Origin of the sequence: Streptomyces sp. NPDC052687 (assembly GCF_040678395.1) — a bacterium.
In the GTDB taxonomy this organism is placed as follows: Bacteria; Actinomycetota; Actinomycetes; order Streptomycetales; family Streptomycetaceae; genus Streptomyces.
In genome coordinates, this window is sequence record NZ_JBFATR010000025.1 from 1 (window position 1) to 55924 (window position 55924).

The 55924-nt window shown below is 73.9% G+C and carries 51 protein-coding genes and 1 pseudogene (1 of these 52 cut by a window edge); 26 read left to right on the forward strand and 26 right to left on the reverse strand.

Annotated features, from left to right (window positions below; all coding sequences use genetic code 11):
• The 4 genes and pseudogenes from AB0K92_RS20445 to AB0K92_RS20460 all read right to left on the reverse strand — a co-directional run.
• Positions 1 to 376 (reverse strand): annotated as a pseudogene (locus AB0K92_RS20445) (hypothetical protein); the annotation flags it as partial.
• Positions 369 to 1097 carry a hypothetical protein gene (locus AB0K92_RS20450; protein WP_365924904.1) on the reverse strand — a complete coding sequence of 243 codons (729 nt, stop codon included), beginning with the start codon at positions 1095 to 1097 and terminating at the stop codon, positions 369 to 371. The gene AB0K92_RS20450 and the pseudogene AB0K92_RS20445, both read right to left, overlap by 8 nt.
• 26 nt (positions 1098 to 1123) lie before the next feature.
• Complete coding sequence (locus tag AB0K92_RS20455; protein ID WP_365924750.1) at positions 1124 to 1648, reverse strand: phage tail protein; 525 nt, start codon at positions 1646 to 1648, stop codon at positions 1124 to 1126.
• Positions 1649 to 1681: 33 nt separating this feature from the next.
• On the reverse strand, positions 1682 to 3547 hold the full coding sequence (locus tag AB0K92_RS20460; protein WP_365924752.1) for a phage tail sheath C-terminal domain-containing protein: 1866 nt from the start codon (positions 3545 to 3547) through the stop codon (positions 1682 to 1684).
• Positions 3548 to 3912: 365 nt separating this feature from the next.
• On the opposite strand from AB0K92_RS20460, the gene AB0K92_RS20465 reads away from it, so the two are divergent.
• Positions 3913 to 4338, forward strand: a complete 426-nt coding sequence (locus AB0K92_RS20465) for a YchJ family metal-binding protein (RefSeq protein WP_365924754.1) — start codon at positions 3913 to 3915, stop codon at positions 4336 to 4338.
• Positions 4339 to 4472: 134 nt separating this feature from the next.
• Here the strand turns inward: AB0K92_RS20465 and AB0K92_RS20470 are convergent, their stop codons facing one another.
• Positions 4473 to 5174 (reverse strand): FadR/GntR family transcriptional regulator, encoded by a 702-nt coding sequence (locus AB0K92_RS20470; RefSeq protein WP_365924756.1) that lies wholly within the window; start codon positions 5172 to 5174, stop codon positions 4473 to 4475.
• Between the two features lie 130 nt (positions 5175 to 5304).
• On the opposite strand from AB0K92_RS20470, the gene AB0K92_RS20475 reads away from it, so the two are divergent.
• Entirely contained in the window at positions 5305 to 5823 is a 519-nt protein-coding gene (locus tag AB0K92_RS20475) for a gluconokinase (protein WP_365924758.1), read from the forward strand.
• Positions 5824 to 5956: 133 nt separating this feature from the next.
• Positions 5957 to 7354 (forward strand): gluconate:H+ symporter, encoded by a 1398-nt coding sequence (locus AB0K92_RS20480; protein ID WP_365924760.1) that lies wholly within the window; start codon positions 5957 to 5959, stop codon positions 7352 to 7354.
• Between the two features lie 306 nt (positions 7355 to 7660).
• Here the strand turns inward: AB0K92_RS20480 and AB0K92_RS20485 are convergent, their stop codons facing one another.
• Positions 7661 to 9217, reverse strand: coding sequence for an APC family permease (locus tag AB0K92_RS20485; RefSeq protein WP_365924762.1), 1557 nt, complete (start codon positions 9215 to 9217; stop codon positions 7661 to 7663).
• Positions 9218 to 9432: 215 nt separating this feature from the next.
• Positions 9433 to 10380 (reverse strand): hypothetical protein, encoded by a 948-nt coding sequence (locus AB0K92_RS20490; protein WP_365924764.1) that lies wholly within the window; start codon positions 10378 to 10380, stop codon positions 9433 to 9435.
• Between the two features lie 423 nt (positions 10381 to 10803).
• Here AB0K92_RS20490 and AB0K92_RS20495 point away from each other — a divergent pair, with 423 nt between their 5' ends.
• The 8 genes from AB0K92_RS20495 to AB0K92_RS20530 all read left to right on the forward strand — a co-directional run bounded on the left by AB0K92_RS20495 (position 10804) and on the right by AB0K92_RS20530 (position 17402).
• Positions 10804 to 11694, forward strand: coding sequence for a DMT family transporter (locus AB0K92_RS20495; protein ID WP_365924767.1), 891 nt, complete (start codon positions 10804 to 10806; stop codon positions 11692 to 11694).
• Positions 11695 to 12194: 500 nt separating this feature from the next.
• A complete protein-coding gene (locus tag AB0K92_RS20500) occupies positions 12195 to 12710 on the forward strand; it encodes an NUDIX domain-containing protein (RefSeq protein ID WP_365924769.1) in 516 nt (171 codons plus the stop codon).
• Between the two features lie 37 nt (positions 12711 to 12747).
• The gene (locus tag AB0K92_RS20505; protein WP_365924771.1) at positions 12748 to 13140 is read left to right on the forward strand and encodes a DUF202 domain-containing protein; all 393 of its coding nucleotides are present in this window, start codon (positions 12748 to 12750) and stop codon (positions 13138 to 13140) included.
• Positions 13137 to 13460, forward strand: a complete 324-nt coding sequence (locus tag AB0K92_RS20510; protein WP_365924773.1) for a DUF202 domain-containing protein — start codon at positions 13137 to 13139, stop codon at positions 13458 to 13460. The genes AB0K92_RS20505 and AB0K92_RS20510 overlap by 4 nt, the downstream gene beginning before the upstream one ends.
• Positions 13461 to 13621: 161 nt before the next feature.
• Positions 13622 to 13918 (forward strand): hypothetical protein, encoded by a 297-nt coding sequence (locus AB0K92_RS20515; protein ID WP_365924775.1) that lies wholly within the window; start codon positions 13622 to 13624, stop codon positions 13916 to 13918.
• Positions 13919 to 14076: 158 nt separating this feature from the next.
• The gene (locus AB0K92_RS20520; protein ID WP_365924777.1) at positions 14077 to 15099 is read left to right on the forward strand and encodes a phosphotransferase family protein; all 1023 of its coding nucleotides are present in this window, start codon (positions 14077 to 14079) and stop codon (positions 15097 to 15099) included.
• Positions 15100 to 15105: 6 nt separating this feature from the next.
• The gene (locus AB0K92_RS20525) at positions 15106 to 16320 is read left to right on the forward strand and encodes an acyl-CoA dehydrogenase family protein (RefSeq protein ID WP_365924779.1); all 1215 of its coding nucleotides are present in this window, start codon (positions 15106 to 15108) and stop codon (positions 16318 to 16320) included.
• A gap of 161 nt (positions 16321 to 16481) precedes the next feature.
• Positions 16482 to 17402 carry a LysR family transcriptional regulator gene (locus AB0K92_RS20530; RefSeq protein WP_365924780.1) on the forward strand — a complete coding sequence of 307 codons (921 nt, stop codon included), beginning with the start codon at positions 16482 to 16484 and terminating at the stop codon, positions 17400 to 17402.
• Here the strand turns inward: AB0K92_RS20530 and AB0K92_RS20535 are convergent.
• Genes AB0K92_RS20535 through AB0K92_RS20545 form a run of 3 tightly spaced genes read right to left on the reverse strand, consistent with a single transcriptional unit; the run spans position 17341 to position 20392 of the window.
• Positions 17341 to 17934 carry a TetR/AcrR family transcriptional regulator gene (locus AB0K92_RS20535; RefSeq protein ID WP_165997034.1) on the reverse strand — a complete coding sequence of 198 codons (594 nt, stop codon included), beginning with the start codon at positions 17932 to 17934 and terminating at the stop codon, positions 17341 to 17343. The genes AB0K92_RS20530 and AB0K92_RS20535 overlap by 62 nt on opposite strands.
• Before the next feature lie 32 nt (positions 17935 to 17966).
• On the reverse strand, positions 17967 to 19631 hold the full coding sequence (locus AB0K92_RS20540) for an AMP-binding protein (RefSeq protein WP_365924782.1): 1665 nt from the start codon (positions 19629 to 19631) through the stop codon (positions 17967 to 17969).
• Positions 19628 to 20392: an SDR family oxidoreductase gene (locus AB0K92_RS20545; protein WP_365924784.1), complete on the reverse strand. Its 765-nt coding sequence runs from the start codon at positions 20390 to 20392 to the stop codon at positions 19628 to 19630. The genes AB0K92_RS20540 and AB0K92_RS20545 overlap by 4 nt, the downstream gene beginning before the upstream one ends.
• A 219-nt stretch (positions 20393 to 20611) precedes the next feature.
• On the opposite strand from AB0K92_RS20545, the gene AB0K92_RS20550 reads away from it, so the two are divergent.
• On the forward strand, positions 20612 to 21850 hold the full coding sequence (locus AB0K92_RS20550) for a DUF1343 domain-containing protein (RefSeq protein WP_365924786.1): 1239 nt from the start codon (positions 20612 to 20614) through the stop codon (positions 21848 to 21850).
• Between the two features lie 74 nt (positions 21851 to 21924).
• Here the strand turns inward: AB0K92_RS20550 and AB0K92_RS20555 are convergent, their stop codons facing one another.
• Positions 21925 to 24780 carry a penicillin acylase family protein gene (locus AB0K92_RS20555; RefSeq protein ID WP_365924788.1) on the reverse strand — a complete coding sequence of 952 codons (2856 nt, stop codon included), beginning with the start codon at positions 24778 to 24780 and terminating at the stop codon, positions 21925 to 21927.
• Positions 24781 to 25010: 230 nt separating this feature from the next.
• Between AB0K92_RS20555 and AB0K92_RS20560 the strand changes: the two genes are divergently transcribed.
• Both AB0K92_RS20560 and AB0K92_RS20565 read left to right on the forward strand, forming a co-directional pair.
• On the forward strand, positions 25011 to 25613 hold the full coding sequence (locus tag AB0K92_RS20560; RefSeq protein ID WP_165997044.1) for a hypothetical protein: 603 nt from the start codon (positions 25011 to 25013) through the stop codon (positions 25611 to 25613).
• Between the two features lie 121 nt (positions 25614 to 25734).
• A complete protein-coding gene (locus AB0K92_RS20565) occupies positions 25735 to 26478 on the forward strand; it encodes a 3-keto-5-aminohexanoate cleavage protein (protein ID WP_365924790.1) in 744 nt (247 codons plus the stop codon).
• A 739-nt stretch (positions 26479 to 27217) separates the two neighbouring features.
• Here AB0K92_RS20565 and soxR read toward each other — a convergent pair.
• Positions 27218 to 27763, reverse strand: a complete 546-nt coding sequence (gene soxR, locus AB0K92_RS20570; RefSeq protein WP_365924792.1) for a redox-sensitive transcriptional activator SoxR — start codon at positions 27761 to 27763, stop codon at positions 27218 to 27220.
• A gap of 94 nt (positions 27764 to 27857) precedes the next feature.
• Between soxR and AB0K92_RS20575 the strand changes: the two genes are divergently transcribed.
• Entirely contained in the window at positions 27858 to 28319 is a 462-nt protein-coding gene (locus AB0K92_RS20575; RefSeq protein ID WP_365924794.1) for a MaoC family dehydratase, read from the forward strand.
• A 36-nt stretch (positions 28320 to 28355) separates the two neighbouring features.
• Here the strand turns inward: AB0K92_RS20575 and AB0K92_RS20580 are convergent, their stop codons facing one another.
• The 3 genes from AB0K92_RS20580 to AB0K92_RS20590 all read right to left on the reverse strand — a co-directional run bounded on the left by AB0K92_RS20580 (position 28356) and on the right by AB0K92_RS20590 (position 30517).
• A complete protein-coding gene (locus AB0K92_RS20580; RefSeq protein WP_165997050.1) occupies positions 28356 to 28979 on the reverse strand; it encodes a TetR/AcrR family transcriptional regulator in 624 nt (207 codons plus the stop codon).
• A 60-nt stretch (positions 28980 to 29039) separates the two neighbouring features.
• Complete coding sequence (locus tag AB0K92_RS20585; protein ID WP_365924796.1) at positions 29040 to 29276, reverse strand: YiaA/YiaB family inner membrane protein; 237 nt, start codon at positions 29274 to 29276, stop codon at positions 29040 to 29042.
• 89 nt (positions 29277 to 29365) lie between these two features.
• Complete coding sequence (locus tag AB0K92_RS20590; RefSeq protein WP_365924798.1) at positions 29366 to 30517, reverse strand: acyl-CoA dehydrogenase family protein; 1152 nt, start codon at positions 30515 to 30517, stop codon at positions 29366 to 29368.
• A gap of 91 nt (positions 30518 to 30608) precedes the next feature.
• On the opposite strand from AB0K92_RS20590, the gene AB0K92_RS20595 reads away from it, so the two are divergent.
• Both AB0K92_RS20595 and AB0K92_RS20600 read left to right on the forward strand, forming a co-directional pair.
• The gene (locus AB0K92_RS20595) at positions 30609 to 31250 is read left to right on the forward strand and encodes a TetR/AcrR family transcriptional regulator (RefSeq protein WP_365924800.1); all 642 of its coding nucleotides are present in this window, start codon (positions 30609 to 30611) and stop codon (positions 31248 to 31250) included.
• A 41-nt stretch (positions 31251 to 31291) separates the two neighbouring features.
• Positions 31292 to 32026 (forward strand): helix-turn-helix domain-containing protein, encoded by a 735-nt coding sequence (locus AB0K92_RS20600; protein ID WP_365924802.1) that lies wholly within the window; start codon positions 31292 to 31294, stop codon positions 32024 to 32026.
• A 321-nt stretch (positions 32027 to 32347) separates the two neighbouring features.
• On the opposite strand, the gene AB0K92_RS20605 is transcribed toward AB0K92_RS20600, so the two are convergent.
• The 7 genes from AB0K92_RS20605 to AB0K92_RS20635 all read right to left on the reverse strand — a co-directional run bounded on the left by AB0K92_RS20605 (position 32348) and on the right by AB0K92_RS20635 (position 42149).
• Positions 32348 to 33433, reverse strand: coding sequence for a Zn-dependent alcohol dehydrogenase (locus tag AB0K92_RS20605; protein WP_365924804.1), 1086 nt, complete (start codon positions 33431 to 33433; stop codon positions 32348 to 32350).
• A gap of 29 nt (positions 33434 to 33462) precedes the next feature.
• Positions 33463 to 34851, reverse strand: a complete 1389-nt coding sequence (locus AB0K92_RS20610) for an aldehyde dehydrogenase family protein (RefSeq protein ID WP_365924806.1) — start codon at positions 34849 to 34851, stop codon at positions 33463 to 33465.
• 618 nt (positions 34852 to 35469) lie between these two features.
• A complete protein-coding gene (locus AB0K92_RS20615) occupies positions 35470 to 36717 on the reverse strand; it encodes an MFS transporter (RefSeq protein ID WP_365924808.1) in 1248 nt (415 codons plus the stop codon).
• A gap of 57 nt (positions 36718 to 36774) precedes the next feature.
• A complete protein-coding gene (locus tag AB0K92_RS20620) occupies positions 36775 to 38265 on the reverse strand; it encodes a citrate:proton symporter (RefSeq protein ID WP_365924810.1) in 1491 nt (496 codons plus the stop codon).
• 155 nt (positions 38266 to 38420) lie between these two features.
• Positions 38421 to 40676 (reverse strand): molybdopterin oxidoreductase family protein, encoded by a 2256-nt coding sequence (locus AB0K92_RS20625; RefSeq protein WP_365924812.1) that lies wholly within the window; start codon positions 40674 to 40676, stop codon positions 38421 to 38423.
• A gap of 105 nt (positions 40677 to 40781) precedes the next feature.
• Complete coding sequence (locus tag AB0K92_RS20630; protein ID WP_365924814.1) at positions 40782 to 41402, reverse strand: TetR/AcrR family transcriptional regulator; 621 nt, start codon at positions 41400 to 41402, stop codon at positions 40782 to 40784.
• A 120-nt stretch (positions 41403 to 41522) separates the two neighbouring features.
• Positions 41523 to 42149 (reverse strand): hypothetical protein, encoded by a 627-nt coding sequence (locus AB0K92_RS20635; protein WP_365924816.1) that lies wholly within the window; start codon positions 42147 to 42149, stop codon positions 41523 to 41525.
• Between the two features lie 181 nt (positions 42150 to 42330).
• Between AB0K92_RS20635 and hmgA the strand changes: the two genes are divergently transcribed.
• Genes hmgA through AB0K92_RS20650 form a run of 3 tightly spaced genes read left to right on the forward strand, consistent with a single transcriptional unit; the run spans position 42331 to position 45691 of the window.
• Complete coding sequence (gene hmgA, locus AB0K92_RS20640) at positions 42331 to 43680, forward strand: homogentisate 1,2-dioxygenase (protein ID WP_365924818.1); 1350 nt, start codon at positions 42331 to 42333, stop codon at positions 43678 to 43680.
• A 51-nt stretch (positions 43681 to 43731) separates the two neighbouring features.
• Entirely contained in the window at positions 43732 to 44481 is a 750-nt protein-coding gene (locus AB0K92_RS20645; RefSeq protein ID WP_165997071.1) for a GntR family transcriptional regulator, read from the forward strand.
• A gap of 52 nt (positions 44482 to 44533) precedes the next feature.
• Entirely contained in the window at positions 44534 to 45691 is a 1158-nt protein-coding gene (locus AB0K92_RS20650; RefSeq protein WP_365924820.1) for a type ISP restriction/modification enzyme, read from the forward strand.
• Positions 45692 to 45866: 175 nt separating this feature from the next.
• Here the strand turns inward: AB0K92_RS20650 and AB0K92_RS20655 are convergent, their stop codons facing one another.
• A complete protein-coding gene (locus AB0K92_RS20655; RefSeq protein ID WP_365924822.1) occupies positions 45867 to 46613 on the reverse strand; it encodes a TetR/AcrR family transcriptional regulator C-terminal domain-containing protein in 747 nt (248 codons plus the stop codon).
• Between the two features lie 63 nt (positions 46614 to 46676).
• Between AB0K92_RS20655 and AB0K92_RS20660 the strand changes: the two genes are divergently transcribed.
• The 3 genes from AB0K92_RS20660 to AB0K92_RS20670 are packed head-to-tail and all read left to right on the forward strand — an operon-like array spanning position 46677 to position 49636.
• Positions 46677 to 47618 (forward strand): ATP-binding cassette domain-containing protein, encoded by a 942-nt coding sequence (locus tag AB0K92_RS20660; RefSeq protein WP_365924825.1) that lies wholly within the window; start codon positions 46677 to 46679, stop codon positions 47616 to 47618.
• A complete protein-coding gene (locus tag AB0K92_RS20665) occupies positions 47615 to 48397 on the forward strand; it encodes an ABC transporter permease (RefSeq protein ID WP_365924827.1) in 783 nt (260 codons plus the stop codon). The genes AB0K92_RS20660 and AB0K92_RS20665 overlap by 4 nt, the downstream gene beginning before the upstream one ends.
• Before the next feature lie 42 nt (positions 48398 to 48439).
• Positions 48440 to 49636, forward strand: a complete 1197-nt coding sequence (locus AB0K92_RS20670) for a CaiB/BaiF CoA-transferase family protein (protein ID WP_365924829.1) — start codon at positions 48440 to 48442, stop codon at positions 49634 to 49636.
• A gap of 63 nt (positions 49637 to 49699) precedes the next feature.
• On the opposite strand, the gene AB0K92_RS20675 is transcribed toward AB0K92_RS20670, so the two are convergent.
• The 3 genes from AB0K92_RS20675 to AB0K92_RS20685 form a co-directional block, all read right to left on the reverse strand.
• Complete coding sequence (locus tag AB0K92_RS20675; RefSeq protein ID WP_165997082.1) at positions 49700 to 49969, reverse strand: hypothetical protein; 270 nt, start codon at positions 49967 to 49969, stop codon at positions 49700 to 49702.
• 126 nt (positions 49970 to 50095) lie between these two features.
• On the reverse strand, positions 50096 to 50908 hold the full coding sequence (locus AB0K92_RS20680; protein ID WP_365924832.1) for an anti-sigma factor: 813 nt from the start codon (positions 50906 to 50908) through the stop codon (positions 50096 to 50098).
• Entirely contained in the window at positions 50905 to 51447 is a 543-nt protein-coding gene (locus tag AB0K92_RS20685; protein ID WP_165997086.1) for a sigma-70 family RNA polymerase sigma factor, read from the reverse strand. Before AB0K92_RS20685 ends, AB0K92_RS20680 begins: the two co-directional genes overlap by 4 nt.
• Positions 51448 to 51729: 282 nt before the next feature.
• On the opposite strand from AB0K92_RS20685, the gene AB0K92_RS20690 reads away from it, so the two are divergent.
• From AB0K92_RS20690 to AB0K92_RS20700, 3 genes are all read left to right on the forward strand, one after another.
• Positions 51730 to 53262: a DUF4331 domain-containing protein gene (locus AB0K92_RS20690; RefSeq protein WP_365924834.1), complete on the forward strand. Its 1533-nt coding sequence runs from the start codon at positions 51730 to 51732 to the stop codon at positions 53260 to 53262.
• 572 nt (positions 53263 to 53834) lie between these two features.
• Positions 53835 to 55193 carry a tetratricopeptide repeat protein gene (locus AB0K92_RS20695; protein WP_365924836.1) on the forward strand — a complete coding sequence of 453 codons (1359 nt, stop codon included), beginning with the start codon at positions 53835 to 53837 and terminating at the stop codon, positions 55191 to 55193.
• Positions 55190 to 55924 carry the beginning of a nickel transporter gene (locus AB0K92_RS20700; RefSeq protein ID WP_365924838.1) on the forward strand. The gene runs 831 nt beyond the window's last position, so the window shows 735 of its 1566 coding nt (coding positions 1-735); its start codon is at positions 55190 to 55192; its stop codon lies beyond the right edge, outside the window. Before AB0K92_RS20695 ends, AB0K92_RS20700 begins: the two co-directional genes overlap by 4 nt.

Consider the following 55924-nt stretch of genomic DNA (forward strand, 5'->3'; position numbering starts at 1 on the left):
CGGGCGTCACCGTGGCCGCCGGCCGCAGCGGCGGCGGCTCGGGCGCGGGCGGGGGGAGCGGCCGCGAGTCGTCGGGCTGCGGTTCGGCGCGTACGACGGTCCGCTCCCGCTCGATCAGGAGGCGGGCCGGGTCGGCGGCGGGCGCCGGGCGCGCCGGATCGTGGTCGCGGGGGTCGGCCGAGGGGGTGGCCGTGGGCCACACCAGGGCGTCCTCCCCGTCGGCGCCGGCGTCCCGGGCGCGTACCGCCTCGATCCGTTCGAACGGGCCGGGCAGCCGGGGCCGTACCCGTGTCACGCCGGTGCGGGGCATGGGCGCGTGCCGGGCGAGCAGGCGGTCCAGGAAGTCGCCGCTCCGGGCGGTGGTGTCGTCAGGCATCGGCACACAGCTCCAGGTAGTAGCGGCGGCGCAGTGGGCTGAGCGCCAGGATCTCCGGTTCGCTCCAGCCGTAGGCGGTGGCGAGGAGGTGCACGTCCAGGAGCAGGTCGCGGGCCCAGGCGTCCAGTTCGGTCCACAGGTAGGAGGCGATGTCGAGTTCGGCGCGGGTGGCCTGCCCGCACTCGGGGCAGGCCACGCTGAGCGTCAGGTCGGCGCCCGGGTCGGCCGCCTCGGCGGCCTCGGCGATCCGGCGCTGCACGGGAGCGGGCAGGTCGGCGGCGGCCACCGCCCGCCCGCCGTGCTCGGCGGCGACCACGCAGCGGGCGAGGAGCGCCGCGCGCGGGTCCGCCGTCCGGGCCGCCACCGTGAGGTCGGCGACGCCGGGCAGCCGGAACACGACCCGCCAGCCCTCGTGCTCGACGCGGACGACCGGCTCGGGGCGGTCGCCCGGGGTGCGGGCGAACTGTCCGGCGTCCAGCTCGAACTCCATGTCCGCGCCGCACGCCGCGCACTCCAGACGCACCTGCATCCGCTCCCCGAACAGTGCCCGGCGCAGCGCGAACAGGTCCGCCTCGCGTTCGCCGACCGGCAGCTCGGGGAGCGTGCCGTCGTCGAGGTCGGGGCGCGCGGTGCGGTGCAGCAGCAGCGCGCGCCCGGCGGGCGGCGCCGCGAGTCCCGCCTCCCAGGCGGCCAGCAGTCCGGCCGCGCCGGTGATCGCCATGGCCATCGCGTCCGTTCCGCTTCCGCTCAGGCCGGGTCGAGGAACGACGGTTCGGTGGGCTCGGGCACCTCGTAGTCCCGCTCCCAGCCCTCGCACTCCAGCTTCAGCGACTGGATGGCCACCGCGTTGGCGTTGGCGTCGAGTTCGCCGAGCACCTGGTACTCGCTGGGCCAGGTCCGGTACAGCTTGTGCGAGACGGCGACCTGGCCGGCCTCGTTCAGGACCTGGATGACGATGTCCTTGCGGAAGTCGGTGAGCGAGACCTCGGCGCCCAGGCCCGCGCCGACCTGCCAGACCTTGTTGGCCCAGCGGTCGAACTCGGGGTCGTGGGTGACGCCGCGCTCCAGGGTGATGCCCTCGAACTCGGAGCGGCCGGGCGACTTGCGCGGCGATGAGGGGTCGCCGCCGTGGCGGTGCTTGACGACCTCGGTGGTCCGCTTCAGCGGCGAGATCTTGCTGATGCCGGCGACCGTACGACCGTCCCACAGGACGAGGAACTTGAAGTTCTTGTACGGGTCGAACCGATGGGCGTTGACCGTGAACTCAGCCATCGAAAACAGTCCTCGGAATCCTCGTGGGCGCGGTCAGAGCTCGAACTGCCCGGACGTCTGCTGGATCTTGACGATCACGAACTCGGCCGGGCGCACCGGCGCGATGCCCACCAGTACGTTCACCACGCCGTTCGCGACGTCCTCGGCGGTCGTGGTCTCGTGGTCGCACTTGACGAAGTACGCCTCGCGCGGGGTGGTGCCCTTGAAGGCGCCCTGGCGGAAGAGGGTGTGCAGGTAGGAGGAGGCGGACAGCCGGATCTGCTGCCACAGCGACTCGTCGTTGGGTTCGAAGACCACCCACTGCAGGCCGCGGTACAGGCTCTCCTCCACGTGCAGCGCGAGCCGCCGCACCGGCACGTACTTCCACGCGCTGTCGAGGGCGTCCGCGCCCGCGAGGGTGCGCGCGCCCCAGACGAGCGGTCCGGTCACCGGCAGGGTGCGCAGGCAGTTGACGCCGAGCGGGTTGAGCAGCCCGGTCTCGCGGTCGGTGAGGTCGACGGTGAGCGAGTGCACGCCCGCCAGGCGCGCCTCGGTGCCGGCGGGCGCCTTCCACACTCCGCGCTCGGAGTCGGTGCGGGCGATGACGCCGGCGACGGCGCCGGACGGCGGGAAGGCGCGCAGCCGCCCGGTGAGCGGGTCGGTGAGCTGCAGGTGCGGGAAGTACAGGGCGGCGTGGTCGCCGCGGACCGCGTCGAAGGCGGCGATCCCGGCGCGGGCGGCGTCCACCCCGACCCAGCTGCTCGGCGCGTCGACGAGGAGGAAGATCCGCCGCTCCGCGCACAGCCGCTGGGCGGCCGAGACGACGGTGAGCATGTCCTCGGTCTTCTCGTACGCGGCGATCTCCGGCAGGGCCAGCAGGTTGACGTCGGCGACGGAGCGCAGCGCCTGGATGCCGGTCTTGCCGGCCTCGGAGCCGATCAGGTCGCGGGGGCCGGGTGCCTCGCCGTCCTCGCCGCCCGCGAGCGGGAACACCGGCGGGTTGACGGAGGCCTCCAGGCCGAGGTCGTTGGCGCACTCGCCGAGGAAGCGGACGACGTCGCCGGGGTCGGTGGAGCCGGACACGACCTGCAACCGCCGCCCGAACGCGGTGACTTCCGTACCGGCGAAGGCGTGCTTGCCGGGCGCGTCGGGCAGGGCGCGCAGTTTGCGTTCCAGGAGGAGGGCGAGTTCGGCGACGGTGGTGGGGGCCTCGCCGTCGCAGTCGGGGTCGTGCAGCGTGAACTCGCGCTCCACGTCGCCGATCTTGACGGTGAGGTCGACGGCGAGGTCGGGCAGTTGGTGTCCGAACGGTTTGGAGACGGTGCCGGAGGGGTCGGGGCGGCCCTCGCCGACGGCCTCGACGCGGATGAGGCGTGAGCCGGCGTTGATCACGGTGGGGGCGTGGCGGCCGTGTCCGGCGTCCATGGACAGGCCGGTGAAGCTCTCCCGGATGTCGCCCCTGGCGTCGTGGACGCGCAGGTTGAAGGTCTCGTCGGGGCGGGGTGTGTCGTAGTCGACGGCGACGCGCAGGCCGTTGCCCCAGACGCCGGACTCCTTGGCGTGGACCTCCAGGACGCGGCTCTCGCTGTGTCCGTCGGTGGATTCCAGGACGACGCGGGCGGCCTTGCCGCTGCCGGCCCTGGCGACCCGGACGATCACGGCGACGGAGCCGCCGTTGCCGAAGAACTGGTGCACCGCGTGGGCGACGGCGCTCTGCGAGCCGAGGCCGCCGAAGCGGCGCTCGAACTCGGTGAAGCCGGTGACCCGCACCGGCTCGTTCAGCGGGCCGCGCCGGGTGTGGCCGACGAAGGCCGTCACGGACGTGGTCACGGCGGAGATGGTGCGGGTGGTGCTGGGAAGCTCTTCGACGTGGACGCCGGGATACGTCGGCCTGGCGGCGCTCACTGGGTTCGTCGGCATTCCCCCTCCAATCCCTTGTCGGGCACCGGTCGTGGGCACCAAGAGACGGCGAAGAAGGAGGGCGGCGTGTGCGAACGTCAGCGGGGCGCGGTCGGACAGCCCCGATCGGTGGGCACCGCATCAGCTTCCCCCGTCAGCACGCGGGACGTACGGCCGTCCGGGCCAAGCAGCGCGCTTGTGACTCCTGATGCTCAAGTGCGCAACCCACGTTCCTCGGTGGGGAGTTGGGACAACAAGGCGCCTTCACGCCACCTCTGCGGGAGTTTCCGTGGAGGGCGGCGCGCACGACTCACACACGATGTGCGCGTGTCACGACGAGGCCTTCACACTCTCGCCACGGGCCGTGGTGCAGCAGAATGGCGGGTATGTCCCGACGCAGCTCGCATCTCCGGCGCCGTACCGCCTCCGCACCGGCCGGCAAGGCCACATGCCCGTGCGGTCTCGCGGAGACCTACGAAACGTGCTGTGGCCGATTCCACCGCGGTGAGGGCGCGGCGCCGACGGCCGAGCGGCTGATGCGGTCGCGCTACAGCGCCTTCGTGAAGCGGGACGAGGCGTATCTGCTGCGGACCTGGCACCCGCGGACCCGGCCGCCGCGGATCGACTTCGACCCGGGGACACGGTGGACCGGCCTGGAGATCCTGGACACCACGGACGGCACCGCGTTCCACTCCACCGGCACGGTGACCTTCCGGGCCTCGTTCCGGGGCGGCGCGCTGCTGGAGCGCAGCCGGTTCGAGCGGGTGGAGGGGGCGTGGGTGTACGTCGACGGGGAGTTCCCGGAGGGGTGAGGGGCGCCGGGGGCGGCTCAGGTCGCAGGCCTCGAGGCGCAAGGCTCGGACCTCGAGACCCTCACGCTCCCGGCCCCTCAGGCCCCGCAGGCCCCGCGCCCCGGGCCCCTCAGGCCCCAGGCCCCTCAGGCCCCTCAGGGCGCGAGGATGTCCAGTTCCTGGAGTGCGCCGACGGTGATCTCGCGGGTCAGCTGCTCCGCGCGGTCCGCGTCGCGGGCGCGGACCGCCTCCGCGACCCGGACGTGCAGGGTGACGGCGGCCGGGTCGGGGTCCTCGAACATCACGTCGTGCTGGGTGCGGCCGGTCAGCACCTCGGCGACGACGTCGCCGAGCCGGGCGAACATCTCGTTGCCGGAGGCGGTGAGGATGACCCGGTGGAAGGCGATGTCGTGCAGCAGGTAGCCCTCCAGCTGGTGGCCGCGTGAGTGCGCGACCATGCCGAGGGCGCACTCGGTCAGCCGGGCGCACTGCTCGGCGGTGGCGTGCTGGGCGGTGAGCCGCGCGGCCACCGGTTCGATGGCGGAGCGCAGCACGGTGAGCGAGCGCAGCTGGTGCGGCCGGTCGGCGCCGGCCAGCCGCCAGCGGATGACCTGCGGGTCGTAGACGTTCCACTCGGCCTTGGGGCGGACCGTGACGCCCACCCGGCGGCGGGACTCCACCAGGTGCATGGACTCCAGGACCCGTACGGCCTCGCGCATCACGGAGCGTGAGACGTCGAAGCGCTGGGCGAGTTCGTCGGTACGCAGCACGCTGCCCGGGGGGTACTCGCCCGCGGTGATCTCGGGGCCGAGGGTGTCCAGTACATGGCCGTGCAGCCCCCGGCCCGGTGTGCTCATGCACCACAGGGTACGAGGCGGATCACGCAACCAAAAGTCAGACTTATTCATCACAGGCTCTTGAATTCGTCGTACCTAATGCGTTTCAGTATGCCGACATCACCGTGTCGACGAAGACAGCGAGGCAGCGATGAAGACCCCCCACGTCGTCGTGGTCATGGGCGTCGCGGGCACCGGCAAGACCACCATTGGTCCCCTGCTCGCCGCCCGGCTCGGCGTCCCCTACGCCGAGGGCGACGACTTCCACCCCCAGGCCAACATCGCCAAGATGTCGGCCGGCACGCCGCTCACCGACGAGGACCGCCTCCCGTGGCTGGACGCCATCGGCGGCTGGGCGGACGGCCGGGCGGGGCTCGGCGGGGTGGTCAGCTGCTCCGCGCTGAAGCGGTCGTACCGGGACCGGCTGCGGGCCGCCGCGCCAGGACTGGTCTTCGTGCACCTCACCGGTGACCGCGCGCTCATCGAGGACCGGATGTCGCACCGGCGGGGCCACTTCATGCCGACCGCGCTGCTCGACTCCCAGTTCGCCACGCTGGAGCCGCTCGGGGCGGACGAGGCGGGCGTGGCCGTGGATGTCTCCGGCAGCCCGGAGGAGATCACCGAGCGGGCGGTGCGGGCGCTCGACGAGCTGTCCGGCCCGGCCCGGTAACCGTCACCGCCGTCCCCCGTGTCACCCGCCTCAACCCCCTCACCCTCCTCACCCCCCTCAACCCCCTTAACCCCCCTCGCCCGGACCGTCCGGGCGCCCCCTCCCCCATCCCCGTACCTGCAAGGGAACCCCCGTGACCAGACTCAGCGTCGAGATGCTGGCAGCGGACGCCGTCGAGCCCATCACCTCGGCCGGCCACGGCCGGCTGGGCATCGCCGTGCTGGCGGGCATCGCCGTCATCGTCCTGCTCATCACCAAGTTCAAGCTGCACGCCTTCCTGGCGCTGACCATCGGGTCACTGGCGCTCGGCGCCTTCGCCGGGGCGCCGCTGGACAAGGCGATCGCCAGTTTCACCACCGGCCTCGGCTCCACCGTGGCGGGCGTCGGCGTGCTGATCGCGCTCGGCGCGATCCTCGGCAAGATGCTCGCCGACTCCGGCGGCGCCGACCAGGTCGTCGACACCATCCTCGCCAAGGCCCGCGGCAGGTCCATGCCGTGGGCGATGGTGCTGATCGCCTCCGTGATCGGACTGCCGCTGTTCTTCGAGGTCGGCGTCGTGCTGCTGATCCCGGTCGTGCTGATGGTCGCCAAGCGCGGCAACTACTCCCTGATGCGGATCGGCATCCCCGCGCTCGCCGGACTGTCCGTGATGCACGGCCTGGTCCCGCCGCACCCCGGCCCGCTCGTCGCGATCGACGCCGTCCAGGCCAACCTGGGCGTGACCCTGGCGCTCGGCGTGCTGGTCGCCATCCCGACGGTGATCATCGCCGGTCCGGTCTTCTCCCGGTTCGCGGCCCGCTGGGTGGACGTCCCCGCCCCGGACCGGATGATCCCGCAGCGCGCCTCCGACGAGCTGGACAAGCGCCCGAGCTTCGGCGCGACCCTGGCCACCATCCTGCTGCCGGTCGTCCTGATGCTCGCCAAGGCCCTGGTGGACATCGTCGTCGACGATCCCGAGTCCACCGTCCAGCGCGTCTTCGACGTGATCGGCTCGCCGCTGATCGCGCTGCTCGCGTCCGTCCTGCTCGGCATCTTCACCCTCGCCCGCCCGGCCGGCTTCTCCAGGGAGCGGGTCTCGGGCATGGTCGAGAAGGGCCTCGCGCCCATCGCGGGCATCCTGCTGATCGTCGGCGCGGGCGGCGGCTTCAAGCAGACGCTGATCGACTCCGGTGTGGGTCAGATGGTCCTCGACATCTCGGAGGACTGGTCGATCCCGGCGCTGCTGCTGGCCTGGCTGATCGCGGTCGCGATCCGCCTCGCGACCGGCTCGGCGACGGTGGCGACCGTCTCGGCGGCGGGCCTCGTCGCCCCGCTGGCCGCCGACATGTCCACCACCCACGCCGCCCTCCTGGTCCTCGCCATCGGCGCCGGCTCGCTCTTCTTCAGCCATGTCAACGACGCCGGATTCTGGCTGGTGAAGGAGTACTTCGGGCTGAGCGTCGGGCAGACGATCAAGACCTGGTCGGTGATGGAGACGATCATCTCGGTGGTGGCCGGCGCGTTCGTGCTGCTGCTGTCGCTGATCATCTAGCCGTACGACGGTCCGGCCGGCGGCGTACGACGGTCCGGCCGGCGCCGTAAGGCTCGGCTCCGGCCCGCGGACGAGAAGGGCCCACCCCTCCCCCGGGGGTGGGCCCTTCTCTCGTCCGCCGTGGCGGGCCCGGCCCGGACATCGTCGACGTGCTGGTGGCCCGGGCGCGGGAACGGCGGGCGGGAACGGCCGGGCGGGGGAACGGCGGGCGGAGGGACGGCCGGCGGGACCGGCCGGTGGTGGCTGTCGCTGTCCCCTGTCGCACCGGCCCCCGGCGCCCGGCCCCCGGCGCCCGGCGCCCCGGTGTTACGGACGGTCCGTCGCTGCCTTGTCCAGCTGGAACGCCTCGTTGCCGAGGCCGATGCGGGCGTGGGTCTCGGGGGCGCGGGAGCGCAGGATCAGGCCGAGGACCGCGCCGGCGGCGGCCGCCGCGGCGATGATGCCGGGCAGTATCCAGCGCAGCGCGGAGCCGGGGCCGGCGCCGACCAGGACGTCGAAGTCCTTGACGGTGAAGCCGGCGATCACGAGCAGCGCGAGTCCGGCGAGCGTGGAGGTGACCAGCCGCCAGGCCTGCGTGCCCGCGGCACCGCGGCGGGCGAAGAAGACCACGACGGACAGCGACGCGGTGGCCATCAGCAGGATCACGCCGAGGGCACCCACGTTGCCGAACCAGGTGAACAGGTGCAGCACGGGCTCGGTCGGGTCGCCGGCGGGCCTGTCGTCGGCGAGGGCGAAGGCGGTGACGACCACGCCGGAGACGACGGTCTGGAGCAGCGAGCCGGTGCCGGGCGCGCCGCTGGCGCCCCGCGTCCGGCCGAAGGCGCGCGGCAGCAGTCCCTCGCGGCCCATGGCGAAGGCGTACCGGGCGACGACGTTGTGGAAGCTGAGCAGCGCGGCGAACATGCCGGTCACGAACAGGACGTGCAGCACGTCGGTGAAGGTGCCGCCGAGGCGGGACTCGGTGAGGAAGAACAGCAGTCCGGCGCTCTGCTTCCGCGCGGTGCCGACGATGTGGTCCGGGCCGGTGGCGACGGTGAGCGCCCAGGAGCTGAGGGCGAAGAAGACCGCGACGAAGCCGACGGCGAGGAACATCACGCGCGGCACGAGGATGTGCGGACGGCTGGTCTCCTCGGCGTACACGGGGGCCTGCTCGAAGCCGGTGAAGGCGGCGATGCAGAAGCACAGCGCGGTGCCGACGCCCGCGCCGGAGAGGGTGCCGGGGTCGAAGGCGGCCAGTGACAGGCCCTGCGGGCCGGGGTCGGCGACGGCGGCGACGTCGAAGACGACGACGAGGGCCAGCTCGATGAGCAGCAGCACGCCGAGCACGCGCGCGTTGACGTCGATCTTCAGCCAGCCGAGCGCGCCGACGACGGCCACGGCGGCCAGCGCGGGGATCCACCAGGCGATCTCGGTGTCGGCGTAGGTGGCGAGGAGTCCGGCGACCTCGAAGCCGAAGATGCCGTAGATGCCGACCTGGAGCGCGTTGTAGGCGACCAGGGCGACGAGGGAGGCGCTCGCTCCGGCGGTGCCGCCGAGGCCGCGGGAGATGTAGGCGTAGAAGGCGCCCGCGTTGTGGACGTGGCGGCTCATCTCGGCGTAGCCGATGCCGAAGAGGACCAGTACGACGCCGAGGATGACGAAGAGGAGCGGCTGGCCGACGATTCCCATCACCGCGAATGTGGTGGGCATGACACCGGCGACGACCATGAGGGGCGCGGTCGCCGCGAGCACGGAGAGCAGCAGGCCGCCCGTGCCGAGCCGGCCGGCGCGCAGGGCGCGCTCCTCGCCCTTGAAGGTACTGATGCCGTCGGCGGCGCCGTCGCCGGTGCTCGGCGGTGTCGTAGGGGAACTGCCCGTCGTCATCGTGTGGACCGTCCTTGCCGGCTGTCGGGGGTGAGGGTCGGGGGGAGCGCTGGGGGTGAGGGCTGGGGGGTGAGGGCTGTGGGTGGGTGAGCGCTGTCGGGGGCGGGGTCGGAGGCGGGGGCGGGGGCGGGGCCGGGGGCGGGGATGGGCCGGGGGCGGGGATGGGCCGGGTGCCTCGTGGGGAGGCGGCGGCGGTCACCGGGGCGGATCCGGGCTCACCCCGTGCCGAGCGCCCGTCCCCGGGCGGCGCGGAAGGCGGCGAGCGGGTCGCGGTCCGGGTAGGACCACGGCTCGGGGGTGGGGCGCTCGCCGATGCGGTGGAACAGGGCGGCGGCCTCGGCGGAGCGGCCTTCGCAGTACTTGGCGTGGGCGAGGTAGTTCAGGTCGACGAGGCGGCGCGGATGGCCGTCGTGCTCCCATTCCAGCCACCAGTCGAAGGCGGCCTTCATCACCTGCCGGGCCCGGCGGCCGGTCCAGTGCGCGGAGGCGGCCGGGTCGGCGGGCTCGAAGCCGTGCGCGGCCAGCACCCGGTACCGCTCGGCGTGCGCGACCACCGGCAGGATCGCCAGCGGCGAGTCGGCGGGGGCCTGCTCGGCGGCCCAGGCGGCGAAGTCGTACACCTCGTGCAGCGGGTCGGGGCCCGCGTCGGCGCGCCGCTCGGCGAGCCGGGCGACCACCAGGTGGTGGGCGTGGTGGTGGTCGGCGTACCGGGCCCGCACCTGTTCGAAGGTGCGTACGACCTCCGTCTGCTCGCCGAGGTGGCGTTCGAGCAGGAGCAGGCCGAGCCAGGGAGTGGGGTCGGCGGGGAGCCGTGCGGCGGCGCCCCGGCAGGCGTCGCGGGCCCGGTCCGGCTTCTCCTTGCCGCGCAGCGCCCGCGACACCCGGGCCACGGCGAGCAGCACGGAGGCGTCCGCGGAGTCGGGTTCGGCGAGCAGCCACTCGCGGGCCCAGGCGGCGGTGTACGGCTCGTGGGCGAGCACGGTGACCCGGTGTCCGCGCAGGTCCCAGTCGTCGCCGGTGCGGGCGAGCAGGGAGCGGGCGGCCTGCCAGCGGCCCTGCGCGAGGGCGGCGCGGGCGGCGGTGAGTTCGGTGTCGTCGAGGGCCGAGTCGAGACCCCGGTCCGCGCGCTTGCGGCGGCCGAGAGGAGGCGGGGGCGGGGACACCTCGGACGTTCCTCGGGGCTTTCTCTGGGCGACTCGGGGCGACTGGGGCTGGGATCGGGGCCGGGGTCGGCAGGGGCGGACTGCGGGCTGATGACTGATGGCTGAGCTCGTGTCGGCTCGAAGTCGGCTCGGGTCGGCTCGGGCGGCTCGGAGGGGGCTCAGGGCCGGCCGAGGATGTGCTCTGCCATCAGACGATCACGCACAGCAAACCCCCAGCCAAGGCTCTCCGTCAAGCGCCACTGGTACATGACACGCGTCAACGCCGTTCACACCCAGGGGACTTACGCAGGCGGAGGGGGTGTGGCCCGCACCGGACCCCACCCCGATGTGACGCGCGTCATAGCGCAGCCTCGCCGCACCGCTCAGCATGGCCGGAAGCATCCCATTTGCCCGGCACTGCCGAATGATCACCCAGGGAGCGGCTTGTCCATCATGGTTCTGGTGCTCGCCCTGAGTGCCGCCTGCTGCCTGGGGTTCGGTTTCGTCCTCCAGCAGAGTGCGGCCCAGCGCGCGCCCCTCGCGGACTTCCTCTCGCCGCGGCTGCTGCTGGATCTGGCGAAGATGCCCGGCTGGCTCGGCGGCATCGGCCTCATGGCCGTGGGCATGGCCCTCGGCGCGGTGGCCCTCGGCCACGGCGAGATCTCCCTCGTGGAGCCCCTGCTCGCCACCCATCTGCTCTTCGCCCTCGCGCTGTCCAGGCGCCGCACCCGGCAGCCGCTCGGCCGCCAGGGCTGGCTGGGCCTGGCGCTGCTCGCGGGCGGCGTGGCCGCGTTCCTGATGGCGGGCGAGCCGCGCGGCGGCCACGCGGTCGCCGATCCGCTGCGGCACTGGCTGATCATCGGCCTGATGACCGGTACGGCCCTGCTGCTGACCGGATACGCCCGCCGCACCCGCCTCGGCTCCGCTCCGGTGCTGCTCGCGGTGGCGGCGGGGCTGCTGTACGGCGTCCAGGACGCGCTCACCCGGGAAAGCGGGCAGCGGTTGGCCGCCGGCGGGTGGGCGGAGCTGCTGACCGGCTGGCAGCCGTACGCCGTGCTGGTGCTCGGTGTTACCGGGCTGATCCTGGTGCAGAGCGCCTTCGAGACGGCCCCGCTGCGCAAGAGCCTGCCCGCCCTGACCGCCGCGCAGCCGCTGGCCGGCATCGTCTGCGGCGTCGGCTTCCTCGGCGACCGGCTGCACACCGACGCGGCGGCCCTGGCCGGCCAGGCGGCGGGACTGACGGCCGTGATCACCGGCATCCTCCTGCTCGGCATGCACCCAGCCCTCCCCCAGGGCACCCCTGCCCCGACACGCGTCGCCCTCCAGACGAGCTGAGCCGCAGCCCCGGCCGCCCCACTGGAAGGCGGGCCGTATTGCGGGGGCGCGAGCCTCCGGAAACGGACCGCCCGGAGGCGGGCGCGGGCCGCCGGCAGAGGGACCGCCCTACCGGAAGGCGAGCGGCCTGACAGCCGTGATCACCACCAACCTCCTGCTGGGCATGCACCCAGCCCTCCCCCAGGGCACCCCTGCCCCGACACGCATCGCCCCACCCCCAGACGGGCTGAGCCCGAACGACAGCCGCCCCTCCGGAAGACTGCCCGCCTTGCCGGAGGCAGGCCCGGGCCGCCGGAGACGGGCCGCCCCCGAGGCAGGCCCGGGCCGCCGGAGACGGGCCGCCCGGAGGCGGGCACGAGCCGCCGCGCGGCACGCGCCGACCTCCGGAACGCGGGCGCGGACTGCCGTAAGACAGGCGCGAGCCGTCGGAAGGCAGGCCGCCCCGCCCGGACGCAGGCGCTGGCTGCCGCAGTGCAAGCCTCGGCTGCTTGGATGGATGCATGAGCGCTGCGGACGAGATTTTGGACATCGTCGACGAGAACGACCGCGTCATCGGGCGGCTCCCGCGCGGGGAGGTCTACGCGAAGGGCCTGCGGCACCGCTGTGTGTTCGTGCAGGCGCGCGACGCACGGGGCCGCGTCTTCGTCCACCGGCGCACGGCGACCAAGCTGGTCTTCCCCTCGCTGTACGACATGTTCGTCGGCGGGGTGGTGGGCGCCGGCGAGTCGTACGACGACGCGGCGCTGCGCGAGGCCGAGGAGGAGCTGGGCGTGAGCGGGCTGCCCCGCCCGCGCCACCTGTTCACGTTCCTCTACGACGACGGCGCCGGCCGGTCCTGGTGGTCCGCCGTCTACGAGGTGCGCTGCGACCTCCCGATCCGCCCCCAGGCGGAGGAGGTGGCCTGGCACGCCTTCCTGCCGGAGGACGAGCTGCTGCGGCGGCTGCCCGAGTGGGAGTGGGTCCCGGACGGCCTCGCCGCGTACGAGCGGCTGCGGGCCCACCGGCCGACGGGCTGATCTGCCGCCGCGCACCCCTCCCGGTACTGTCGTACGAGTGATCGAAGTCCTGCGGAACGTCCGTCTGTGGTTCACCCCCGCCCGGATACGGGACGAGGGCGGCACCCCCGACTACCGTTTCTCGCTGGCCAACGAGCGCACCTTCCTGGCCTGGCTGCGCACCGCGCTCGCGCTGATCGGCGGCGGTTTCGCGGTGGACCAGTTCCTGCCGGACCTGCGGTGGGGCTGGCGGATCGGGCTGGCACTCGCCCTGCTGGCGGCGGGCGTGCTGTGCTCCCTGCGGGCGGTCAACCACTGGCTGCGCTGCGAGCGGGCCATGCGGCGCGGCGAGGACTTGCCGGTGTCCCGGTTCCCCGCGCTGCTCAGCCTGGTCGTCGCGGTCGTGGCCGTGGCGATGGTCGTCGTCGTGCTGTTCGGCTGGGAAGGATGAGCGGGGCCGCGCCCGGGAAGCGGGATCCCGGACTCCAGCCCGAGCGCACCCGGCTGGCCTGGCGGCGTACGACCCTCTCCCTGACCGTGGCGGCGGTGCTCGCCGTGCGGACCACGCTGCACGAGGGCCCGACCACGCCCGCGCTGCTCGCCTGCGCCCTGTGTTTCACCCTCTGGCTGGGCTTCCTCCTCCTCGCCCACCACCGCATCCGCGCCCTCGCCACCACCCCCCGCCCCGCCGCCCTGCCCCCACGCCACGCGACGGCGGCGACGGCCTGCACGGTGGCGCTGGCGGTGTGCGCGGCCGCCCTGATCCTCTAGGCGGACACCACCTAGGGGGACACTCCCTGGCCCCACCCCACCCCGCCCCGCCCCGTCCCGCCGCGCCGCGTTGCCTCGGCGCTGCGGGGTACGCGGACGTCATGCCACCCTGATTGCCGGGAATGCCCCTCTTCCTCCGCCCTCCACCGGAAGTGAGACCCATGACGACGCTCCACCAGGAACACCAGGCCCACCCCCACACTCACGGCCCCGACTGCGGGCACACCGAGGTGCCGCACGGCGACCACGTCGACTACGCGCACAACGGCCATCTGCACCGCGAGCACGACGGCCACTGGGACGAGTGCGAGGCCGACGGGCACACCGCCCACCCGGACCACGACCACCGGCACGGCGAGGACTGCGGGCACGCCACCGTCCTGCACGGCGACCACGTCGACTACCTCCACGACGGCCACCGGCACGCGCAGCACGAGGACCACTGGGACGACCACTGAGGCACCGTCCGCACGGCATGTCGGAACGGCTCCCCGCACCCGCGCGGGGAGCCGTCCGCCTATCGTGGCCCTGATCACGTTCGCTCCGCCCACTGGACGGCATACCGACCGGTCGGCATCATGAGTCGGAACCCGTTCCCCCGTCCGTAGGAGCGACGATGAGTTCCGACCACCCGCCAGGCCTCGATCCGGACCGGCTGCGCGCCCTGCTCGACCGTGAGCGCCCCGGTCTCGTGCACGGCCCCCTGACCGGCCGGCTGATCGAGGGCGGGCGGTCGAACCTCACCTACGCCGTCACCGACGGCACGGCCCGGTGGGTCGTACGGCGCCCCCCGCTCGGCCACGTCCTGGCCACCGCGCACGACATGAAGCGCGAGCACCGGGTGATCAGCGCCCTGCACCCGACGGACGTGCCGGTGCCCCGTCCCGTCCTGCTCTGCGAGGACGAGGAGGTGCTGGGGGCGCCCTTCTACGTCATGGACTTCGTCGACGGCACCCCGTACCGCACCGCCGGCCAGCTCGCCCCGCTCGGCCCCGAGCGCACCCGCGCGGTGGTGCTCGGTCTGGTGGACACCCTGGTCGAGCTGCACTCCGTGGTCCCCGCCGAGGTGGGCCTCGGCGACTTCGGCCGCCCCGAGGGCTTCCTGGACCGCCAGCTGCGCCGCTGGGGCAAGCAGCTGGACGCCTCCCGCAACCGCGACCTGCCCGGCATCGACGAGCTGCACGCCGCGCTCGGCCGCGACCTGCCCCGCTCCCCCGCCCCGGCCGTGGTGCACGGCGACTACCGCCTGGACAACGTTCTCATCGGGGACGACGACCGGATCCGGGCGGTCCTCGACTGGGAGATGTCCACGCTCGGCGACCCGCTGACCGACCTGGGCCTGCTGGTGATGTACAGCATGCCGCTGGGCTTGCCCGGCTCCCCCGTCTCCACGACCGCCGAGGCCCCGGGCCACCCGTCCCCGGCCGAACTGATCGAGCGGTACGCCGCGCGCTCGGGGCGCGACGTGTCCGCGGTCTCCTGGTACACGGCGTTCGCCTGGTTCAAGCTCGCCGTGATCCTGGAGGGCATCCACTACCGCTACACGCTGGGCCAGACGGTCGGGCGGGGCTTCGACCGCATCGGCGAGCTGGTGCCGGTCTTCATCGACCACGGTCTGTCGACCCTTCAGGAAGGCTGAGGACACATGGACTTCGCGTTCGACGCGCGCACCGAGGAGCTGCGCGGGAAGCTGCTCGCCTTCATGGACGAGTACGTCCACCCGGCCGAGGCGGTCGCCCACGAGCAGCGGCAGAGGCTGGCCTCCCCGTGGGAGACCCCGGCCGTGGTGGAGGAGCTGAAGGCGGAGGCGAAGCGGCAGGGACTGTGGAACCTGTTCCTGCCCGACGCCGAGCACGGCGCAGGCCTCACCAACCTGCAGTACGCCCCGCTCGCCGAGATCACCGGCCGCTCCCCGCAGCTCGCGCCCACCGCGACCAACTGCGCCGCGCCGGACACCGGCAACATGGAGGTCCTCGCCCAGTTCGGCGACGAGGCGCAGAAGAAGCAGTGGCTCCAGCCGCTGCTCGCGGGCGAGATCCGCTCGGCGTTCGCGATGACGGAGCCCGAGGTGGCCTCCTCCGACGCCACCAACATCACCACGCACATCGAGCGGGACGGCGACGAGTACGTCATCACCGGCCGCAAGTGGTACATCTCCGGGGCGATGAACCCGGACTGCAGGATCTTCATCGTGATGGGCAAGACCGACCCGGACGGGCCGGACATCCGCCGTCAGCAGTCCATGGTGCTGGTCCCGCGCGACACCCCCGGCGTCACCGTCAAGCGCGCCATGCAGGTCTTCGGCTACGAGGACCACTGGCACGGCGGCCACGCGGAGGTGGTCTTCGACCACGCGCGCGTGCCGGTGTCGAACCTGATCGGCGAGGAGGGCGGCGGCTTCGCCATCGCCCAGGCCCGGCTCGGTCCCGGCCGGATCCACCACTGCATGCGGCTGATCGGCATGGCCGAGCGGGCGATCGAGCTGATGTGCCGGCGGGCGGTCTCCCGCGAGGCGTTCGGCAAGCCGCTGGCCGCGCAGGGCGTGGTGCACAACTGGATCGCCGACGCGCGCGTGACCGTCGAGCAGCTGCGGCTGCTGGTGCTGAAGACGGCCTGGCTGATGGACACCGTCGGCAACCGGGGCGCCCACACCGAGATCCAGGCCATCAAGATCGCCACGCCCCGCGCGGTGGTCGACATCCTCGACAAGGCGATCCAGCTGCACGGCGCGGGCGGTGTCAGCCAGGACTTCCCGCTCGCCGAGCTGTACGCCGGCGCCCGCACCCTGATGATCGCCGACGGCCCGGACGAGGTCCACCAGCGCTCACTGGCCCGGCGGGAGCTGAGGAAGTACGCCTAGTAACCCCCGAAGTAGTGATGGTCCGCGCGGGCCAGCGCGCGGACGAAGGCGACGAAGCGGGACCAGAGAGGCGGTGTGCGCTGCATGCGTCCAGCGTCGTGCGGCCCGCCCCCAGCGGTCCAACAGATGGTTTCGCTGCCGGCATTCCATAAAATAGATGGATGGAGATCCGCCAGCTGCGCCACTTCATGGCGGTCGTCACCGAGGGCAGCTTCACCGCGGCGGCGCGCAGCGAACTGATCGTGCAGTCGGCGCTCAGCACCTCGATCCGGAACCTGGAACGGGAGCTGGGCGCCGACCTGTTCGACCGCACGGGCCGCCGCGTCGTGCTCACGGAGGCCGGCCGGGCCCTGCTGCCGCAGGCCCGCGCGCTGCTGGCCGGGGCGGAGGCCGCACGGGAGGCGGTGGCGGCGGTGACCGGCCTGGCCGCCGGCCGCGTGGCCATCGGTACCATCCAGACGCTGACCTGTGTGGACCTTCCCGCCGAACTCGCCGCGTTCCACGCGGAGTTCCCCGGCATCCAGGTGTCCGTGCGGGACGCCCCGGTCGCCGAACTGACCGACGCGCTGCGGGCGGGCGAGCTGGATCTGGCGTATCTGGTGCCGGACCTCGGGCAGCTGCCGGAAGGGCTCACGGCGCACGCCACCTGGCACGAGGAACTGGTGCTGGTCACCGCGCCCGGCCATCGGCTGGCCGCCGCGGGCCGCACCCTGATCAAGGACCTCGCCGAGGAGCCCTTCGTCGACTTCCGCGCGGGCACGGGTCTGGAGACGGCCGTACGGCGCCTCGCCGCCCACTGCGGCCTGGAGCGCCGTATCACCTGCGACGTCACGCAGATCGGCCTGCTCGTCGACCTCGTGCGGGCCGGGATCGGTGTCGCGTTCGTGCCCCGGGAGATCGGGGAGCGCGCCGGGCTGCCGTGCGTGCGGATCCGGCAGCCGGAGCCCGGCCGCACGGTCGTGCTGGCCGGGCGGGGACCCGCACCGCGCAATCCGGCGGCACGGGCCCTGCTGGCTCATCTCATGGCCGCAGCGCGCGCAGCAGCAGGTCCGCCAGGTGGTCGGCGACCTGCTGCGGGGTGAGCGGGCCGTCGGGGCGGTACCAGGTGGACAGGTGGTGGACGGAACCGAAGTGGTAGTCGACCACCAGGTCCGCCGGGGTCGCCGTGGAGAAGACGCCCGCCTCCTGGCCCTCCTCGATCAGCGCGCGGAAGCGCTCGTGGTAGCGCCGCCGCTCGGCGCGCACCTGCTTGTTCTTCTCGGGGCTGAGGTGGTGCATGGAGCGGAAGAAGATGGCCGCGTCGTCCAGGTTCTCGATCGTGGTGACCACGACGTCCGCCGCCGCGTCCCGCACCCGCTTCTCCACCGGCTCGTCGGCGTCCGCGAAGGTGTCCAGCCGCTCCTGCTGGAGGCGCAGCACGCGCGCGTACACCTCGTGCAGCAGGTCGTCCTTGGAGCCGAAGTAGTGGTACAGCGCCCCCTTGGTGACGCCGGCCGCCTCCACGATCTCCTGCACCGAGGTGCGGTCGTAACCCTGCTCCGCGAAGAGCCGGGTGGCGGCGGCCAGCAGCCGCTGCGGCACAGGAGCCCCGTCTCCGTCCGTCGTCCTGGGCACTGCCGCCACCTGCCTTTCCGTGTTGCCTTGCCTTACCGGTTGTCCAGCGTGCGGGAACGCAGTTCCCGACGGAGGATCTTCCCACTCGCCGTCTTCGGCAAGTCGGGCAGGACCTCCACCTGCCGCGGGTACTTGTAGGCGGCCAGTCTCTCCCTGCAGTACGCGGCCAGCTCCTCCGGGTCCGCCGCGGCGCCCGGCCGGAGGCTGATGTACGCCTTCACGGTCTCCCCGCGGTAGCCGTCGGGCACGCCGACGACGGCCGCCTCGCGCACCGCCGGATGCGTGTAGAGCACGTCCTCGACCTCGCGCGGCCACACCTTGAACCCGGACGCGTTGATCATGTCCTTCTTGCGGTCGACGACGTACAGCCAGCCGCGTTCGTCCATGAACCCGATGTCCCCGGTGCGCAGCTCGCCGTCCGGGAAGGTCTCGGCTGTGGCGTCGGGCCGCCGCCAGTAGCCGGGCACGACCTGCGGGCCGCTGACCGCGATCTCGCCCTGCTGCCCGAAGGGCACGTCCTCGCCGCGGTCGTCGACGATCCGCACGAGTGTGTCGGGTCCGGGCAGTCCCACGGCGAGCGTCCCGGACTCCGGGTCGACGGGCGCCTCCAGGTGGGGCGGCACGGAGGCGCAGGGGGCGGTGCACTCGGTGAGCCCGTAGCCGTTGCGCAAGTACGGCCCGAACCCGGCCCGGAACTTCTCGACGAGGGCGGGCGGCAGCGGGGCGCCGCCGGAGGAGATCACCCGGAAGGACGAGAAGTGGTCGCGGGTGGCGGACGGGTGCGCGGCCAGCGCCATGAAGGCCGTGGCGGGCCCGACCGTGTAGTGCGGCCGGTGTTCGGCGAACGCGTCGAGCACCACGCCCGCCTCGAACCGGTACGCCAGCACCAGCGTGCCCGCGCTGTTCAGGCAGGCGCCGAGCTGGCAGACCATGCCGGTGATGTGGAACAGCGGCGCGAGCGCGAAGTACACCGGAGCCTCGGGCAGCCGGAGCCCGGTGCGCTGGCGTTCGGCGTTGTACATGATGTTGCCGTGCGTGTTGGTGGCGCCCTTGGGCGTGCCGCTGGTGCCGGAGGTGTAGCTGATCAGCGCGATGTCGCCGGGCCCCGGGTCGCGTCCCTCGGGCGCGGTGCGGCCCGCGCGGGCCACGGTCGTGAGGTCGTCGGCGTCGCCGGCGGGCGGCAGCCGTTCGAAGGTGAGCACGCGCTCGTCGTCGCGGGTCTGGAAGTCCCGTTCGCAGCCGGTGAGCACGATCCGCACCGGCGAGTCCCGCGCGGTGTCGCGCAGATACGTCTCCCACGCCCGGTCGGAGCAGATCAGCGCCGTGACCTCGGCGTCGCGCAGCACATGGGTGACCTCGCCCGCCTTGTACATCGGGTTGACCGGCACCACGACCGCGCCCGCCTTCCAGGCGCCGAGGACGGCGAGCACGAAGTGCGGGGAGTTCTGCAGCAGCACGGCGACCCGGTCGCCGCGCTCCAGTCCGCGGGCGGCGAGGTGTCCGGCGACCGCGTCGCTCAGTGCGTCGGCCTCCCGGTAGCCGAGCCGCCCGTCGAAGTAGGCGAGGAAGGTCCGCTCGGGTGCCTCGGCGGCCGCGCGCCGCAGGGCGTGCACGAGGGAGTCCGCCGGGCCGATGGGCGCCTTCTGGTGCTCTTCGAGCAGGTCCAGCCAGGGCTTGTCGGCGTAGCCCGGGCTCACCGCGCGGCCTCCCACTTCCGCTGGAGGTGGTTCATGTTGCCCAGCCAGCGGTCGGGGTCGGCGGCGCGCGCCTGGTAGTACCCGGCGACCTCCGGGTGCGGCAGGATCAGGAAGCGGTCCTCCTCGATACCGGCGAACAGCGCGTCCGCGACCGCCTCTGGCTCGATCGCGGTCGGCTGCAGGACGAGTTCCCCGGCACTGCCGCTGGCGGTGAGCATGTCGGTGCGCACGCCCTGCGGGCAGATCGCGTGCACCTTCACACCCCGGTGCCGGTACGTCAGCGACAGCCACTCGGCGAAGGCGTACGCCCCGTGCTTGGTGACGCTGTACGGCGCGGCCCCGATCATGGTGAGCAGCCCGGCCGCCGACACGGTCGACACGAACCGCCCGCCGCCCCGCTCCAGCCAGCCGGGCAGCAGCGCGTGGGCCGCGCGCACGTGGGCCATGACGTTGACGTCCCAGGCGAGCGCCCACACGTCCTCCCCGGCGGCTTCCGAACCGCCCGAGGCGACACCGGCGTTGGCGCAGTAGACGTCGACGACGCCGCCCAGCGCGTCGCGCGCCTCGCCGACGACGGCGGAGGCGTCGCCCGGCACGGCGATCCCGCCGATCTCCCCGGCGACGGCCTTGGCCTTCTCGGCGTCCAGATCGTTGACGACGACCCGGGCCCCCTCGGCGGCGAACCGCCGCGCCAACGCGGCCCCGATCCCGCCACCGGCTCCGGTGACCACCACTCCCGCACCCTGCACGGCTTCCACCATCGGTCTCCTTCGACGCGACGCGACACGGCTCAGTCCCCGCGAGACGTCAGACTAACCGGTCGGTATGTCACAAGGAAGGGTGAGCGGAAGGGTGAGTGGAGAAGGGGCGCGGGGCTGTACCGCGGGGCGGCTCCGCCGCGTGGGCGCGAACACCTTCCCACCGGCCCGCACCCTGGGACACTCGCTGCGGGAGCACTCCACACCACCGGAGGTCCACGCATGAACGTGTCCAGACGCACCGTCCTGGCAAGTACCGCGGCTCTCACCGCGACCACCACGGCCACCACGGCGAGCGCGGCCCCGCGGGGCCACCGCCTGCGCACCGGCTTCGAACGCCTCGTGAACGACGGGTACGGCATCCTCCGCGGCGAGCGGGTCGGCATCGTCACCAACCCCACCGGCATCACCCGCGACGCCCGCCACGTCGTGGACGTCATGCACGCCGACGACCGGGTGAACCTCACCGCCGTCTTCGGCCCGGAGCACGGCTTCCGCGGCACCGCCCAGGCCGGCGGCTCCGAGGGCCGCTACGACGACCCGGCCACCGGCCTGCCGGTCTACGACACGTACCTCAAGAGCGGCCGCGCCCTCGCCGACGTCTTCACCGCCTCCGGCGTGGACACGGTCCTCTTCGACATCCAGGACGTCGGCGCCCGCTTCTACACGTACATCTGGACGCTGTACGACTGCATGGCGGCCGCCGCCCTCGCCGGCAAGCGCGTGGTCGTCCTGGACCGCCCGAACCCGGTGACCGGCCGTTCCGCCCAGGGCCCGGTGCTGCGCAAGGAGTTCGCGACGTTCGTCGGCCGGGAGCCGATCGCGCAGGCGCACGGGATGACGGTCGGCGAGCTGGCCCGGCTGTTCCGCGGGGAGTTCCTGGCGGACGCGCCGGTGCGGCTGGACGTCGTACGGATGACGGGCTGGAGGCGGCGGGACTTCCACGACGCCTCCGGGCTGCCGTGGGTGCCGCCGAGCCCCAACATGCCGACCCCCGACACCGCCCTCGTCTACGCCGGGACGTGTCTGTTCGAGGGCACGAACCTCTCCGAGGGGCGGGGCACCACCCGCCCGTTCGAACTGCTCGGCGCGGAGGGGGTGGACGGCCGCTGGGCCGCCGCCGCGAACGCGCTGGGCCTGCCCGGAGTGCGTTTCCGGGAGGCGTACTTCGCGCCCGTCTTCTCCAAGTTCCAGGGGAAGACGGTCGGCGGTGTGCAGGTCCACGTCCACGACCGGGCGGCCTTCGACCCGGTCCGCACCGGCATCGGCCTGCTGGTGACCGCCAAGCGGGTCTGGCCGGGCTTCGCGTGGCGGCCGGACAACTGGATCGACAAGCTCACCGGCTCCACCCGGGTGCGCACCCTGATCGACGCGGGAGCGGGCGTGGACGACGTGGTCGCCGACTGGGAGCCGGAGCTGGCGGCCTTCCGCGCGGTGCGGGAGGAGTACCTGCTGTACTGACGGGCCGTGAGGTCCGGCCGGCGCGGCCGGTGACGGCGGCGGGCCGGATTCGCCGGCCCGCCGCCCCGCGTGGCTCACCGGTGTGAGGTGAACTCCACGACCTGCTGGTACGTCGGCCGGTTCTGCCATCCGACCGTGCGGTGGCCGATGCCGCCCAGTTCGCGGTGGACGATCGCGTCGGCGCACCACTGGTCGCCCGCCGCGCAGTGCTCGTCGCCGGGGTAGACCTGGGCGGCGGTCCGGCCGGCCGCCTCCTTCAGGGTGGCGAGCAGGGTGTCCCGGCAGGCGGCGAGGGCGCCGCCGCCGCAGTACCGGTCCCCGAGCGGGGCCTCGACCCGGTCGCCGAGCACCGCGCGGAGGTCCTTGTCGACGTGGCTCCACCAGCCGTACTGGAAGGCGCTGCCCGCGTGGGCGCCGGTCGGGCCGTGGGCGGCGGACGGCGACTCGTCGACGGGCAGGTTCGCGGTGAACGCGCTGTACAGCTCGCCGCCGAGGCCGGGTTCGAACACGCCCTTCACCAGCAGCGGCCACCAGGCGTCCAGGATCCGGATCGCCTCCGCGTGGGCGTAGGTCTTCGAGCCCGGCGAGGTCTCCGTGCGGGTGGCGCCGGCCGACAGCCACGCCCTGAGCCGGGTGACGGCCGCCGCGGCGGCCGGGTCGGTGACCGGCGCGCTGTCGATCACCCTCAGCAGGTTCGGCAGCACCTGCTCGGCGCGCAGGTCGGTGAGGCCCGCCTCGGCCATCGTCCGCACCAGGGACGCCCGGGTCACCCCGCCGGCCCGGACCAGCCTCGCCACCCGGTCGTCGAGCAGGTCGCCGCGGTGGACGCGGCCGTTGCCCCAGGACCCGGAGGCGTAGTCGCGGGCCGGTTTGTTGTTCCAGGAAATGTAGTAGTCCTGGTCGACGGAGTGCGGGTGCTGGTCGGGCGGGGTGTACTCGGCGGTGTTGGCGGCCGGGTCCCAGCCGCGCCACTCGTGGGCGGGCCGGGCCCACACCGGGAACTCGGCGTCGACGCCGGCCGCGCGCACCGGATTGTCACCGCTGTTGTCGTACGCGGTGTGCTCGGAGTCGGCGTAGAACCAGTTGAAGGTGTAGTTGATGTGCCGCACCGCCTGCCGGAAGCTCTCGGGTCCGGTCACGTGGGACGGGTCGTTCAGCATCTGGAAGCCGATGATCGAGTCGGCCTCGTGCAGGAAGGACGAGCGCAGCGTGGTGTAGGCGACCTTCCTGCCGCCGACGGTCGCGCGGTGGGTGACGGGGCCGTACTTCGTCCGCCAGACCCGCAGGGTGTACGCGCCGGCCGCGGTGCCGTCGGCGACGGTCGGTTTCCAGGCGTTCCGCTGCTCGGCCTTCTCCATCGGGACGCAGCTGCCGCGGTAAAGGTAGTGGTGGTCGTCCTGGCACAGTTCGACGGCGTAGGTGTCGACGATGTCCTGGCCGGAGGTGGTCGCGCTCCACGCGTAGTCCTGGCCGCGGCCCAGCTGGACGTAGAAGCTGAGGCCCGCGAAGGAGGCGCCGCGGGCGCTGATGCCGGGGCCCTGGAGTTCCTGCAGCATCAGCAGCTGGGGGGCGAAGTAGCCGGTCTGCGGGCCGAACACGGCGACCGGGTGCCCGCTCGCGGTGTGCTCGCCGCTCACCACGAGGGCGTTGGACATGCCGCGCCGGGCGGAGCCGGCGGCGTGCGCGGCGGCCTCGGCGGAGGCGTCGGCGGCGCTCGGCCCGGTGGCCGCGCCGGTGCGGTCGTACACCAGCGGTTCGCGGGTCACCGAGCCCGGGTCGGGCAGGGCGCGGCCCTGCGGCGTTGCGGGCCGGACCGCGTACGGGAAGCTGCCGTCGCGGACGGTGAGGGCGGCCTCGGGGTCGTCGCGCATCCGGAAGGACTCCCAGACCTCGGTGCCGCGGGCGACGCCGTACTTCGCCTGGGCGGCGAGCAGGGAGAGCGCGTTGTTCACCTCGCCGCCGCCTCCGGAGCCGAACAGGGCGCCGATGACGGAGGCCAGGGCGACCAGGTCGGTGGGCTTGAAGCGCTCGATGGTGCCGACGTTGGTGACGGAGTCCTTGTGGCCGGTCAGGACGTACTCGCCGGGGAAGGTGCGGCCGCGGTCGGCGGCGTCGATGTAGGCGTTGATGCCGTCGACGTAGGCGTGCACGTCGGCGAGGGCCTGCCGGCCGCGCTCGCCGTGGGCGGCGACCGCGCTGTCGATCTGCGCCTGGAGGTCGGCCTCGGTGTACGGCGCGTTGCGCCAGAACTCCTGTTCCAGGCCCTGGTTGGCGGGGGCGCCGCCCGCGAACGGGGTCAGCCGGCCGCGTCCGACGTGCCGGAAGACGTCCATCAGCCACAGCCGGTCCTCGGCCGCCGCCCAGCCGGCGCCGAACTCGGTGCCGTAGCGGGTGGTGCCGGTGATGTGCGGCACGCCGGTCTTCCTGTCGCGGACGATCGTCACGTCGGTGCGGCCGGCGGGGCGGACGGTGGAGGCGACCTGGTCGGCGGGGACGCCGAAGGAGGCGTCGTGGAAGAAGGAGTTGACGGTCGCGTCGGTGAGGGCCGGGTAGCGGGCGGCCAGGTCGGCGTAGGGGCCGAGCTGGTCGTCGGAGTGCGCGGGCCGGGTGCCGAAGGCCTGGTGGAGGAGGATCTGGGCGAGGGTGGCGTTGCCGTTCTGGCCGGGCGGCAGGATGTCGGAGCACCGGCCGCCGCAGTGGTCGGCGGCGGCCGCGGAGGCGGGCGCGGGCGGGGTGAGCGGGGTCTGCCGGACGGTCGCGGGCGGCGCGGCGGCGGTGGCGGTGGCGGTGGCGGTGGCCGGGGAAACCGGGGAAAGCGGAGTCAAAAGTCCGGCAACGAGAACGCATACGGACGCGCTCTTCAGGAACCCGGGGAATCTGTGGGGAGTTCTCAGTGCGTCGAGCACGTTGCGTGAGGTGCCTCGTGGCATGGCAGCTCCTCCCGACGGGGATGGGCCGGTCGTTACCGCCGGTATCCCCGAGTTCGAAGTTGAACATGCGTCACCTTCGGGTGCCGCCGGGCCCGCTGATGGCGGCCATCGGAAATCGGATGGCCCCGGAGGGAGCCGAATCGCGTGTCGATACGTCTATTCGGCGACGTCCGTACGACGACGCCGAAGTGACCGAAGAACAGGTTCAGGTGTGACGGAGGTGCAGGGCGATGGCCGGTTTCCGGAGTCTGGCAAGACAGGTACGCGATCCCCGGTGCGACCTGGCGCTACGGCGCTACTCGCTGCGCAAGTGCCTTGAGCGGTTCGCCCCCTACGGGCATCGGGCGACCTGGGACCATCTGTGCTCCCGGGCGGGTTTCGGCCCGGAGGACCGCTCCCCCGATCCGGCGCGGCTCGTGGCCGCGCTGGAGGAACTGGAGGAGGCGCGGGCCGTGTGGCTCGCCTACGAGGTGGAGTTCGCCGAACGCCGCAGGAAGGAGAAGCACGACGGACTGCGCAGGCCGGGCAGTGTGGACGACTGGCACCGGCTGACCTGGGGCGGCTTCGGGGTCGCCTGGTGCGACGACCCCCGGGTCCACCCGCACGAGCCGCTGGCCGACGTGCTGCGGCGACTGATCGCCGCACTGGAGCGCGAACCGGGCTCGGAGTGCCCGGTGTGCGACGGGGAGCGGCTGTTCTGGAAGGACGGCCTGGACCACGAGCCCTCGTCCGGCCCGGTGTGCGCGGACTGCGGGATCCTCGTCCCGCGCCCCGTGCTCACCCCGGAGGCGCTGGCGTACGCCCGGCGCGGACGGATGCTGGTGTCGGCGTGAGGGAGTAGTCAGGGGGGTGCGTTGGGGGATGCCGCACCCCCGTTCACCGGGAGCGGTACGGCAACGGGGGAACGGGGACGACGGGAGGCCGTCGCGTCCGCGGGACTGGCACCATCGGGGGATGGTGCAGGTCTGTCTGAACGGAAGCCGCGGCGCCGCCGACGGGGCGGTGGTGCCGCTGACGCCGGAGGCGATGGCCCGGGAGGCCGCGCGGGCCGTCGCGGCGGGGGCCACGGACGTGCACGTCCACCCCAAGACGCCGTGCGGCCGGGACGCGCTGTCCCCGCGCGTGGTCGCGGTGACGCTGGAGGCGATCCGCGCGCGGGTCACGGTGCCGGTCGGGGTGACCACGGGCGCGTGGGCCGAGCCCGACCCGGCGGCCCGGCTCGCACAGGTGCGCGACTGGACCGTGCTGCCCGACCACGCCTCGGTCAACTGGCACGAGCCGGGCGCCGAGGAACTGGCCGCCGCGCTGCTGGAACGCGGGGTTGGCGTCGAGGCGGGCATCTGGTCCGGGACGGACGGAGCCGCCCGCTTCCTCCGCTCACCCCTCGCGCCTCGCGTGCTGCGCGTACTCGCGGAGATTACGGACCCGGACCCCGGCACGGCCCCACGGACCGCGCGGGCCCTCCTGTCCGCCCTCGCCGCCCGTCCCGCCCCGGACGGACCACCGATCCTCCTCCACGGCGAGAACGCCACCACCTGGCCCGTCCTGCGCCTCGCCGCCCGCCTCGGCCTCGCCACCCGCATCGGCCTGGAAGACACCCTGACCCTACCGAACGGCCAACCGGCCTCCTCCAACGAGCAGTTGGTCCGAGCGGCAGTGCGGGAATACGCCGAGGTGAGGAGGGGCGCCGGACGGTGAGGGTTGCGGCGTCCGCCGCCGGGCGGTGAGGGGCGCGACGGTCGACGCCGAGCCGTGAGGGCCCGCGACGGCCGACGCCGAGCCGTGAGGGCCCGCGACGCGACGAACGGCAAGGGGTGAGTGTGTGTCGCGACGACCGGCGAGGGGTGACGCCTGCGGCGTCCGCCGAGGAGCGGGCCCCGCGTGTCCGACGGGGAGCGGCCGTCGCCCGCCCGCCGAGCAGACGGCCGACGAGCGGCGGCGACCGACGGACGGACACCGGAGGTGGGACACCCACGGCGCCCACCGAGCGGTGACGCCCGTAGCGTCCGCCGCGACGTGTCGCCCGCGGCCTCCGCCGAGGAGCGACCCCGCGTACCCGCCGAGAAGTCGCCCGGCGAGCGATGACGACCGACGGACGGTCACCGAAGGTGATACCCATGGCGCCCACCGAGCGGTGGCCGCCTCGGCGTCCGCCAAACGGTGACGACCGCGGGCGTCACCCAGCAGCGCCCCCGCGCGCCCGCCAGAAGCCGGCCGACAAGCGGTGCGACCGTTGGGCAGTCGCCGCAGGGTGAACTCCTCGACGCCCGCCGAGACGTGTCGCCTGCGGCATCCGTCCAGCGGTGACGGCCTCGGCGCCGCCGGGCAGCGACGCCCGTGGGCCCGCGTCGAGCGGTGACGACGGACGGGCGATGGCGGCCGGCGGGCGGGTGCGGTCGGCCGACAGTGTGGTGGGCCGACGGGCGCGGTCGCTGGGCTAGCCGTGTGTGCGGGCCTCCGTCTGTTCGGTTTTCCGGGGGGTCTCGTGGTCGTTCGGGGGGCGGCGGGTACCGCGCCCGCGTGCACCCGTGCGTTCGGGGAAGAGGCGGGAGCCGGTGAGGTGTTCGCCGAAGACGTCGCCGGGGTTGGACAGGACGCAGGTGTCCAGGGACAGGCAGCCGCAGCCGATGCAGTCGGTGAGGTGGTCGCGCAGCCGGTTGAGCTGCCTGATGCGCTCGTCGAGTTCGGAGCGCCAGGCCTCGGACAGCCGGGCCCAGTCCTCGCGGGTGGGGGTGCGCTCCTCGGGGAGTTCGGCGAGGGCCTCGCGGACCGTGGCCAGCGGGATGCCGACCCGTTGCGCGGCGCGGATGAAGGCGACGCGGCGCAGGGTGTCCCGGCTGTAGCGGCGCTGGTTGCCGCTGGTGCGGCGGCTGCTGATCAGGCCCTTGGACTCGTAGAAGTGCAGGGCGGAGACGGCGGCCCCGCTGCGCGCGGAGAGCTGGCCGACGGTGAGCTCGTGGATCTTCTCTGGAATCTGGGGCACTCCTCGAACCCTACCCACGCCCGTCGTTGACAGGTGCCCCGAGGGCGACCATGCTAAGCAGTCGCTTAGAGTTTGCGACCGGGAGGCGGCGTACATGGCAGAGCCGAGGATCTTCGCAGGGCCCGACGAGCTGAGGTCGGCCGTGGGCGAGCAGCTGGGGTACACCGACTGGCTGGAGATCGACCAGAAGCGGATCGATCTCTTCGCGGAGGCCACCGGCGACCACCAGTGGATCCACGTCGACCCGGAGAAGGCCGCCGCCGGTCCGTTCGGGACGACCATCGCGCACGGCTACCTGACCCTGTCGCTGCTGCCGCTGTTCGGCCCGCAGCTGATCAAGGTCGAGGGCGTGAAGATGGGCGTCAACTACGGGACCAACAAGGTCCGCTTCCCCGCCCCGGTGCCGGTCGGCTCCCGGCTGCGCGCCACCGCGACGATCACCGGGGTCGAGGACGTGACCGGGGGTGTCCAGGTGACCGTCGCGTTCACCGTGGAGCGCGAGGGCGGCGACAAGCCGGTGTGCGTCGCCGAGTCGGTGGCCCGCTACTACCTCTGACCGCGCCCGGGGGCTATGGCCCTCACCCGCCGGGGGCTACTTGACCCCCACCATCCGCAGCACGAGGTCGGCGTAGAGCGCGCCGACCTCGTCGGGGGTCCAGGGCCCGTCGACGTTGAACCAGCGGGCGACGTCGATGCACAGCGACAGCACGGCGAGCGTGGTGCCCTTCACGTCGAGCACGTCGAACTCGCCGGAGGCCACACCGTCCTCGATGATCCGCCGCACCTCGGCGTCGCACTGGCGGCGCAGGGCGAGGATCTCCGCGCGGGCGTCCTCGCCGAGCGAGTCCAGCTCGTACTGGACGACCCGCGCGGTGGTCCGGCCGCCCGCGTGCCAGCGGACGAAGGAGCCGACCGCGTCGGCCAGTCGCTCGCGCGCGCTGCCCTCGCGGCGGGCCGCCGTGCGCAGGATGTCCAGGGCCTTCTCGTGGCCGATCCTGCTGATGCGGTGCAGCAGCTCTTCCTTGGTCTTGTAGTGGATGTAGAGCGCGGCCGGGCTCATCCCCGCGCGGCCCGCGATGTCGCGGGTCGTGGTGGCGTGGTAGCCGCGCTCGGCGAAGGCCTCCACGGCGGCGACCAGCAACCGCCGGGCCGCGTCAGGGGTGACCTCGGCCCACGGCTGCACCTCACCGCCGGCCGTCTCCTCCGCCGTACTCATCGCTCGCTCGCCCCTCTCGCCGACAGGGGCACCACCATACCGCCGAACCTGAGCGCCCGCTTAGACGCCCCGCTCGGGTCGGGTCGGGAAGCGTGCGGATTCCTGGCGGTCGCGGATGACCTTGGCGAGGGTGAAGGCGGAGGTGACGAGGTAGAGGACGGCGATCGCGAGGAAGGCGCGCACCCACGGGTCGGCGTCCAGCTGGTAGATGCCGATGGCGGTGGCCGCCATGGCGACGGCGAAGGAGGCGACGGCCTGGCCGTAGAACGCGGCCGTGTTCTGCTGCTTGTCACTCATGGGGACAAGGGTCGGCGGACGTGGCCCGCGCCACATCCGCCGGCGTACTCAGAAACGTACTCAGAGAGCGGATCCCGCGACCGCCGCGCTCAGAACGCCGAGACCCCCGTCAGCGCCCGCCCGATCAGCAGCTTCTGGATCTGGCTGGTGCCCTCGTAGAGGGTCATCACGCGGGCGTCGCGCAGGAGTTTGCCCGCCGGGTACTCGTCGATGTAGCCGTAGCCGCCGAAGACCTGGAGGGCGTTGTTCGCGGCGCGGACGGCTGCCTCGGAGGCGAAGAGCTTGGCCTTGGAGGACTCCACCGCGAACGGCAGGCCCCGGTCGATCAGGTCGGCGACCCGCCAGGTCAGCAGCCGGGCGGCGTCCACGTCGACGGCGATGTCGCTGATCAGCTCCTGGACCAGCTGGTGGTGGGCGATGGGCCGGCCGAACTGCTCGCGCTCGCCCGCGTAGCGCACCGCCGCGTCCAGCGCGGCCTGCGCGATGCCGACGCAGCCCGCCGCCACCGACATCCGGCCCTTGGCGAGGGCCGACATGGCGACCGAGAAGCCCTTGCCCTCCTCGCCCAGCATCGCGGAGGCGGGCACGCGGACGTCCTCCAGGACGAGTTCCGCGGTGGCCTGGCCGCGCAGGCCGAGCTTGCCGTGGATGGTACGGCGGGTCAGGCCGGGGGTGTCCGTGGGCACGAGGAACGCGCTGACGCCCTTGTGCCCGGGGGCGTCCGTGGAGCGGGCGAAGAGCAGGACGACATCGGCCCAGGTGCCGTTGGTGATGAACATCTTGGTGCCGTCGACGACGTAGTGGTCGCCGTCGCGCACCGCGCGGGTGGTGAGGCTGCCCGCGTCGGAGCCGGTGCCGGGCTCGGTGAGGCCGAAGCAGCCGACGAGTTCCCCGGAGGTCAGCCCGGGCAGCCAGCGCCGCTTCTGCTCCTCGCTCCCCCAGGCCGCGACGGTCTTGGCGACCAGGCCCAGGGAGACCGAGACGATGCCGCGCACGGAGGAGTCACCGCGCCCCAGCTCCTCGGTGACCAGGCAGTACGCGAGGTGGTCACCGCCCGAGCCGCCGTACTCCTCGTCGATCGTCAGCCCGAGGAAGCCGACCTCGCCGAGCTTCTTCACGATGCCCCGGTCGACCTCCTCGGCCCGGTCCCAGGCGACGGTGTTCGGGGCGATCTCGCGCGCCACGAAGTCCCGGGCGAGCTGCCGTACGGCGGTCTGTTCCTCGCTGAGCTCCAGGTTCACGGCGCGTCACCCCACACGTAGGTCATCGATTGAAAGTCGCACATTTAAATTAGCACTGCTAGTTTCCGGGTGCAGCCCTACTATGTGCGCCATGGCCCGACCGCGCAAGCCCCTCCTCAGCACCGACCGGATCGTCGCGACGGCCCGGGAACTCGTGGACACCGAGGGCCTGGCGGCCGTCTCCACCCGGCGGCTCGCCGCCGAACTCGGGGTGAGCGGGCCGTCGTTGTACAACCACTTCCGCACCAAGGACGAGATCCTGGAGGCGGTCGCGGACTCGGTGAGCGCGCAGGTCGACCTGTCGATGTTCGAGGACGGCCGGGACTGGCGGACCGCGCTGCACGACTGGGCGGTCTCCTACCGCGCCGCCCTGCGCGACCACCCCAACATCGTCCCGGTGCTCGCCCGCGGCCCCGGCCGCCGCCCCGCCGCGCTGCGGCTCGCGGACGCCGTCTACGGCGCGATGGTCGACGCCGGCTGGCCGCCCGCGCAGGCCACCTCCATCGGCGCGCTGATGCGGTACTTCATCATGGGCTCCGCGCTCGGCTCGTTCGCCGGGGGCTTCCCCGACGACGCCAGCGCCTACGACCCGGCCGACTACCCCCACCTCGGCCAGGCGCACCGCCTCGCCGAGCAGCAGGAGAAGGTGGACGAGCGGGCCTTCGAGACGGGCCTGACCGCGCTGCTGGACGGGCTGTCCCAGCAGTTCGCCCAGCTCGGGCGGTCTGTCTAGCCGCCGGCACGGTTCGGCGGCCGCCGACATGTGGCTGCCTCATGCTGGAAGGCATGACCACCAGTCACCACCGGGCGGACCACCGGGCGGCCGGGCTCGCCGCCCTCGCCGCGCTGATCGCCGACACCACGCGGGCCGCGTGCCTGCTGGCGCTGCTCGACGGGCGGGCCTGGACGGCCGGTGAGCTGGCCCGGCACGCGGGCGTCGCCCCCTCGACGCTGAGCGAACACCTGGGCAAGCTCGTCGCGGGCGGCCTGCTCGCCGAGGAACGCCAGGGGCGGCACCGGTACGTCCGGCTGGCCGGCGCCCAGGTCGCCCAGCTGCTGGAGGACCTGGTCGCCCAGCTGCCGCCGGGGACGCCGCCGCGGCCGCGCGGGCTGCGTGAGGCGGCCGCCGGGTCCGCCATGGCCCGGGGCCGCACCTGCTACGACCATCTCGCCGGGCGCCTCGGCATCGCGGTCACCGACGCGCTGGCCGCGCTGGGGCTGCTGCGCCGGGACAGCGGGTTCGCGCTCACCGACGCGGGGCTGGCCTGGTTCGCGGAGACCGGCATCCCGCTGGAGCGCGCGGGGCGGCGTCCGCTGGCCCGTGCGTGTCTCGACTGGACCGAGCGGCGTCCCCACCTCGCCGGCACGGCGGGGGCGGCGCTGTGCCGGTATGTCCTCGATGCGGGGTGGTGCGTGCGGATCGGGTCGGAGCGGGCGGTGAAGGTGACTCCGTCGGGGGAGCGGGCGCTGGCGGAGGTGCTGGGGATTCCTGTGGAGGTGCTGCGTTGAGGGGGCGGGGTGGGTGGGGCTTGTGTGTGGTGGGCCGGGTGCGGGTGGGTGGGGGCTGGTCGCGCAGTTCCCCGCGCCCCTGGGGTGGGGGTGGTGCGGGACGGTTTCCAGGCGCCGCGCCTCTAGGGGTGGGCGGGGGCTTGGGTCGTGGGACGGGTGCAGGTGGGTGGGGCTGGTCGCGCAGTTCCCCGCGCCCCTGGGGTGGGGGTTGTGCGGGAGGTTTTCAGGCGCCGTGCCTCTGAGGGGTAGGTGAGGGGCTCCCGGCCCCACGGCACCTGAAAACCGTCCCGCACCCCCCGGTCGCTGCCCCGGGTCCCGGTGCTAGAAGATGACCAGGGCTCGGCCGCCCTTGCCGGCCAGCATGTTCTCGAACGCCGCCGGGATGCCGTCCAGGGCGATCCGCTCGGTGACCAGCGCGCCCAGGTCCAGGCGGCCCTCGCGGACGTGGGCGGCGAGCACCGGCAGGTCCCGGGCCGGGTCGCTGTTGCCGTAGACGCAGCCGGAGAGGGTGCGGCCCCAGTGGAAGATCTCCAGCGCGTTGAAGGTGACCTGCTGGTCCTTGCCGCCGATGCCGACCACGGTGGTGCGGCCGCCGCGCCGGGTGGACTCCCAGGCCGCGCGGATGGTGACGGCCCGCCCCACGCACTCCACGGCGACGTCGACGCCCTGCTTGCCGGTCAGGGCGCGGATCTCGCGCGGGGTGGTGTCGGAGGCGACTACGTAGTCCGTGGCGCCGGCGGACCGGGCCAGCTCCTCCTTCTCCCGCGAGACGTCCACGGCGACGATCTTCGACGCGCCCGCGATCCGGGCGGCCTGCAGTGCGGCGAGGCCCACCCCGCCGACGCCGAACACGGCGACCGTCTCGCCCTCGCGGACCCGCGCCGAGTGGTGGACGGCGCCGTAGCCGGTGAGCACGGCGCAGCCGAGCAGGGCGGCGTCCGTGAGCGGCACGCCGTCCGGGGCGGGCAGGACGCAGTTCGCGGCCACCACGGTCTCCTCGGCGAACGCGGCCACGTTCAGACCGGGGTGCAGGTCGGTGCCGTCGTCGGCGCGGCGGGCGTGGACGGCGCCGATGCCGCCGAGGGCGTGGGCGCACAGCCACACCTCGCCGAGCGCGCAGGCGGGGCAGTCTCCGCAGGACGGCGCCCAGTTGAGGACGACGGCGTCACCGGGGGCGACCTGGGTGACGCCCTCGCCGACGGCCAGGACGGTGCCCGCGCCCTCGTGGCCGAGGACGGCCGGGAGCGGCACCCGCATCGTGCCGTTGGACAGGGACAGGTCGGAGTGGCAGACACCGGCGGCGGCGAGCCGGACCCGGACCTGCCCGGGTCCGGGGTCGGGCAGCTCGATGCCGGTGATCTCCAGCGGGGCGCCGATGGCGGGGACGACGGCGGCACGGACGGCCATGACAGTTGACTCCCTGGAAGCTGAGCGGCTCAGAACTGGAGGGACTTGGTCTGCAGGTACTCGGCCAGGCCGTGGTGGCCGAGTTCGCGGCCCACGCCCGACTGCTTGTACCCGCCGAACGGGGCCAGCGGGTTGAAGCGGCCGCCGTTGATGTCGACCTGCCCGGTCTCCATCCGGCGCGCGAAGGCGACCGCCTCGGCCTCGTCGCCCGCCCAGACCGCGCCGGCCAGCCCGTAGACCGTGCCGTTGGCGATGCGCAGGGCGTCCTCCTCGTCCTCGTAGCGCAGGATCGACAGGACCGGGCCGAAGATCTCCTCCTGGGCGATGGTCATGTCCGGGGTGACGTCGGCGAAGACGGTGGGGCTGACGTAGTAGCCGCGCTCGCGCGGGGCCTCGGGGCCGCCCGCGACCAGCCGGGCGCCCTCGGCGACGCCCTTGTGGATGTACCCGCGCACCCGTTCCTGCTGCCTCGCGTTGACCAGCGGGCCGATGCGGTCGCCGTACTTGGCGGCGGCGGTCCGGGCGAGTTCGACGGCCTCCTCGTACTGGTCGCGGTGGACCAGCATCCGGGTCCAGGCGCTGCACGTCTGGCCGGAGTTGGACATCACGTTGGCCACGCCCACGTTGACCGCGCGCGCCAGGTCGGCGCTCGGCAGGATGACATTGGCGGACTTGCCGCCCAGCTCCAGGGCGACCTTCTTGATGCCGGCCCCGGCGATGGCGGCGATCTGCCGCCCGACGGCGGTGGAGCCGGTGAAGGAGACCAGGTCGACGTCCGGGTGCTCGGCGAGCGCCTGCCCGGCGACCGGGCCGAGCCCGGTGACCAGGTTGAACACACCCGCGGGCACGCCCGCCTCGTGGACCGCCTCGGCGAACAGCTGGGCGGTGAGCGGCGTGTCCTCGGCGGGCTTCAGGACGACCGTGCAGCCCGCGGCGAGCGCGGGGGCGACCTTGGCGACGATCTGGTGCAGGGGGTAGTTCCAGGGCGTGATCGCGGCGACCACGCCGACCGGCTCCTGGAAGACGGTTGAGTTGCCGACCCTCTCCTCGAAGGCGTACGTGGCGGCCAGGTCGGCGTAGGAGCCGGCGACCGCGATCGGCGCGCCGACGTGGACGGTCTGCGACAGCTTCAGGGGCGCGCCGAGTTCGGCGGTGACCGTCTCGGCGATCTCCTCGGCCCGCGCGACCAGGCCGTCGCGCAGCGCGGCCAGCCGCGCGGCCCGCTCGGCGGGCGGGGTCGCGGCCCAGCCCGCGAGCGCGGCGCGGGCGGACCGTACGGCGTTGTCGACGTCCAGGGCGGTGCCGGCCGGGACCTGGCCGATGACCTGCTCGTCCGCCGGGTTCACGACGTCGATGACGTCCCCTCCGGCGACCGGGCGCCAGGCTCCGTCGATGTACATGCCGTCATGTGCCTTCATCGCGTTCCCTCCGGGCGGGCCTCGTCGTCGAGCCCCAAACTAGCGCCGTTAGTTTTACGGCACCAGGGGCGCCCCGCATGGCACGCCTCACCCTGCCGGGAAGCCCCGGAAGTCGACCCGCCCCTCCCGGTCGACGGCCGAGAGCACCTGCGCCGGTGCCGGCGCACGGCGCCAGAAGATCCTCCCCCACCTCGGCGACCCCGGGAAGCCCACCGCAGGTCCGGCCCACCCGGGGCAACGTCCTGCCCGGCCCTCCGCGCGCGCCCTCCGCGCGCGCCCTCACGCGTCACTACGGCGCCGAGCGCGCGGCACCGGCACCGGCACCGGCACCGGCACCGGCAGCCGAGCAAGGCCTCCCCCGCGCCCAGTGCGACCAGACAGCCCGCCACAAGCCGACCCACCCCCCGGCGGCCCCAGGACAGCATCCCGCCCAACCCTCCGCCCGCCCCCCTCACGCGTCGCTGCGGCGCCGAGCGCACGGCACCGGCACCGGCACCGGCACGGGCAGCCGAGCAAGGCCTCCCCCGCGCCCAGTGCGACCAGAGAGCCCGCCACAAGCCGACCCCCACCCCCCGGCGGCCCCAGGACAGCATCCCGCCCAACCCTCCGCCCGCCCGCTCACGCGTCGCTGTGGCGTCGGGCGCGGGGTGTGGGTGACGGGGGTGCCGGCGGTGTCGGGCGGGAATCGCTCGGCTCCGGTTTGGCCGGGGAGCGCAGGGCCACGGCCGAGGAGAGCAGGAGGAGGCCGCCGAGCATCACGAACGGCGCGGCCACGCCCGCGAGGCCGGCGACGAGGCCCGCGGTGGCGGGGGCGGCGACCTGGCCGAGGCGGTTGCCGGTCAGCCGCAGGGCCAGGGCCGTGGAGCGGGCACCCTCGGGCGCGGCCTGCACGACCGTCGTCATGGACAGCGGCTGGCCGACCCCGAGGCAGAAGCCGAGCACGGCCAGCACCACGGCCAGCGCCCACACCGGCAGCGGCAGCGCGATGCCCGCGCAGAGCGCCGCGGCCAGCAGACAGGTCACGGTGAGCAGCGCGGTCCGGCCGAGCAGCCGCAGCAGCGGGGTGAGCACCAGCCGGCAGGCGATGGTGGCCGCCGCCCGCAGGCTCAGCAGCAGGCCGATCACGGACGGGGCGATGCCCCGGTGCTCGCCCACGACCGGCAGGTAGGCGGTGAGGATGTCGGTGGCGGACAGCACGGAGAGGCTGATCAGGATGCCCGCCGGTACGCCCCGGGAGCGCAGGATGCCCCGCACGGGGACCCGGTCGCCGGCCCCCTTGCGCGCGGTGGGCGCCGTACGGCGGTGCTCTATGCGCCACAGGGAGGTGAACGCGACCGCGCCGCCCGCGCCCGCGACGAGCAGGGCGAGCGCGCTGCTCGCCGCCATGTCGTGACCGCCGATCAGCCCGCCGGCCGCGATCGGGCCGACGAGCTGGCCGAGGGAGGCGCCGATGGTGAAGTGGCCGAAGTTGCGGTCCTGTTCGTGCGGGGCGGACTGGCGGGCCACCAACGACTGTGCGCCGATGACGAAGGCGAGGTGGCCGAGGCCCATGACCCCGCTCCAGACCGCCATGGCCCACAGGGAGTCCGCAACGCCGCTGAGCGCGCAGCCGCCGGAGATCAGTACGACGCCGGCCGGCAGCAGGGGCGCGCACCGGCCGTGGTCGGTACGGCGGCCCAGCGGGACGGCGGCGAACAGCGGGAGCAGGGCGTACACGCCCGCGATGACGCCGATCGCCCGCTCGTCCGCGCCCAGCGCGAGGGCCCGGTAGGAGACGGCGGGCCGGGCCATCGACACCGCCCCCTGCGCGAAGCTGAAGGCGATGACGAGGCGGAGCAGCCAGCCGCGGTTCCCACCGGGCCTCATGATCGTTTACCTCCGGAGGAGTCGAGGGCGACGGACGACGGCCTGGCCGGCAGGCCGTCAGATGATGCCGAACAGGATGCCCGCGCCGAGGATGACCAGGCAGGTGAGGGCGGCCCACTTCACGACGAACCGGGTGTGGTCGCCGAACTCCACCTTCGCCATGCCGACCAGCACGTACACGGCCGGGACGAGCGGGCTGGACATGTGCAGCGGCTGGCCGACGAGGGAGGCGCGGGCCATCTCCAGCGGGGAGACGCCGTGCGCGGCGCCGGCCTCGGCGAGGACGGGCAGGACGCCGAAGTAGAAGCCGTCGTTCGACATGAAGTAGGTGAGCGGGAGGCTCAGCACGCCGGTGACGATGGCCATGTGGGGGCCCATGCCCTCGGGGACGACGTCGACCATCCACTTGGCCATGGCGTCGACCATGCCGGTGCCCTGCAAAACGCCGGTGAAGACGGCGGCGGCGAAGACCATGCCGGAGACGTTGAGGACGTTGTCGGCGTGGGCGGCGATACGGGCCTTCTGGTCGGCGATGCGCGGGAAGTTCACGGTGAGCGCGAGGGCGGCGCCGAGCAGGAACAGCACCGGGATCGGCAGCCACTCCATGATCATGGCGGTGAGCAGGGTGACCGTGAGCAGCGCGTTGAACCAGTACAGCCGGGGGCGCAGGGTGTCGCGGTGCGGGTCGAGGCCCTGGAAGTCGTCGTCGCCCTCGTCGGAGGCGCCGGAGCCGGTACCCGTGCCGGAGCCGGTACCGGTGCCGGAGCCGGTACCCGTGCCGGAGCCGGAGCCGTCGGCCGGCGCGGCCTTGCCCTCGGCGCCCTCGGCGCCCGCCGCGCCGCCCGCGCCCACCAGCACCGTCACCGTCTCCCTCTCCTTCTCCTTCTCCTCGACTTCCTCGGCCTCCTCGACCAGCGCCTCGTCCAGCGTGAGCACGCCGAGCCGCTTGCGCTCGCGCAGACCGAGGACGTAGGAGAGGGCGATCACGAAGAGCAGGCCGACGGCGAGGGCCGGGATCATCGGCACGAAGATGTCGCTGGCGTCCAGCTTGAGCGCGGTGGCCGCGCGGGCGGTGGGGCCGCCCCACGGCAGCGTGTTCATCACGCCGTTGGCCATGGCCGCGACGCCGGTCAGGATGACCAGGCTCATCTTCAGGCGCTTGTAGAGCGGGTACAGCGCGGAGACCGTGATCATGAAGGTGGTCGAGCCGTCGCCGTCCAGCGACACGATCGCGGCGAGCAGGGCCGTACCGACGACGATGCGCATCGGGTCGGCCTTGCAGAACTTCAGGATGCCTTTGACGATCGGGTCGAAGAGGCCGACGTCGATCATCACCCCGAAGTAGACGATCGCGAACATCAGCATCGCCGCGGTGGGGGCGAGACCGGTGACGCCGTCGATGACGTAGTCGCCCAGGTGGGCGCCCTTGCCGACGAACACACAGAAGAGTGCGGGGATCAGCACGAGCGCCGCGATCGGCGACATCTTCTTCATCATGATCAGGACCAGGAAGGTCGCGATCATGGCGAAGCCGAGGATGGTCAGCATGAGTGGATACCTAACGTTCGCCCTTGAACTCCCACCTGGGCCGGCGGTGCGTTGACGTTAGGTCCCGGTCAGCGGCGTTAACAAGACGTTGACATGCGAGCAATAAGCGCAAAACTGCTGGTCACAGCTTTGCTCAGGTCAACGCCCGAAGGGATTCAGGCCATCGGCGCGGCCGTCGGCGCGGTCACCGGCTCCACCTCGACGGGCACGCCGTTGAGGACCGCGTTGCCCGACAGCGGGTCGAGCAGGGAGCCGTCGAGGAGCTGGTTGACGTTGACGCCGGGGTCGGCGGCGGCGTGGCGCAGCCGGGTGCCGGGGCGGTCGTGGCCCCAGCCGTGCGGCAGGCTGACCACGCCCCGGCGCACCTCGTCGGTGACCTCCGCCCGCGCGGTCACCGCTCCCCCGGCCCCCTTGATCCGCACGGGTGCCCCGTCGCGCACGCCGAGCCGTTCGGCGTCGTCGGGGTGGATGTGCAGGGTGCAGCGGTTGGTGCCGCCGGTCAGGGCGGGGATGTTGTGCATCCAGGAGTTGTTGGACCGCAGATGGCGGCGGCCGACCAGGACCAGCCCGGCGGGGCGTTCGGCCATGGCCCGCTCGAGCCGGGGCAGGTCGGCGGCGATCGGGCCGGGCAGCAGCTCCACCTTGCCGCTACGGGTCTTCAGCGGCTGCGGCAGGCGCGGGCGCAGCGGGCCGAGGTCGATGCCGTGCGGGTGGGCGAGCAGCTTCCGCAGGCTCAGCCCGTCCTCGCGGGCGCCGAAGCCGTCGCCGTAGGGGCCGAGGCGCAGCATCAGGTCGAGCCGCCGCTCGGGGCCGTTCTCGCCGGTGAGCTGTGCGGCCAGCTCGCGCGGGTCGCGGCCGTGGACGGGAGAGTGCGGGTCCTGGACCGCCTTGCCGAGGGTCTGGTCGACGACCATGGCGTCGACGGCCGACGGGTCGGCGCCCCGCATGCCGCTCGCCGCCAGGACCAGCCGGGCCAGGATCTCCGTCTCCGCCATCCGGCCGGGCTCCAGCGGTACGGCGGGGCGGGTGTAGCGGACCTGGTTGCGGATGGCGAGGGTGTTGAAGGCGAAGTCGTGGTGCGGGCTCTGCGCGGGCGGGGGCGGCGGCAGGACGACGTCGGCGTGGCGGGAGGTCTCGTTGAGGTAGGGGTCGACGCTGACCATGAAGTCGAGCGAGGCGAGGGCCTTGTCGAGGCGGTCGCCGTCGGGGGCGGAGAGCACGGGGTTGGCGGCGACGGCGATGAGGGCGCGGATCGGGGCGCCGTCCTCGGTGGCGGTGTCGATCTCCTCGGCGAGGGCGGAGATCGGCAACTCGCCCTTCGCCTCGGGGTGTCTGCTCACGCGGGAGTGCCAGCGGCCGAGTGCGAAGCCCTTGCCGGGTCCGGCCGGGCGGGGCGTCTTGTCGGTGGCGGCCTGCGGGAAGAGGGCGCCGCCGGGGCGGTCCAGGTTGCCGGTGAGGATGGTGAGGATGTCGACGAGCCAGCTGGCGAGCGTGCCGTGCGGGACGGTGCAGCTGCCGATGCGGCCGTAGACGGCGGCGGTGGGGGCGGCGGCCAGCTCGCGGGCGAGGACGCGCGGCACGTCGGCGTCGACGTCGCAGGCCTCGGCGACGGCTTCGGGGGTGAAGTGGCGCAGTGCGTGGCGGAGTTCGTCGAGGCCGTGCAGGTGGGGGGCGAGGTCGCCGACGTCGACGAGGTCTTCCTCGAACAGGACGTGGGCGGTGGCCGCGAGGAGCAGCGCGTCGGTGCCGGGCCGGACGGCGATGTGCCGGTCGGCAAGCCGGGCGGTGCGGGTGCGGCGCGGGTCGATGACGGTGAGGGTGCCGCCGCGCGCCTTGAGGGCCTTGAGGCGGCCGGGGAAGTCGGGGGCGGTGCACAGGCTGCCGTTGGACTCGAGCGGGTTGGCGCCGATCAGCAGCAGGTGGTCCGTGTGGTCGAGGTCGGGTACGGGGATGGCGTTCGCGTCGCCGTAGAGCAGTCCGCTGGAGACGTGCTTGGGCATCTGGTCGACCGTGGAGGCGGTGAACAGGCTGCGGGTGCCGAGCGCGCCGATCAGGACGGGCGGGTAGAGGGCGCCGGCCATGGTGTGCACGTTGGGGTTGCCGAGGACGACGCCCACGGCGTGCGGGCCGTACCGTTCGGCGACGGGCCGGATGCCCGCGGCGACCGCGGCGAAGGCCTCCTCCCAGGTCGCCTCGCGCAGTTCGCCGCCGCGGCGCACGAGCGGGGCGCGCAGCCGGTCGGGGTCGGCGTCGACGGCGCCGAAGGAGGCGCCCTTGGGGCAGATGAAGCCCCGGCTGAAGACGTCGTCGCGGTCACCGCGGGCGCCGGTGACCGTGGTGCCCTCGATGGTGAGGGTCAGCCCGCAGGTGGCCTCGCACAGGGGGCAGATACGCAGAGCGGTGCGGGACACGGGTCCTCCCGGGGTCTGGCGGCTACGGCGGCGCGCACGTGCGGTGAGCATACCGACCGGTAGGCATGGAGGGGAGGGTTCTGGCGCGGTCGCCCTGCGAGGGCGTCAGTCGAGGACCCGCCGCAGATAGCAGCGCAGCATCTCCCGCATCTCGGCGATGATGCGCTCGTCGCCCTGCGGGTTGACCCGGAAGGCCAGCTGGACGAGGGTGTCCGCGGTCTCCACGGCAATGAGGAAGGTCCGGCGCAGGTCCTCGTCGGTGCCGCCGCGTCCGAGGAAGCCGGCGAGCAGGCCGGTGAGCCGGTCGGCGACCCGGTGGTTGGGCTCGCCCTGCCGGGCGCCGACGGGGATCTGGTTGCCGAAGTCGACGAGGGAGAAGCCGGGCGCGGTGCGCTTCATGGCCAGGTACTCGTCGAGCACGGCGTCCATGGCGGCGCGCCAGTCCCCGGGCCGGGCGTTCTTCAGCCGCCCGGTGACCCGCTCGGCGTACCGGTCCAGGTTGCGCTGTGCGAGGGCGTCCGCCATCTGCCGTTTGTTGCCGAAGAAGCGGTAGACCGAGCCGATCGGGACACCGGCGCGCTGGGCGACGGCCCGGGTGCTGAGCGCGTCGTAGCCGACCTCGTCGAGGAGGTCGGCGCAGGCGTCGAGGATCCTGGTGAGCCGTTCGGCACTGCGGCGCTGAACGGGCGCGCGGCGGAGCGTGGTCGCATGGGGCACGGGCTTCATGATGCCTCTCCGTGGCGGTCCGGTGAACCTCACCCCCAGTACGTCCCCGGCCCCCTCCCGCACTCACCGGCCCCCTCCCGCACTCACCGGCCCCCGCCCCGCCTCCCGCCGCGGCCGGCCTCAGTCCCCGGCACCGCCACCGGCGGCCTCACTGTCACCGCTACCGCCACCGCTCCCGGCACCGGCATCGCCACCGCCACCGCTTCCGGTGGCACCCCCACCGGAAGCCGCCCCGCGCGACACCTCCGCCTCCGACACGGTGATGTCCGCCGTGGCCTCGACCGGTTCGCCGTCCACCGACCAGACGGTGCCGTCGTCGGCGTGCAGCCGGGCGGTGACGTGATGGGTGCCGCGCGGCACGAGCCGGCCGGGCAGCCGGTACTCGGGGGTGCGCAGCTCGGTGACGAAGCGGCCGTCGACGTGGAGCCGTACGGTGCCGCGCCCGGCCACCGCCTTCTGCGGCGCCCCGGCGGGCGAGAGGCGGAAGCCGCGCAGGGACAGCCGGACCCGCCAGCCGTCCCCCGCCCGGTCGGGCTGCACCTCGATGCCCACCTCGGGGGCGTACTCCTCGTCCACCTGCCGGTAGGGGTGTCCGTTCTCGTCCCGGTCCTCCAGCACCCGGCCCACGGGGGCGGGCGTCCCGCCGTCCGTGCGTTCCTCCGCCTCACCGGTGCCGCAGCCCACGGATCCGGCCATCACGAGGACACAGACCGCGAGCGCGGCGGGTAATCCACGCGTCCACGACATGCGGGCGAGCGTAGAACACGGGTACGAGTCCGCGGATCCGCCTGGAGTCGGGTCCGGGTCGTCCTCAGGTAGTCCGCCGAGAGGAGGTCGCGCGGACCTCTTGCGCCGGAGCAAACGCAATCCTACGGTGAGGCATAGGAATCAGCGGGCAGTACATCACCGGGCACAGGGAGCATGGATCATGAGCGTTGGGGGCACCGCTCGCGCGAGCGAGTCCGAGCGTGAGGGACGGCGCAAGACCGCCGAAGGGCTGGCCTACCTCTCCGGGTTCGGCAACGAGCACAGCTCCGAGGCGATCCCGGGCGCCCTGCCCGAGGGCCGCAACTCGCCGCAGCGCGCCCCGCTGGGGCTGTACGCGGAGCAGCTGAGCGGTACGGCGTTCACCGAGCCCCGGGCGCACAACCGCCGCTCGTGGCTCTACCGGATCCGCCCGTCGGCCGCGCACCCGGCGTTCACCCGCACCGGCAACGGCGCGCTCCGCACGGCCCCGTTCAACCAGACCGTCCCCGACCCCAACCGCCTGCGCTGGAACCCGCTGCCGGACCCGGACCCCGGCACGGACTTCCTGGCCGGTCTGTGGACCCTCGGCGGCAACGGTGACGTGACCCAGCGCACCGGCATGGCCGTGCACCTCTACCACGCCAACGCCTCCATGGACCGTGTCTTCAGCGACGCCGACGGCGAGCTGCTGATCGTCCCGGAGCGCGGCGGCCTGCTGCTGCGCACCGAGTTCGGCCTGCTCCACGCGGAGCCCGGCCATGTGGCGCTGATCCCGCGCGGGGTCCGCTTCCGCGTCGAGCTGCTGGACGAGACCGCGCGCGGCTACGTCTGCGAGAACTACGGCGCCCCGTTCCGCCTGCCCGACCTCGGCCCGATCGGCGCCAACGGGCTCGCCAACCCCCGTGACTTCCGGGCGCCGGTCGCCGCGTACGAGGACGTCGAGGGCCCGGTGGAGGTGGTCAACAAGTTCTGCGGCAACCTCTGGACGGCCACCTACGACCACTCCCCGCTGGACGTGGTCGCCTGGCACGGCAACTACGTGCCGTACGTCTACGACCTGCGCCGCTTCAACGTCATCGGCACCATCTCCTACGACCACCCGGACCCGTCGATCTTCACGGTGCTGACCTCGCCCACGGACACCCCGGGCCTGGCCGGCGTCGACTTCGTCGTGTTCGCCCCGCGCTGGCTGGTCGGCGAGGACACCTTCCGCCCGCCGTACTTCCACCGCAACGTGATGAGCGAGTACATGGGCCTGATCGAGGGCGCCTACGACGCCAAGGCCGAGGGCTTCGTGCCGGGCGGCGGCTCGCTGCACAACATGATGTCGGCGCACGGCCCGGACCGGGAGACCTTCGACAAGGCGAGCGCGGCCGAGCTGCGGCCGCAGAAGCTCGACGACGGCCTGGCGTTCATGTTCGAGACCCGCTGGCCGGTGACGCTCACCCCGCACGCCGCCCGCGCCGAGCACCTCCAGCCGGCGTACGACGACATCTGGCACGGCCTGGAGCGGCACTTCCGCGCACCGTGACCCGGGCGCACCGGTTGCACTGACGAATCCGCACCAGGTACGGATGGCCCCGTGACCTCCTTCGCCCCCGACTCCATCGTCCTGAACCGCAAGCTGCCGCTCTGGTACCAGGTGTCGCAGTCGCTGCGCGCCTCGATACTCGGCCGCTCGCCCCGGGACCCGCTGCGGCTGCCCACGGAAGAACAGCTCGCCGGGCACTACGGCGTGAGCGTGCTGACCATGCGGCAGGCGCTGAAGGAGCTGGAGGACGAGGGGCTCATCACCCGCCATCGCCGGCGCGGCACGTTCATCGAGCCCAGCGCCCGCCGGGGTTCACCGGTGCGGCTGCTGGGCTCGGTGGACGCGATCGTGGCCCAGCAGTCCGGTATGACGACACGGCTGCTGGAGCACGGGCGCGCCCCCGTGCCCGCCGAGGTCGCCGACCACTTCCCGGACCTTTCGGAGGCGGCCACGTACCACCGGCTGCGCAGCGACGCGGAGACCGGCGAGCCGACCAACCACGCCCGCAACTGGGTCCGCCCCGAACTGGCCGACCGGATCGACCTGGACGACCTGGTGCGCTGGCCGATGACCAAGGTGCTGCGGGACGTGGTCGGCGCCGGTATCAGCCGTATCACGGACACCGTGGAGGCCCGCCTCGCCGACCCGGAGACGGCCCGGCTCCTGGAGGTGCCGCTGCTCAGCCCGATCCTGCACTACACGGGCGTCACCTACGACGACGACGGCCGGGTCCTCGACGTCGCCGTCATCCACTACCGCGGCGACCGCTTCTCCTTCACGGTCACGCTCGACGCCACCTGAGCACCGGTTCTCCTCCACGGGCCCGCTCGACGCCACCTGACCCCGTCGTACGATGCCCGGCGTGACGTACGAGGACGCTCCGCTGCTGGCCGACCTCATGCCGTGGTCCGTCGCACCCCCGCGGATCGGCCGCGCGTGGCCGGCGGCTCCCGACCCCGGCTCGCTCAAGGCCCGCTGGGACGCCTTCGTGAAGGCCGACGGCGCCGGCCGGGAAGCGCTGCTGGAGCCGACCCGCGCCCGCACCCTGCGCACCGCGGTCGGCCGGCTGCCCGGCCAGTCCACCGGCACCGAACGCCTGCTGCGCGCCTCGGGCCCCTGCCCGGAGCCGGTCCGCGTTTTGCGCGCCCCCTTCGACGAGCAGTGGCTGATCCCGGACCACCGGCTCATCGACGCCGCCCGCCCGGAGCTGTGGCGGGTGGCCGACGCGCACCAGGTGTTCGCCGTGGAGAACCCCGACGACCCGGCACTCCCGCTGCTGGCGACCTCCTTCCTCCCGCTGCCGCGCTCCGGCCGCGTCCGCCCCCTCCACCGCCGCCCCGGCGGCACCGAACCCAACCTGGCCCCCGGCCTCCTGGACCACCTGGCCGACCGCCTGGGACGGCCGGTCGAGCCGCGGGACGTCCTCGCCTGGGCGCTGGCGACCGCCGGCCCCGGTCTCGCCGTCCCGCTCACCCGGGATCCCGAGGAATGGGCGGAGGGGCTGGCGCTGGGCCACCGGCTGCTGTGGCTGTTGCGCCGCGACGGCGAGCGCCCCAGACTCCCGGGCGGGCGCCGCCCGTATGTCCGCGCCCCGCTGCCCGCCCGCCCTCTCACCCTCGTCTACGACCGCGAGGAGGAAGCGCTCTTTCTCGACGAGGGCCGTATCTCGCCGGTGCCGCCCGAGGCCTGGGACTTCGAGACGGGCGGGTTCCGGGTGCTGGAGCAGTGGTTCGCCGCCCGCACCGCCGAGGCGGCGCCCGGCACCCTGGCGGCGATCCGCCCGGCGGCCTGGCCGCAGACCTGGACGTCCGAACTCCTGGAGCTGATCACCGTCCTCGCCCTGCTCGCGGAACTGCGCCCGCTGCGCGAACGCCTGACGGTGCGTCACCCCGTCACGGCGACGGACCTGCGCACGGCGGGCGTGCTCCCGGCCCCGGACACGGCCCGCCGGCCGGCCTCGGTCCTGAACGAACCCGAGGAGGGACCCGAGGGGCAACTGGCCCTGATCTAGGGGGTGTCCGCGAAGTCGCGTCGTCCGCCCGGAGGGCGGGTCCCGCGGCGTCTGGTGCGTGCTCTCGGCGTGCCGGGCGGACGCCCGCGTACCGGTCGTACCCGGGTGTTCGCCCGGGTGTGGCGAGAGGGCGTGCCAGGCGTCGCGGGACAGCCGCGACTTCGCGGACACCCCCTCAGGGGGTGTCCGACGCGTCTCCGCCCGCCCGGCGCAGGTCGGGGTCGAAGGCGTCCAGCACGCGTTCGAGTGCCCGCCGGAACACCGCCTCAAGATCGACCGGCCCGCTCGCCTCCCGGAAGGCCGCGGCCAGGCGCGGGTAGGCGCCGCCGGCCACCTGGCTGCCGAGGTAGGCCATGCGGACCGCGTTCTCCTCCTCCGCCGACCAGGGCATGGACCGGGTGCGCTCGGCGGTGGCGATCTCGTTCGCGGCGTACGTCGTGACGACGCCGTTGACGAGGGCGACCAGCTCCATCTTGGTGCCGTAGGGGACGTCCAGCGGCTCCAGGCAGGCCAGGCAGTGCTCCAGGTAGCGCAGGGTGTGGGGGCTGAAGCCGTACACCCCCGGCATCAGGCGCGGCACCCAGGTGTGGCGGCGCATGATGGCGCGCGTCTCCTGCGCGTTGCGGAGCATGTCGGCCCGCCAGTCGCCCGAGGGCTCGCCGATCTCGTGCTCGGCGCCGACGGCGTCCACCATCAGCTCGTACAGGTCCTCCTTGCGGGGGACGTAGTTGTAGAGCGACATCGTGCCGCAGCCCAGCTCGGCGGCCACCCGCCGCATCGACACCGCGTCCAGCCCTTCCGCGTCGGCGATGCGGACGGCCGCCGCCGCGATGTCGGCACGGGTGTACGCGGGCCTCGGCCCACGCCCCGTCCGCTCGGGGCGCGCCCAGATCACATGGGGTTCGGCCGCTCGGCCCGCCATCGGTCATCACCTCGCCCACCATCGTAGTTACGTACACCGTACGTAGTGCGCTATGGTCGAGCCATGACTACTACGTACGCTGTACTTAGTGAGGGTCTGGAAAAGCGTTTCGGCGAGGTGCGCGCCCTGCGCGGGCTGGATCTCGCGGTCACCCGGGGCACCGTCTGCGGGCTGCTCGGCCCGAACGGGGCGGGCAAGACCACCGCCGTGCGACTGCTGACCACGCTGCTGCGCCCGGACGCGGGCTCGGCGCGGATCGCGGGGCACGATCTGGTCCGCGAGGCCGCGGAGGTCCGCCGCCGGATCGGCGTCACCGGGCAGTACGCGTCGGTCGACGGCGACCTCACGGGGCGCCAGAACCTGCGGCTGTTCGCCCGGCTGCACCGGGTGCGCGGACCGGCGCGGGCCGCCGACGAGCTGCTGGAGCGCTTCGGGCTCACCGAGGCCGCGGACCGGCCCGCCTCGGCCTACTCGGGCGGGATGCGCCGCCGGCTGGACCTGGCGGCGAGCCTGGTCCGCCGCCCGGAGGTGCTGTTCCTCGACGAGCCGACCACCGGCCTCGACCCGGTGTCCCGCAACGGCGTGTGGGAGGCGGTGCGCGCGCTGCGGGCGGACGGCACGACGGTGGTGCTGACCACCCAGTACCTGGAGGAGGCCGACCGGCTCGCCGACGACATCGCCCTGGTGGACCACGGCCGGGTCGCGCACACCGGTTCCCCGGCCGAACTGAAGGCGCTCGTCGGGACACACGTGGAGGTGGTCGTCGCGGACGCCGGCGCGATGGTGCGGGCGGCGGGTGTCCTCGATCGGCTCACCGGCGGACGCCCCGTCTTCGACCACGACCGGGCCGCCGTCGGCACGGTCACCCGGGACACCACGCTCACCCTGCCCCGCCTGGTGCGCGAACTCGACGCGGCGGGCGTGCCGCTGCTCGACGCGAGCCTGCGGCCCCCCACCCTCGACGACGTCTTCCTGCGCCTCACCGAGAAGGAGCCCGCCGCATGAGCACGCTCGCCCACGACGGCACCGCCCTGCTCGCCCGCCAGCTCCAGCGGGCCCGCAACAACCCGGGGCTGCTGATCCTCACCCAGACCATGCCGGTCACCATGCTGCTGTTCTTCGGCTACGTCTTCGGCAGCGCGCTCGCCATGCCCGGCGCCGCGTACCGCTCCTTCCTGGTGCCGGGGCTGCTGGTGGCGACGGCCGCGGGCGGGGTGATGACCGGGATGTTCCAGGCCGCCCAGGACACCCACCGGGGCGTGACCGACCGGCTGCGCACCCTGCCGGTCAGCCGGGCCGCGGTGCCGCTGGGCCAGGCCGTCGCGGACCTGGTCGTCACGGCGGCGGGCACGGTGCCGTTCCTGCTGGTGGGGCTGGCGATGGGCTGGCGCGTCGAGGGATCGGCGGCCGGGGCGGCGGGGGCCGTCGCCCTGCTGCTGCTGTTCCGCTTCGCCTGCGTCTGGGCGGGCATCTTCCTCGGTCTGCTCACCCGCGACGAGGAGGCGGCCGGCCAGCTCGGCGCGGTGACCTTCGTGCTGCCGCTGCTGTCCAACGCCTACATCCCCACCGAGGGCCTGCCCGCCTGGCTGCGCGCCCTCGCCGAGTGGAACCCGATCAGCGCGGTCACCACGGCCGTACGGGACCTCTTCGGCAACGCCCCGGTACCCGAGGGGGCGGCCTGGCCGGTGGCGCATCCGGTCGCGGGCTCGCTGGCCTGGTGCGCGGTGCTGATCGCCGTCTTCGCCCCGACCGCCGTGCGCCGGTTCTCGGCCGGGAACCGGTAACCGCTGCTGACAGGGTTGCTGGGCAGGGGCATGATCCACCCCATGGAGCGTCTTCCCCTGCCCCTGGAGGGCATCACCGTCGTCGCCGTCGAGCAGGCCGTCTCCGCCCCGTTCGCCACCCGTCAGCTCGCCGATCTCGGCGCGCGGGTGATCAAGGTGGAGCGGGTCGACGGCGGCGACTTCGCGCGCGGCTACGACACCGCCGCCCGCGGTCTGGCCTCGCACTTCGTGTGGTGCAACCGCGGCAAGGAGTCGATCGCGCTGGACCTGAAGGACCCGCGCGGGCTGGACGTCGTACGGCGGCTGATCGCGGACGCGGACGTGTTCGTGCAGAACCTCGCGCACGGCGCGGCGGCCCGGCTCGGCCTGGACGCGGCGACGCTGTGCGCGGCGCACCCGCGGCTGATCGCCGTGGACATGTCCGGCTACGGCGGGTCGGGGCCGTACGCGGACAAGCGGGCCTACGACATGCTCGTGCAGTGCGAGGCGGGCCTGGTGTCGGTGACCGGGACGCCGGAGCAGCCGGTGAAGGCGGGCATTCCGGCGGCGGACATCGCGGCCGCCATGTACGCCTTCTCCGGGGTGCTGGCCGCGCTGGTGCGGCGGGGGACGACCGGGCGGGGCGGGCCGGTGGAGATCTCGATGCTGGAGGCGCTGGCGGAGTGGATGGGGCATCCGCTGCACCACGCGATGCACGACGGCACTCCCCCGGCGCGCACCGGTCTCGCGCACGCGGTGATCGCGCCGTACGACGCGTACCCGACGGCGGACGGGGGGCGGGTGCTGCTGTCGGTGCAGAACGACCGGGAGTGGCGGCGGCTGGCCGAACGGGTGCTGGGCGAGCCGGGGCTGGGCACGGATCCGGCGTTCGCGACGAACGCGGCGCGGGTGGCGAACCGGGAGCGCACGGACGAGCTGGTGGCGAAGGCGCTGAGCGTGCTGGACGCCGACGAGGCGCTGGCGCGGCTGGAGGGGGCGGGGATCGCGTGCGCGCGGCTGCGGGACGTCCGCGAGGTGGCGGAGCACCCGCAGCTCGCGGCGCGGGAGCGGTGGCGGGAGGTGGGCTCGCCGGTGGGGCCGCTGCGGGCGCTGCTGCCGCCGATCACACTGCCGGGTGGGGAACCCGCACGGATGGGTGACGTCCCCGCGCTCGGCCGGCACACCGAGGCGCTGCTGCGTGCCGTGGGGATGACGGACGACGAGATCGCAGCGTTGCGCCGGGACGGTGTGGCGGCCTGAGCGCGGGTCGGGGAAGCGGTCCCCGGGGTCCGGGACGCGGTCCTCGGGGAGCGCCCGCGCCGGTCAGTGCCCGCCGAACAGGGTGCGGCGGAGCCTGCGCAGCGGGGCGAAGAGCGAGACGCGGCTCACTCGGGCGCCCGTGGCGCTGGGACGGTGCGCGGGCTCACGCGCGGTCAGCTCCAGCATCAGCGAGGTGGCCTCGGCCGTCTTCTGCCGCGGCACGGCGGGACCCGCCAGCACCGCGAGATGGCGGTCGAGGCGCGTACTGCTCGCGCTGCTTCCGTAGGTGATCGCAGGGACCCTGGCCCTGCTGCGCACAGTTATCTGTTCCATGTCACTCCCCACCCGTACGAGTCCACCCGGCCCGGGCAGGGTAACCCTATCGCCCCCTCGGGGCACGCGTGTATCGCGGTCACAGGAAACACCTTCCCCATAAGGGTGTTGACGACGCGTCTTCGATCACTCTCCGAATCCGACCGAATTCAGGGCGAGTTGGACAACCGGCCTGGTCGTGGGCCGGGCTGAGCCTCCGTCGGGTTCGACCGTCACCGCGAGTGACGTCGCCGCGCTGTCCAGGCCGGACGCGGCCAAGGGCGTGTCGCCGTCGAAGAGGCCCAGGGAGCGGGGTTGCGCGCCGGGGCGCATGAGCCACAGCTGGTGCACGTGTTCGCCGGGCGGCTCGCCGTACCCCCGCAGGGTCACCACCGCACGCCCCGTCGAAACGGAAGCGATCACTCCGATCGTGCGGCCCCGCGCGTCCCGGCCGGTCGCCGCGCGGGCGTCCCCCGCGCTCAGGACGTGGGCGATCTCACGTGCCCGGTCGCGCTCCGCGGCGAGTTCGTCCCGCGTCCGCTCCGCCTGGACGGCGAACAGCGCGGCGACCACGAGGGCCGCGGCGGCGGTCACCGTCGCGAACGGCATGAGCAGCGGGCGCGCCCGGGGGGTGCGGGCCCGCGCCCGCGGCGGCTGGACGCCCCAGACGTGCGGCGGCAGCCGCGGCGCGTGCCCGGGTGCGGCGGCGGCCTCCTGCGGGGTGGCCCGTACGGCGGCCATGACCCGCTCGCGCAGGGCGGGCGGGGCGGGTTCGGCCGCCGAGAAGGCCAGCCGCACCGCGTCCTCGGTGAGCGCCCGCACCTCGGCGTCGCACCGTCCGCACCGGGCCAGATGCCGCTCGAACCGGCGCCGCTCGTCGGGTTCGAGGGCGTCGAGGGCGTAGGGCGCGGCGAGCGAGTGGGGATCGTCGCGGCGCAGCAGCCGCCCGAACAGGCTCATGCCGCACCTCCGAGGCAGTCCCGCAGCCGGGTCAGCCCGTCCCGCATCCGGGTCTTGACCGTGCCCAGCGGCAGCGACAGCCGTTCGGCGACCTCGCGGTAGGTGTAGCCGTCGTAGTAGGCGAGGGTGACGGACTGGCGCTGGAGGGCGGTGAGCCGGTGCAGGCAGCGGCGCACCCACTCCCGTTCCAGGCCCGCCTCCACCTCCTCGGCGACCTGGTCGAAGGCGGGCGCCCGGGCGCGCAGCGCCTCCCGCTGCTCGCGGTCGGCCGCCGCGCGGGCGCTGCGCACCCGGTCCACGGCGCGCCGGTGGGCGAGGGTCAGCACCCAGGCGAGCGCGCTGCCGCGCCCCGGGTCGAACCGCCGTGCGGACCGCCACAGTTCGAGCAGCACTTCCTGGGCCACCTCCTCCGACTGGGCCGGATCCCGCACCACCCGCTTGACCAGACCGAACACCGGGCCGGACACCAGCGTGTACAGATCCTCGAAGGCCCGCTGGTCGCCGCCCGCCACGCGCAGCAGAAGCTCGTCCGCCTCCACCCGCTTCCCCCTCCCTGTCACCTGTCGGACGGGAGTACGGATCAGCGTGCCGAAAACGCGGGTCGCGCGGCGGGGAAACCGGCCGGCTCCCGGATTTCCTTCCGGGACTCCGGATGGTGTTCCGGGGCTCCGGATGGTGTTCCGGGACTCCCGGACGTTGTTCCGGGGCTCCCGGACGTTGTTGTTCCGGGGCTCCCGGATTTTTTTCCGAGCGGACCAATCCGCCCCGCGGTCCGCGCCGAATCCCCCGCGTCAGGCAAGCAGGCACGGAGGACGGACGGCATGACAGCTATCTCCAGGAGCGGGACGGGACGCGGCGTGACCGCGCTCGTGTGTGGCGCGCTGGCCGCCGGGGGGCTCGCGGCCGCCGGTGTGACCGCGCTGGAACCGGGGGCGGCCGCCGCCTCCAGCCACCGGGAGGCCCCGCTGATCTCCGGGACCCCGCAGTTCGACAACACCGATCTCTACGCGTTCGTCAGCCCCGACAAGCCGGACACGACGACGCTCATCGCCAACTGGACACCCTTCGAGGAGCCGGCCGGCGGGCCGAACTTCTTCCCGTTCGCCGAGGACGCGCAGTACGACCTGCGGGTCGACCGCGACGGGGACGCGCGGGAGGACCTGGTCTTCCGCTACACCTTCCGCACGCACGTGAAGAACGGGAACACGTTCCTGTACAACACCGGGCCGGTCGAGAGCCTGGACGACCCGGACCTGAACGTGACGCAGACGTACGACATCGAGCTGATCCGGCTGAAGAACCTGCGCCCGGTGTCCCGCACGCGGATCGCCGACGAGGTGCCGGTGGCGCCGTCGAACGTCGGCAAGGCGTCCATGCCGGACTACGGCAAACTGCGCGCCCAGGCGGTACGGGAACTCCCCGGTGGCGCCACGACGTTCGCCGGGCAGGCGGACGACCCGTTCTTCCTGGACCTGCGCGTCTTCGACCTGCTGTACGGCGGGAACCTCACCGAGGTCGGCAACGACACCCTCAAGGGCTACAACGTCAACTCCATCGCGCTCCAGGTCCCCACGGACCTGATCACCGAGTCGGCGCACCAGCCGGTCGTCGGCATCTGGTCCACCACCCAGCGCAAGAACGCCCAGGGGCACTTCCGGCAGGTGTCGCGGCTGGGCAATCCGCTGGTGAACGAGGTCGTCAACCCGCAGAAGGACAAGGACGTCTTCAACGCCTCCACGCCCCGCGACGACGCGAGGTTCCTGAAGAACGTCACCAACCCCGAGCTGCCGAAGCTCATCGAGGCCATCTACAAGATCAAGGCCCCGGCCGAGCCGCGCACCGACCTCGTCGACGTCTTCCTCAAGGGCGTGAAGGATCTCAACCAGCCGCCGCACGTCACCCCGGCGGAGCAGCTGCGGCTGAACACCGCGGTCAAGCCCGCGAAGGACCCGAAGCGGCTCGGTGTCCTCGACGGCGACACCGCGGGCTTCCCCAACGGCCGCCGGCTCACCGACGACGTGATCGACGCCGCGCTGCAGGTGGTCGAGGGCGAGCTGGTCGGCGCGGAGAACGACCTGGGGGACGCGGTCGACGCCAACGACAAGGAGTTCGGCAAGGCGTTCCCGTATCTCGCCCTGCCGACGGAGGGCTCGCGCGGCCCGCTCGCCAAGGGCACCTCCGGGGACGCCGACGTCCGCAGCGGGCTCGGTGACGCGCTGCGCCCCGCGGGAGCGTCCTCCGGCGGCGCCGACACCTCCCTCATCGCCCTCTCCGCGGGCGCCGGCGCGCTGGGCGTCCTGCTGATCGGCGCGGCGCTGGCGTGGTGGCGCCGCGGCAGGGCCCGCGCCTACTGACCCGGCGGCCCTCCCCGGGACCGGCGCGGCCCGTACCTCCCCAACCCCCACGGCGCGGGCCGCGCCTTCTTCCGTACGACGGGGACGTCCGCCCGTGGGCGGGACCGCCGGGCGGCGCAGGCGCCGCTCCGCGTCGGGCGCGGATGCCGGGACGCGCCCCGCCATCGGAGGCACCGGCGCCGCTCCGCCTCCGGCGCGGGATGCGGGGACGCACCTCCCGCCGCTCCGCGTCCGGCGCGGATGCCGGGACGCACCTCCCCGGCACCGGTGCCTCACGCCGGGCCGCCTCACGACGCTCCACCGCCTCGGGCGCCCCCCGCCCCGGCACCACCGCACCACCTCCACCGCCTCGGGGCCCCGCCCCGGCACCACCGCACCACCTCCACCGCCTCGGGGCCCCGCCCCGGCACCACCGCACCACCTCCACCGCCTCCGGGGCCCGCCCCGGCATCACCACATCACCCTCCGGGGCCCACCCCGGCACCACCGCACCCCCTCCCCCACGGCCGCACGACGACCCCACCGCCGCGCGGCCTCCGCACCACCTTCCGTACCGCCGCACGAGGAGAGGCATGGTCCTCCGTACGACGCACGACAACGACACCGGGTCACGGCGCGGGCGCGCCCTGCGGCTCGCGGGCTGTGCCGCGCTGCTGGCGGTGGCCCTGACGGGCACGTCGATCGCGGTCGGCGAGCCCGGCCGGCCCGGCCCGCGGCCGGTGTCCCCGGCGCCCGTGTCCCCGGTCCTGCTCTCGCAGGGCGACCTCGACGCGGGCGTCACCGCGCTCCAGGCCCATCTGCGCGCTCAGCCGAGGGACTTCACCGGCTGGGCGACCCTCGCTCTCGCCTACGTCGAGCAGGCGCGGACCACCGGCGACCCCTCCCGCTATCCGCGGGCCGAACGCGCCCTGGACCGCTCGCTGGCCCTGCGGCCCGGCAACGACCAGGCGCTCGCCGGTCGCGCCGCCCTCGCCGCCGCGCGGCACGACTTCACCGGCGCGCTCCGCCACGCCGACCGCGCGCTGCGGAGCAACCCGTACAACGAGCGCGCCCTGTGCAGCCGTATCGACGCCCTGGTCGAACTGGGCCGCTACACCGAGGCGTCGCGCGCCGCCCGCCTCGCCGACACCCGGCGGCCGGGCGTACCGGTGTTCACGCGGTACGCGTACGTCAGTGAGCTGCGCGGCGACGTCCGCACCGCGCGCCGGGTCCTGGAGCAGGCGCTCGGCTCGGCGCGCGCGCCCGGCGACGTGGCGTACGTGGCCACCGCGCTCGGCCGGCTCGCCTTCGCCCGGGGGGACCACGCGGCGGCCCTGCGGCACTACGCCCGCGCCCTCGCCGCCGACCCCGGCCAGCTGCCCGCGCTGGAGGGCCGGGCGCGTGCCCAGGCCGCCCGCGGCGACCTGGCGGGGGCGGTCCGCACGGCGGAGCGGGTCGTCGCCCGCGCCCCGCTGCCCGGCCCGCTGGTGCTGCTGGGCGAGCTGTACGAGGCGCGCGGTGAAAAGGAGAAGGCGCGTGCGCAGTACGCCCTCGTCGGTGCCTGGACGGACCTCGCCCGCGCGGGCGGCGTCAACCCCGACCTGGACACCGCCCTCGCGGCGGCCGACCACGGCGACGCGGAAACGGCGCTGCGCGCGGCCCGCGCCGAGTGGGAGCGCCGCCGTACCGTGCACACCGCCGACGCGCTCGCCTGGGCCCTGCACGCGAACGGACGGGACGCCGAGGCGCTGGCGTACGCCCGCCGGGCCACCGCGACCGGCTACCGCGACGCCGCGTTCCACTACCACCGCGGCATGATCGAACGGGCGCTGGGCCGCGACACGGACGCCCGCGCCTCCCTCACCGCGGCGCTGGGGCTGAACCCGGGCTTCTCCCCGCGGGGCGCCCGCGAGGCGAGGGCGGCGCTCAAGGGCCTGGGGGGCGCTCAGTGAGGCCCCGCCACCTCGCCGCGTCCGCCGTGGCCGCCTGCGCGCTCGTCCTGCTGCCCGCCGGGACCGCCGCCGCCCATCCCCTGGGCGACTTCACCGTCAGCCAGTACGACGGGCTGGTCGCCGCCCCCGGCGAACTGCGCGTCGAGCACGTCGAGGACTTCGCCGAGATCCCGGCGGCGCAGGCCCGGCCCGCGATCGAGCGGCGCGGGCTGGACGCCTGGGCCCAGCAGCGGTGCGCGCGGGCCGCGCGCGACAGCCGGGTCACCGTCGGCGGACGCGCCGTCCCGCTCACCGTCGTCACCGCCGCCGGACACGTCCGGCCGGGGAGGGCGGGGCTCGACACCCTCCGCGTGGAATGCCGGCTGACGGCTCCGCTCCCGGAGGACGGCCCGGTGACCGTCGGTTTCCGCGGCGCGGGCGCCGCCGTCGGTCCCGGCTGGCGGGAGATCACGGCACGCGGCGACCGTACGACGCTCACCGCGTCGGACGTGCCCGAGGAGTCGGTGTCCCGGGAACTGACCCGCTACCCCGAGGAGTTGCTGTCCTCGCCGGCCGACACCACCTCGGCGTCGCTGCGCCTGCGCCCCGGCGGGCCCGCCCTCGCCGGGGAGCGCGGCGAGGAAAAGGAGGAGGGCCGGGACGCGCCCGCCGCGTCCGTGCTGCCGCGCGGCGCCGACCGCTTCACCAGCGCCCTCGGCTCCCTGGTCGCCCGTCACGACCTCACCCCCGGC

Coding starts and splice junctions, on each gene's coding strand:
- AB0K92_RS20475 (WP_365924758.1), top strand. CDS start 5,305: ATGAAGACCCCCCACGTCGTCGTGGTCATGGGCGTCGCGGGCACCGGC.
- hmgA (WP_365924818.1), top strand. CDS start 42,331: ATGAGCGTTGGGGGCACCGCTCGCGCGAGCGAGTCCGAGCGTGAGGGA.
- AB0K92_RS20455 (WP_365924750.1), bottom strand. CDS start 1,648: ATGGCTGAGTTCACGGTCAACGCCCATCGGTTCGACCCGTACAAGAAC.
- AB0K92_RS20595 (WP_365924800.1), top strand. CDS start 30,609: ATGGCCCGACCGCGCAAGCCCCTCCTCAGCACCGACCGGATCGTCGCG.
- AB0K92_RS20485 (WP_365924762.1), bottom strand. CDS start 9,217: ATGACGACGGGCAGTTCCCCTACGACACCGCCGAGCACCGGCGACGGC.
- AB0K92_RS20680 (WP_365924832.1), bottom strand. CDS start 50,908: ATGAGCCTGTTCGGGCGGCTGCTGCGCCGCGACGATCCCCACTCGCTC.
- AB0K92_RS20450 (WP_365924904.1), bottom strand. CDS start 1,097: ATGGCGATCACCGGCGCGGCCGGACTGCTGGCCGCCTGGGAGGCGGGA.
- AB0K92_RS20655 (WP_365924822.1), bottom strand. CDS start 46,613: ATGGCGGGCCGAGCGGCCGAACCCCATGTGATCTGGGCGCGCCCCGAG.
- AB0K92_RS20675 (WP_165997082.1), bottom strand. CDS start 49,969: ATGGAACAGATAACTGTGCGCAGCAGGGCCAGGGTCCCTGCGATCACC.
- AB0K92_RS20500 (WP_365924769.1), top strand. CDS start 12,195: ATGAGCGCTGCGGACGAGATTTTGGACATCGTCGACGAGAACGACCGC.
- AB0K92_RS20620 (WP_365924810.1), bottom strand. CDS start 38,265: ATGCTGACCATCCTCGGCTTCGCCATGATCGCGACCTTCCTGGTCCTG.
- AB0K92_RS20545 (WP_365924784.1), bottom strand. CDS start 20,392: ATGGTGGAAGCCGTGCAGGGTGCGGGAGTGGTGGTCACCGGAGCCGGT.
- AB0K92_RS20555 (WP_365924788.1), bottom strand. CDS start 24,780: ATGCCACGAGGCACCTCACGCAACGTGCTCGACGCACTGAGAACTCCC.
- AB0K92_RS20565 (WP_365924790.1), top strand. CDS start 25,735: ATGGTGCAGGTCTGTCTGAACGGAAGCCGCGGCGCCGCCGACGGGGCG.
- AB0K92_RS20695 (WP_365924836.1), top strand. CDS start 53,835: ATGGTCCTCCGTACGACGCACGACAACGACACCGGGTCACGGCGCGGG.
- AB0K92_RS20470 (WP_365924756.1), bottom strand. CDS start 5,174: ATGAGCACACCGGGCCGGGGGCTGCACGGCCATGTACTGGACACCCTC.
- AB0K92_RS20520 (WP_365924777.1), top strand. CDS start 14,077: ATGAGTTCCGACCACCCGCCAGGCCTCGATCCGGACCGGCTGCGCGCC.
- AB0K92_RS20525 (WP_365924779.1), top strand. CDS start 15,106: ATGGACTTCGCGTTCGACGCGCGCACCGAGGAGCTGCGCGGGAAGCTG.
- AB0K92_RS20465 (WP_365924754.1), top strand. CDS start 3,913: ATGTCCCGACGCAGCTCGCATCTCCGGCGCCGTACCGCCTCCGCACCG.
- AB0K92_RS20530 (WP_365924780.1), top strand. CDS start 16,482: ATGGAGATCCGCCAGCTGCGCCACTTCATGGCGGTCGTCACCGAGGGC.
- AB0K92_RS20615 (WP_365924808.1), bottom strand. CDS start 36,717: ATGAGGCCCGGTGGGAACCGCGGCTGGCTGCTCCGCCTCGTCATCGCC.
- AB0K92_RS20460 (WP_365924752.1), bottom strand. CDS start 3,547: ATGCCGACGAACCCAGTGAGCGCCGCCAGGCCGACGTATCCCGGCGTC.
- AB0K92_RS20610 (WP_365924806.1), bottom strand. CDS start 34,851: ATGAAGGCACATGACGGCATGTACATCGACGGAGCCTGGCGCCCGGTC.
- AB0K92_RS20510 (WP_365924773.1), top strand. CDS start 13,137: ATGAGCGGGGCCGCGCCCGGGAAGCGGGATCCCGGACTCCAGCCCGAG.
- AB0K92_RS20585 (WP_365924796.1), bottom strand. CDS start 29,276: ATGAGTGACAAGCAGCAGAACACGGCCGCGTTCTACGGCCAGGCCGTC.
- AB0K92_RS20515 (WP_365924775.1), top strand. CDS start 13,622: ATGACGACGCTCCACCAGGAACACCAGGCCCACCCCCACACTCACGGC.
- AB0K92_RS20660 (WP_365924825.1), top strand. CDS start 46,677: ATGACTACTACGTACGCTGTACTTAGTGAGGGTCTGGAAAAGCGTTTC.
- AB0K92_RS20665 (WP_365924827.1), top strand. CDS start 47,615: ATGAGCACGCTCGCCCACGACGGCACCGCCCTGCTCGCCCGCCAGCTC.
- AB0K92_RS20600 (WP_365924802.1), top strand. CDS start 31,292: ATGCTGGAAGGCATGACCACCAGTCACCACCGGGCGGACCACCGGGCG.
- AB0K92_RS20635 (WP_365924816.1), bottom strand. CDS start 42,149: ATGTCGTGGACGCGTGGATTACCCGCCGCGCTCGCGGTCTGTGTCCTC.
- AB0K92_RS20650 (WP_365924820.1), top strand. CDS start 44,534: ATGCCCGGCGTGACGTACGAGGACGCTCCGCTGCTGGCCGACCTCATG.
- AB0K92_RS20670 (WP_365924829.1), top strand. CDS start 48,440: ATGGAGCGTCTTCCCCTGCCCCTGGAGGGCATCACCGTCGTCGCCGTC.
- AB0K92_RS20560 (WP_165997044.1), top strand. CDS start 25,011: ATGGCCGGTTTCCGGAGTCTGGCAAGACAGGTACGCGATCCCCGGTGC.
- AB0K92_RS20630 (WP_365924814.1), bottom strand. CDS start 41,402: ATGAAGCCCGTGCCCCATGCGACCACGCTCCGCCGCGCGCCCGTTCAG.
- AB0K92_RS20575 (WP_365924794.1), top strand. CDS start 27,858: ATGGCAGAGCCGAGGATCTTCGCAGGGCCCGACGAGCTGAGGTCGGCC.
- AB0K92_RS20605 (WP_365924804.1), bottom strand. CDS start 33,433: ATGGCCGTCCGTGCCGCCGTCGTCCCCGCCATCGGCGCCCCGCTGGAG.
- AB0K92_RS20690 (WP_365924834.1), top strand. CDS start 51,730: ATGACAGCTATCTCCAGGAGCGGGACGGGACGCGGCGTGACCGCGCTC.
- AB0K92_RS20550 (WP_365924786.1), top strand. CDS start 20,612: ATGAACGTGTCCAGACGCACCGTCCTGGCAAGTACCGCGGCTCTCACC.
- AB0K92_RS20580 (WP_165997050.1), bottom strand. CDS start 28,979: ATGAGTACGGCGGAGGAGACGGCCGGCGGTGAGGTGCAGCCGTGGGCC.